General features: G+C 37.0%; 51 protein-coding genes, 2 pseudogenes and 1 riboswitch. Of the genes and pseudogenes, 48 read left to right on the top strand and 5 right to left on the bottom strand.

The genetic code is table 11. The features are described 5' to 3' along the window. Nucleotides 1–231: 231 nt before the first annotated feature. Nucleotides 232–327, top strand: a riboswitch (SAM riboswitch). 103 nt (nucleotides 328–430) lie between these two features. Genes metK through ACO6FI_RS09825 form a run of 4 tightly spaced genes read left to right on the top strand, consistent with a single transcriptional unit; the run spans nucleotide 431 to nucleotide 3,287 of the window. Next, the gene (metK, locus tag ACO6FI_RS09840) at nucleotides 431–1,615 is read left to right on the top strand and encodes a methionine adenosyltransferase (RefSeq protein ID WP_485457180.1); all 1,185 of its coding nucleotides are present in this window, start codon (nucleotides 431–433) and stop codon (nucleotides 1,613–1,615) included. Further along, nucleotides 1,615–1,881: a HAMP domain-containing protein gene (locus ACO6FI_RS09835; RefSeq protein WP_485457179.1), complete on the top strand. Its 267-nt coding sequence runs from the start codon at nucleotides 1,615–1,617 to the stop codon at nucleotides 1,879–1,881. The genes metK and ACO6FI_RS09835 overlap by 1 nt, the downstream gene beginning before the upstream one ends. After that, a complete protein-coding gene (locus ACO6FI_RS09830; protein WP_485457178.1) occupies nucleotides 1,856–2,587 on the top strand; it encodes a sensor histidine kinase in 732 nt (243 codons plus the stop codon). The genes ACO6FI_RS09835 and ACO6FI_RS09830 overlap by 26 nt, the downstream gene beginning before the upstream one ends. 10 nt (nucleotides 2,588–2,597) lie before the next feature. Then, the gene (locus tag ACO6FI_RS09825) at nucleotides 2,598–3,287 is read left to right on the top strand and encodes a response regulator transcription factor (protein WP_124952280.1); all 690 of its coding nucleotides are present in this window, start codon (nucleotides 2,598–2,600) and stop codon (nucleotides 3,285–3,287) included. 32 nt (nucleotides 3,288–3,319) lie between these two features. Here the strand turns inward: ACO6FI_RS09825 and ACO6FI_RS09820 are convergent, their stop codons facing one another. Beyond that, on the bottom strand, nucleotides 3,320–3,622 hold the full coding sequence (locus tag ACO6FI_RS09820) for an AzlD domain-containing protein (protein ID WP_485457177.1): 303 nt from the start codon (nucleotides 3,620–3,622) through the stop codon (nucleotides 3,320–3,322). Then, nucleotides 3,615–4,337: an AzlC family ABC transporter permease gene (locus tag ACO6FI_RS09815; RefSeq protein WP_485457176.1), complete on the bottom strand. Its 723-nt coding sequence runs from the start codon at nucleotides 4,335–4,337 to the stop codon at nucleotides 3,615–3,617. The genes ACO6FI_RS09820 and ACO6FI_RS09815 overlap by 8 nt, the downstream gene beginning before the upstream one ends. A 272-nt stretch (nucleotides 4,338–4,609) precedes the next feature. Here ACO6FI_RS09815 and ACO6FI_RS09810 point away from each other — a divergent pair, with 272 nt between their 5' ends. The 15 genes from ACO6FI_RS09810 to ACO6FI_RS09740 all read left to right on the top strand — a co-directional run bounded on the left by ACO6FI_RS09810 (nucleotide 4,610) and on the right by ACO6FI_RS09740 (nucleotide 20,423). Further along, complete coding sequence (locus tag ACO6FI_RS09810; RefSeq protein WP_485457175.1) at nucleotides 4,610–4,969, top strand: Asp23/Gls24 family envelope stress response protein; 360 nt, start codon at nucleotides 4,610–4,612, stop codon at nucleotides 4,967–4,969. Between the two features lie 12 nt (nucleotides 4,970–4,981). Continuing rightward, on the top strand, nucleotides 4,982–6,634 hold the full coding sequence (locus tag ACO6FI_RS09805) for a DAK2 domain-containing protein (RefSeq protein WP_485457174.1): 1,653 nt from the start codon (nucleotides 4,982–4,984) through the stop codon (nucleotides 6,632–6,634). 67 nt (nucleotides 6,635–6,701) lie between these two features. After that, the gene (gene recG / locus ACO6FI_RS09800) at nucleotides 6,702–8,753 is read left to right on the top strand and encodes an ATP-dependent DNA helicase RecG (protein ID WP_485457173.1); all 2,052 of its coding nucleotides are present in this window, start codon (nucleotides 6,702–6,704) and stop codon (nucleotides 8,751–8,753) included. 10 nt (nucleotides 8,754–8,763) lie between these two features. Beyond that, entirely contained in the window at nucleotides 8,764–10,341 is a 1,578-nt protein-coding gene (locus ACO6FI_RS09795; RefSeq protein WP_485457172.1) for a L,D-transpeptidase family protein, read from the top strand. Nucleotide 10,342: 1 nt separating this feature from the next. Beyond that, nucleotides 10,343–10,897 (top strand): 16S rRNA (guanine(966)-N(2))-methyltransferase RsmD, encoded by a 555-nt coding sequence (gene rsmD, locus ACO6FI_RS09790; RefSeq protein ID WP_485457171.1) that lies wholly within the window; start codon nucleotides 10,343–10,345, stop codon nucleotides 10,895–10,897. Nucleotides 10,898–10,899: 2 nt separating this feature from the next. Then, nucleotides 10,900–11,403, top strand: a complete 504-nt coding sequence (gene coaD, locus ACO6FI_RS09785; RefSeq protein WP_485457170.1) for a pantetheine-phosphate adenylyltransferase — start codon at nucleotides 10,900–10,902, stop codon at nucleotides 11,401–11,403. Continuing rightward, nucleotides 11,396–12,064 (top strand): hypothetical protein, encoded by a 669-nt coding sequence (locus ACO6FI_RS09780; protein WP_485457169.1) that lies wholly within the window; start codon nucleotides 11,396–11,398, stop codon nucleotides 12,062–12,064. Before coaD ends, ACO6FI_RS09780 begins: the two co-directional genes overlap by 8 nt. 49 nt (nucleotides 12,065–12,113) lie before the next feature. Then, complete coding sequence (locus tag ACO6FI_RS09775; RefSeq protein ID WP_485457168.1) at nucleotides 12,114–13,526, top strand: RsmB/NOP family class I SAM-dependent RNA methyltransferase; 1,413 nt, start codon at nucleotides 12,114–12,116, stop codon at nucleotides 13,524–13,526. Continuing rightward, nucleotides 13,526–14,224, top strand: a complete 699-nt coding sequence (locus ACO6FI_RS09770; RefSeq protein WP_485457167.1) for a pseudouridine synthase — start codon at nucleotides 13,526–13,528, stop codon at nucleotides 14,222–14,224. The genes ACO6FI_RS09775 and ACO6FI_RS09770 overlap by 1 nt, the downstream gene beginning before the upstream one ends. After that, nucleotides 14,221–17,331 (top strand): DEAD/DEAH box helicase, encoded by a 3,111-nt coding sequence (locus ACO6FI_RS09765; RefSeq protein ID WP_485457166.1) that lies wholly within the window; start codon nucleotides 14,221–14,223, stop codon nucleotides 17,329–17,331. Before ACO6FI_RS09770 ends, ACO6FI_RS09765 begins: the two co-directional genes overlap by 4 nt. Nucleotides 17,332–17,338: 7 nt before the next feature. Further along, nucleotides 17,339–17,983 carry an HAD family hydrolase gene (locus ACO6FI_RS09760; RefSeq protein WP_485457165.1) on the top strand — a complete coding sequence of 215 codons (645 nt, stop codon included), beginning with the start codon at nucleotides 17,339–17,341 and terminating at the stop codon, nucleotides 17,981–17,983. After that, on the top strand, nucleotides 17,980–18,525 hold the full coding sequence (locus ACO6FI_RS09755) for a hypothetical protein (protein WP_485457164.1): 546 nt from the start codon (nucleotides 17,980–17,982) through the stop codon (nucleotides 18,523–18,525). Before ACO6FI_RS09760 ends, ACO6FI_RS09755 begins: the two co-directional genes overlap by 4 nt. Continuing rightward, nucleotides 18,525–19,544: an RluA family pseudouridine synthase gene (locus tag ACO6FI_RS09750; protein ID WP_485457163.1), complete on the top strand. Its 1,020-nt coding sequence runs from the start codon at nucleotides 18,525–18,527 to the stop codon at nucleotides 19,542–19,544. The genes ACO6FI_RS09755 and ACO6FI_RS09750 overlap by 1 nt, the downstream gene beginning before the upstream one ends. After that, complete coding sequence (locus ACO6FI_RS09745) at nucleotides 19,516–20,046, top strand: Holliday junction resolvase RecU (protein WP_485457162.1); 531 nt, start codon at nucleotides 19,516–19,518, stop codon at nucleotides 20,044–20,046. The genes ACO6FI_RS09750 and ACO6FI_RS09745 overlap by 29 nt, the downstream gene beginning before the upstream one ends. Nucleotides 20,047–20,057: 11 nt before the next feature. Next, entirely contained in the window at nucleotides 20,058–20,423 is a 366-nt protein-coding gene (locus ACO6FI_RS09740; protein WP_485457161.1) for a phosphoribosyl-AMP cyclohydrolase, read from the top strand. A 103-nt stretch (nucleotides 20,424–20,526) separates the two neighbouring features. On the opposite strand, the gene ACO6FI_RS09735 is transcribed toward ACO6FI_RS09740, so the two are convergent. Further along, nucleotides 20,527–21,045: a COG2426 family protein gene (locus ACO6FI_RS09735; RefSeq protein WP_485457160.1), complete on the bottom strand. Its 519-nt coding sequence runs from the start codon at nucleotides 21,043–21,045 to the stop codon at nucleotides 20,527–20,529. 90 nt (nucleotides 21,046–21,135) lie between these two features. On the opposite strand from ACO6FI_RS09735, the gene ACO6FI_RS09730 reads away from it, so the two are divergent. The 6 genes from ACO6FI_RS09730 to ACO6FI_RS09705 all read left to right on the top strand — a co-directional run bounded on the left by ACO6FI_RS09730 (nucleotide 21,136) and on the right by ACO6FI_RS09705 (nucleotide 26,912). Beyond that, complete coding sequence (locus tag ACO6FI_RS09730) at nucleotides 21,136–21,993, top strand: patatin-like phospholipase family protein (RefSeq protein ID WP_485457181.1); 858 nt, start codon at nucleotides 21,136–21,138, stop codon at nucleotides 21,991–21,993. A gap of 148 nt (nucleotides 21,994–22,141) precedes the next feature. Next, nucleotides 22,142–23,149: an ABC transporter substrate-binding protein gene (locus ACO6FI_RS09725; protein ID WP_485457159.1), complete on the top strand. Its 1,008-nt coding sequence runs from the start codon at nucleotides 22,142–22,144 to the stop codon at nucleotides 23,147–23,149. Nucleotides 23,150–23,212: 63 nt separating this feature from the next. Next, on the top strand, nucleotides 23,213–24,115 hold the full coding sequence (locus tag ACO6FI_RS09720; protein ID WP_448946322.1) for an ABC transporter permease: 903 nt from the start codon (nucleotides 23,213–23,215) through the stop codon (nucleotides 24,113–24,115). A 1-nt stretch (nucleotide 24,116) separates the two neighbouring features. Continuing rightward, nucleotides 24,117–24,914 carry an ABC transporter ATP-binding protein gene (locus ACO6FI_RS09715; protein ID WP_448946321.1) on the top strand — a complete coding sequence of 266 codons (798 nt, stop codon included), beginning with the start codon at nucleotides 24,117–24,119 and terminating at the stop codon, nucleotides 24,912–24,914. Between the two features lie 18 nt (nucleotides 24,915–24,932). Continuing rightward, nucleotides 24,933–25,565, top strand: a complete 633-nt coding sequence (locus tag ACO6FI_RS09710; protein ID WP_485457158.1) for a cytidylate kinase-like family protein — start codon at nucleotides 24,933–24,935, stop codon at nucleotides 25,563–25,565. After that, nucleotides 25,566–26,912, top strand: a complete 1,347-nt coding sequence (locus ACO6FI_RS09705) for a citrate synthase (RefSeq protein ID WP_485457157.1) — start codon at nucleotides 25,566–25,568, stop codon at nucleotides 26,910–26,912. Between the two features lie 28 nt (nucleotides 26,913–26,940). Here the strand turns inward: ACO6FI_RS09705 and ACO6FI_RS09700 are convergent, their stop codons facing one another. Then, nucleotides 26,941–27,444, bottom strand: a complete 504-nt coding sequence (locus tag ACO6FI_RS09700) for a hypothetical protein (protein WP_485457156.1) — start codon at nucleotides 27,442–27,444, stop codon at nucleotides 26,941–26,943. Between the two features lie 77 nt (nucleotides 27,445–27,521). Between ACO6FI_RS09700 and ACO6FI_RS09695 the strand changes: the two genes are divergently transcribed. The 8 genes from ACO6FI_RS09695 to ACO6FI_RS09660 all read left to right on the top strand — a co-directional run bounded on the left by ACO6FI_RS09695 (nucleotide 27,522) and on the right by ACO6FI_RS09660 (nucleotide 37,296). Then, nucleotides 27,522–29,204, top strand: a complete 1,683-nt coding sequence (locus ACO6FI_RS09695; RefSeq protein ID WP_485457155.1) for a DUF2142 domain-containing protein — start codon at nucleotides 27,522–27,524, stop codon at nucleotides 29,202–29,204. 89 nt (nucleotides 29,205–29,293) lie between these two features. Further along, complete coding sequence (locus ACO6FI_RS09690; protein WP_485457154.1) at nucleotides 29,294–30,958, top strand: DUF5722 domain-containing protein; 1,665 nt, start codon at nucleotides 29,294–29,296, stop codon at nucleotides 30,956–30,958. A gap of 135 nt (nucleotides 30,959–31,093) precedes the next feature. Beyond that, the gene (locus tag ACO6FI_RS09685) at nucleotides 31,094–31,885 is read left to right on the top strand and encodes a glycosyltransferase (protein WP_485457153.1); all 792 of its coding nucleotides are present in this window, start codon (nucleotides 31,094–31,096) and stop codon (nucleotides 31,883–31,885) included. A gap of 8 nt (nucleotides 31,886–31,893) precedes the next feature. Further along, a complete protein-coding gene (locus ACO6FI_RS09680; RefSeq protein ID WP_485457152.1) occupies nucleotides 31,894–33,744 on the top strand; it encodes a beta-carotene 15,15'-monooxygenase in 1,851 nt (616 codons plus the stop codon). Nucleotides 33,745–33,754: 10 nt separating this feature from the next. After that, the gene (locus ACO6FI_RS09675; protein WP_485457151.1) at nucleotides 33,755–35,119 is read left to right on the top strand and encodes a hypothetical protein; all 1,365 of its coding nucleotides are present in this window, start codon (nucleotides 33,755–33,757) and stop codon (nucleotides 35,117–35,119) included. Nucleotides 35,120–35,190: 71 nt separating this feature from the next. Beyond that, a complete protein-coding gene (locus tag ACO6FI_RS09670; RefSeq protein WP_485457150.1) occupies nucleotides 35,191–36,036 on the top strand; it encodes a LicD family protein in 846 nt (281 codons plus the stop codon). Further along, entirely contained in the window at nucleotides 36,029–36,970 is a 942-nt protein-coding gene (locus ACO6FI_RS09665; RefSeq protein WP_009446311.1) for a glycosyltransferase family 2 protein, read from the top strand. The genes ACO6FI_RS09670 and ACO6FI_RS09665 overlap by 8 nt, the downstream gene beginning before the upstream one ends. An 80-nt stretch (nucleotides 36,971–37,050) precedes the next feature. Next, complete coding sequence (locus ACO6FI_RS09660) at nucleotides 37,051–37,296, top strand: helix-turn-helix domain-containing protein (RefSeq protein WP_485457149.1); 246 nt, start codon at nucleotides 37,051–37,053, stop codon at nucleotides 37,294–37,296. Here the strand turns inward: ACO6FI_RS09660 and ACO6FI_RS09655 are convergent. Further along, nucleotides 37,265–38,758 carry a BCCT family transporter gene (locus tag ACO6FI_RS09655; RefSeq protein WP_485457148.1) on the bottom strand — a complete coding sequence of 498 codons (1,494 nt, stop codon included), beginning with the start codon at nucleotides 38,756–38,758 and terminating at the stop codon, nucleotides 37,265–37,267. The two genes, ACO6FI_RS09660 and ACO6FI_RS09655, sit on opposite strands and share 32 nt — an antisense overlap. A gap of 188 nt (nucleotides 38,759–38,946) precedes the next feature. On the opposite strand from ACO6FI_RS09655, the gene ACO6FI_RS09650 reads away from it, so the two are divergent. The 15 genes and pseudogenes from ACO6FI_RS09650 to ACO6FI_RS09580 form a co-directional block, all read left to right on the top strand. After that, entirely contained in the window at nucleotides 38,947–39,486 is a 540-nt protein-coding gene (locus ACO6FI_RS09650) for a hypothetical protein (protein ID WP_485457147.1), read from the top strand. Continuing rightward, entirely contained in the window at nucleotides 39,483–40,454 is a 972-nt protein-coding gene (locus tag ACO6FI_RS09645) for a ComEC/Rec2 family competence protein (RefSeq protein WP_060931741.1), read from the top strand. The genes ACO6FI_RS09650 and ACO6FI_RS09645 overlap by 4 nt, the downstream gene beginning before the upstream one ends. Nucleotides 40,455–40,523: 69 nt before the next feature. Beyond that, nucleotides 40,524–41,552, top strand: coding sequence for a S66 family peptidase (locus ACO6FI_RS09640; protein WP_485457146.1), 1,029 nt, complete (start codon nucleotides 40,524–40,526; stop codon nucleotides 41,550–41,552). A 38-nt stretch (nucleotides 41,553–41,590) separates the two neighbouring features. Continuing rightward, nucleotides 41,591–42,136: a DUF6609 family protein gene (locus ACO6FI_RS09635; RefSeq protein ID WP_485457145.1), complete on the top strand. Its 546-nt coding sequence runs from the start codon at nucleotides 41,591–41,593 to the stop codon at nucleotides 42,134–42,136. A gap of 25 nt (nucleotides 42,137–42,161) precedes the next feature. Further along, nucleotides 42,162–42,707 (top strand): DUF1697 domain-containing protein, encoded by a 546-nt coding sequence (locus ACO6FI_RS09630; RefSeq protein WP_485457144.1) that lies wholly within the window; start codon nucleotides 42,162–42,164, stop codon nucleotides 42,705–42,707. Between the two features lie 119 nt (nucleotides 42,708–42,826). Next, a complete protein-coding gene (locus ACO6FI_RS09625; protein ID WP_485457143.1) occupies nucleotides 42,827–43,165 on the top strand; it encodes a hypothetical protein in 339 nt (112 codons plus the stop codon). Nucleotides 43,166–43,298: 133 nt separating this feature from the next. Further along, nucleotides 43,299–43,811, top strand: coding sequence for a GNAT family N-acetyltransferase (locus ACO6FI_RS09620; protein WP_485457142.1), 513 nt, complete (start codon nucleotides 43,299–43,301; stop codon nucleotides 43,809–43,811). Nucleotides 43,812–43,832: 21 nt separating this feature from the next. Next, nucleotides 43,833–44,348 carry a GrpB family protein gene (locus ACO6FI_RS09615; RefSeq protein WP_485457141.1) on the top strand — a complete coding sequence of 172 codons (516 nt, stop codon included), beginning with the start codon at nucleotides 43,833–43,835 and terminating at the stop codon, nucleotides 44,346–44,348. Beyond that, complete coding sequence (locus ACO6FI_RS09610; RefSeq protein WP_485457140.1) at nucleotides 44,345–44,761, top strand: 2-thiouracil desulfurase family protein; 417 nt, start codon at nucleotides 44,345–44,347, stop codon at nucleotides 44,759–44,761. Before ACO6FI_RS09615 ends, ACO6FI_RS09610 begins: the two co-directional genes overlap by 4 nt. Before the next feature lie 151 nt (nucleotides 44,762–44,912). Then, complete coding sequence (locus ACO6FI_RS09605) at nucleotides 44,913–45,152, top strand: GlsB/YeaQ/YmgE family stress response membrane protein (RefSeq protein WP_060931734.1); 240 nt, start codon at nucleotides 44,913–44,915, stop codon at nucleotides 45,150–45,152. A gap of 180 nt (nucleotides 45,153–45,332) precedes the next feature. Next, a complete protein-coding gene (locus ACO6FI_RS09600) occupies nucleotides 45,333–45,536 on the top strand; it encodes a CsbD family protein (protein WP_060931733.1) in 204 nt (67 codons plus the stop codon). Between the two features lie 459 nt (nucleotides 45,537–45,995). After that, nucleotides 45,996–47,335, top strand: a pseudogene (locus ACO6FI_RS09595) (tagaturonate reductase). 268 nt (nucleotides 47,336–47,603) lie between these two features. Continuing rightward, nucleotides 47,604–48,017 (top strand): hypothetical protein, encoded by a 414-nt coding sequence (locus ACO6FI_RS09590; protein ID WP_485457139.1) that lies wholly within the window; start codon nucleotides 47,604–47,606, stop codon nucleotides 48,015–48,017. An 84-nt stretch (nucleotides 48,018–48,101) separates the two neighbouring features. After that, nucleotides 48,102–48,422, top strand: coding sequence for a hypothetical protein (locus ACO6FI_RS09585; RefSeq protein ID WP_485457138.1), 321 nt, complete (start codon nucleotides 48,102–48,104; stop codon nucleotides 48,420–48,422). Nucleotides 48,423–48,627: 205 nt separating this feature from the next. Further along, nucleotides 48,628–49,422: pseudogene (locus ACO6FI_RS09580) on the top strand (glycerate kinase family protein); the annotation flags it as partial. Nucleotides 49,423–49,430 lie beyond the last annotated feature (8 nt).

Genomic DNA, 49,430 nt, shown 5'->3' with positions numbered 1-49,430 from the left:
ACCATCAGCCGAACTTTTCTAAGTCCGGCTGTAATTTTTTTTTATTAAAAAGAGGATGCACACTAATCACTTAGTGCGACAGCCCCTTATTTTACTGAAGTGCAAAGTTTGGTCTTATCCTGGAAACTGAAATATTTGCAGCAGTTTTAAATTACGTATTTACATAACTATATGAAAATGGTATACTATGGTTGCAACAAAATAAATTTGCCCATATGGGTATTATATATACACTTATTAAGAGTGACGGAGAGTTAAGGATCTGTGATGTCACGGCAACCCCTTTTAGGAAGGTGCCAACCTGAGCGAGAAATCGAGCAATGAGTGGAAGCCTTAGTCCACCGTTTGGTGGACTTTTTTAATACCAGATATACTTGATTGTTTAGTTTATATTCTAAGGTTTATATAAGTGTAAAAAGATAGGAGAAAGATGGAAGAGAGAAGACTTTTTACTTCAGAATCAGTTACAGAAGGACATCCTGACAAGATGTGCGATCAGATATCGGATGCAATATTGGATGCATATTTGGGTGCGGACCCGGATTCAAGAGTGGCTTGTGAGACGGCTACAACTACAGGAATGGTGCTTGTAATGGGAGAAATCTCATCAAAGGCCACAGTAGATATCCAAAAGATAGTAAGAGAGACTGTAAGAGAGATAGGTTATGACAGAGCAAAGTACGGCTTTGACTGTGACACCTGCAGTGTGCTTGTAGCACTTGACGAACAGTCAAAGGATATTGCGATGGGTGTAGACAAGGCATTAGAGTCAAGAGAGTTTACCGACAAAGAAGATGAGGATAACGGTGCAGGTGACCAGGGACTTATGTTCGGATATGCTACAGACGAAACAAAGGAATATATGCCGTATCCTATATATCTTGCTCACAACCTTGCAAAGAAACTTACACAGGTAAGAAAAGACGGTACACTTAAGTATCTCAGACCTGACGGTAAGACACAGGTTACTGTAGAGTATGATGAGGAAGGTAAGCCTGTAAGGATAGATACCGTAGTGCTTTCCACACAGCATGATGAAGATGTGACACAGGAGCAGATACATAAGGATATAAAGAAATATGTATTTGACGAGATCATTCCTCAGGATATGGTGGATGAGAATACAAAGTACTTTATCAACCCTACAGGAAGATTTGTTATAGGCGGACCTCACGGAGATTCAGGTCTTACAGGAAGAAAGATAATAGTTGACACCTATGGAGGCTATGCGAGACATGGCGGTGGTGCTTTCTCAGGAAAGGACAGCACAAAGGTGGACAGATCTGCAGCTTATGCGGCAAGATATGTTGCAAAGAATATAGTAGCGGCAGGGTTTGCAAAGAAATGTGAGATACAGTTGTCTTATGCTATCGGTGTAGCACATCCTACATCAATATCTGTAGATACATTCGGCACAGGTAAGATAAGCGACAGTGCTATAGTTGAGCTTATCAGAAAGCATTTCGATTTAAGACCTACAGGAATAATAAAGATGCTTGATCTTAGAAAGCCTATATTTAAGCAGACTGCAGCTTACGGACATTTCGGAAGAGATGACCTCAACCTTCCATGGGAGAGACTTGACAAGGTAGAGGAGCTTAAGAAGGGTATCTAATGAAAATCGGCTCCGGTTTATTTTCGGTAGTTTGTCTTGTAATTGTTGTACCGTCAATACTTTTGATATATAGTATAAACTATGAAACTGCAAGGGATGTAGACCTATGGCTTACAATCCTTGCATGTGTCATAGATGTTATTGCGATTGTTATGTGGTTCTGGATCTATAAAAGGATTTTGGTGCCGCTTGATAAGATGCGTATAGCCACCAAAAAGATTGCCGACGGTAATTTTGATTATGAATTGGATGATAAAGGAAAATGAGGAGGAGAAGATTCTTTCCGAAAATGCGGCAAGAGAGCTTGTGAGTAATATTTCACATGATTTGAAGACACCGCTTACGGCTATCAGAGGTTATGTGGAAGGTATACTTGACGGAGTCGCCTCCTCACCGCAAAAGGTCAGAGATTACTTGACCACTATATACAATAAGACAAACGATATGACTAAGTTGATTGATGAATTGCTTTATTATTCAAGGGTTGCAGGAAATGAGTTTTCGTATAACTTTGAAAAGACAAATGTCAAAGAATTTTTCGATGACTATGTGAAGGATTTGTACCTTGAACTGGATACCATCAAAATAAATTTCTCATATAGTGCCAATGTCGATGCCGATACTGTGATAGATATTGACAGAGAACAGATAAAGAGGGCCTTGAATAATATAGTGGCCAATGCGGTGAAGTATATGGATAAGGAAGATCCCGAAATCCACTTCAGAGTCAAAGAGACTATGGATGCTATAAATATAAGAATCTCAGATAACGGAAGAGGTATAGATGAAAAGGATTTGCCTCATATATTTGAGAGATTTTACAGAAGTGATGCATCAAGAAATACCAAGCTTGGTGGCAGCGGTATAGGTTTATCTATCGTGAAAAAGGTGATAGAGAATCATGAAGGTAGTGTTGTTGCTATATCAAAATCAGGAGTAGGAACGGATATAGATATAGTTTTAAAAAAGTAGGAGATATAAAATGGGCAAAGTTCTTATAATTGAAGATGAAGTAAGCATAGCGGAGCTGGAGAGAGATTATCTTGAGATTTCCGGCTTTGAGGTGGATATTTCAACTGACGGAAAAGAAGGACTTGATAAAGCATTGAGTGAAGATTATGATTTGGTACTATTGGATTTGATGTTGCCCGGATTAGACGGATACGAGATATGCAGGCGTATAAGGGCAACCAAGGAAATACCTATCGTGATGGTCAGTGCAAAGAAAAACGATATTGATAAGATAAGAGGTTTGGGACTTGGTGCTGACGACTATATGACTAAGCCTTTTTCACCAAGTGAGCTTGTAGCCAGAGTGAAGGCGCATATAACAAGATATGACAGGCTGGCAGGTGTTGCGGCAGCCAACAGAGATATTATAGAAATTAGAGAACTTAAGATAGATTCAAGCTCAAGAAGAGTTTGGTGCTATGATAAGGAAAGAACATTGACCGCAAAGGAATTTGACATACTCAGATTTTTGGCTGAGCATCCGAACAAGGTATATTCCAAGGAAGATCTCTTTAGAGAAGTTTGGGGACTTGAGTCAATGGGTGATATCTCAACGGTTACAGTGCATATCAAAAATATCAGAGAAAAAATAGAACTTGACAGCTCCAAGCCTCAATTTATAGAAACAATTTGGGGTGTCGGATACAGGTTTAGAGGCTGATTAAAAAAGCTGACACTTTTGTGTCGGCTTTTTTATGCAATAAAATATTCAATTACAAATACCAAAGTGCAGCATAAAATTGCTACTTTGAAAAGATTGGCTCCAAACCATGCGGCAATGATTCCCACAATAAAACTTATAAGACCTGAAGTTTTTGACATGGTTGCATGTAATATGGCAGGGAAAGTCATTACTGAGAGCGTAACATAAGGCACATAGTATAAGAATGACCTGATAAAGGTATTTTTCAATTTTTTCCTTATAAGTGTGAGCGGAAGCACTCTGATAAGATAAGTTACTGCAAACATTATAAAGATATATATCCATTTATTCATTACTGTCTCCATTCTTCAACGGGAAAAATATTGCTCCGAAGGCGGATATTACAATTGTAAGTAATATAGTCTTTATTCCTTCGGATATTTTGAAAAAATCAAAGGAAAATATATAGCTGAGTAAAAAGCTTACAACTACAAGTGAAAGTATTACTTTGTCGGACTTGGCTGCAGGTATAATAATTGCAATAAACATTCCGTAGAGTGCAACGCTGAAAGCCGAGACAAGTCTTATCGGAAGGATATTGCCTGCAACCGCACCGAAGAAGGTTCCGAAAGCCCATGCCGGTGAAGCTGTAAGTATTACTCCGAATGTGTAATAGGGGTTGATATCTCCGGGTCTTGCAATGGATACTGCAAATATTTCATCAGTCAAAAGATGCGCTATTATCAAAATATGATGAAGCGGTGTGCCCTTTCTTATCCTCTGACTGAGTGCAATACTCATTAAAAGGTATCTTGCATTTGCTATCAGTGTGATAACGGCAATCTCTATATAGGATGAGGATATGGCAATCATTGAGAATCCGGCATATTCTCCTGCCGAAGCATTGTTTAAAAAGCTTGCAACAAGCGCTTGAAGCGGGGAAAGTCCCGATTTGGTAGCCATTATACCGAGTGAAAACGATACTGCAAAGTAACCTAAAGCAATGGGTATACCGTCTCTTACACCGAGAAAGAAAATATTTTTATTTTTACCAAACTTGTATTCCATAAACAACCTTCTATAAAAATGATATTTCTATTGTACTACAAAAAATATATTAAGGGATAAAAATTTCAAAACAGGCGGCAGTTTACCAAGCTAAAAGCTTGCATTGTCTTTATCATAAAAAAATGGTATGATTAAGTATCCGAGATATGTCTTAAGTAGGCAATTTTCGGACTTTAGGTTATATATAAACTACGAAATATTTATTCTTTCATAGTTAGGTGGCAGTGCCACAAAAAATAAAGGTCTTTTGACAAATATGATTGGAGGGTTATATGAATAAAGGGCAAATCAATACAAATCTTGGTCAAATAAGTATAAATCCGGACGTTATAGCATTCTATGTCGGAATGCAGGCTGTCGAGTGCTTCGGTATAGTAGGTATGGCGGCAGTCTCCGTGACAGACGGTATTGCAAGGCTCCTTAAGAGAGAGAGTATGACAAAGGGCATCAGTATAAAAATAGAGGACAACAAGCTTGTTTTGGATTTTCATATCATAGTTGCATATGGTTTAAGTATCAGTGCGATAACTCAGAATCTGATAGAAACTATAAAATATAAAGCGGAAAATTTCACAGGAATGGAAGTAAAGAAAATGAATATATTCGTAGAAGGTGTACGAATAATAGACTAAGGAGGATTTTTTGTGAGTCTAGAGCAGATTGATGCACAATCACTGAGAAGTGCTTTTATAACAGGAGCCAAAAGCTTGGAGGCTAAAAAGGAGTGGATAAACGAATTGAATGTTTTTCCGGTTCCTGACGGAGATACCGGTACAAATATGACAATGACTATAATGTCGGCGGCAAAGAATTTGGCTGCTGAACAGAGTGATGATATAGCTACACTTTGTAAGGCCATAGCGCAGGGTTCACTTCGCGGAGCCAGAGGAAACTCAGGCGTTATACTTTCACAGCTTTTTCGAGGAGCGGCAAAGATTTTAAAAGAATCGCAGACTATAGATGTGTTTGAACTTGCACTTGCTTTTGATAAGGCTAGTGAGACAGCATATAAGGCGGTAATGAAGCCGAAAGAAGGTACAATCCTTACAGTAGCCAAGGCTATGGGCGAGAAGGCACTTGAAATATATGACAATTTTGATGATATTATCCCGTTTTTAGAGGAAGTATTAAAATGCGGAGATGAAACTCTAAAGCAGACACCTGAGATGTTGCCTGTACTTAAGAAAGCGGGAGTTGTGGACTCCGGCGGTCAGGGACTTATGGTTATACTCCACGGTATCCTTGAAGGACTTAAGGGCAATATAATAGAACTTGGAGATGTTGTACTTTCCGGTAAGGCGTCAGCCGTAAGCGGAGCTGCAAGGGATGATATTGATACTGCGGATATTAAGTTCGGATACTGTACCGAGTTTATAGTGAATTTGAAAAAAGAGTTTACAGATAAGGATGAGGAGGAGTTCAAAAAATTTCTTACATCTATCGGAGATTCTTTGGTATGTGTTGCCGACGATGAAGTGGTTAAGGTGCATGTACATACAAACGACCCGGGACTTGCCATTCAAAAGGGACTCACATTCGGTGAGCTTACCAACTTAAAGATTGACAATATGCGTGAAGAGCATAGAGAAAGAGTCATAAAGGGTGTGGATAAGATCCTCAAAGAGCAGAACCACAAAAAGAAAATGGGGGTTATCAGTGTAAGCGCAGGTAGCGGACTTACCTCTATTTTCAAGGAGATAGGTGTGGATATAGTGGTTGAAGGCGGTCAGACTATGAATCCGAGTACGGAGGATATCATAGAAGCAATTGATAAGTTAAATGCCGAGACCGTATATATCTTACCTAACAATAAAAATATAATTTTGGCGGCTGAACAGGCGGCAAAATTGGAAGAGAATAAAAAGGTTGTAGTAATACCTACAAAGACAATACCGCAGGGTATTACCGCAATGATAAGCCTGTCTGAGGACAGAAGCGCCGAGGAGAATCTTGAAAACGCCAAGGAAGAGATTGCCAATGTGAAGTCGGCACAGATTACCTATGCTGTACGAAATACCACTATTGACGATGTGGAGATACATGAAAACGATGTTATGGCACTTGGAGACAGCGGTATTATTGGTGTGGATAAGAGTATCGACTCTGCGGTAGATAAGGCTGTATCAAGCATGATAGATGATTCAAGCGAGCTTGTAAGTCTTTACTACGGTGCCGATGTCGGCGAGGAGGATGCGACCAAGCTTTGTGACGAGCTTGTTGGCAAGTATCCTAAGCTTGAATTTGAGTTACATAACGGCGGACAGCCGGTTTATTATTATTTTATATCTGTAGAATAATTACTTAATAACTAGGTTTATCAAGTCTTTGATTTGATGACCTAGTTAAAACTTTGTTAGGAGATGTATGCCGGATATATCTGTAAAAAACATAAAAGGCGTGGGAGCAAAAACAACACAGTATTTGGATAAGCTTTGTATAAGGACTGTAAACGATCTTTTGAAGCACTATCCTGTAAGATATTTGGAGTATAAGCCTCCCACAAAAATTGGCGATATAAACAGGGATGAGGATGTTGTAATCAAGGCAACACTTACAAAGACTCCTGCGTTTGCCGGAAGTAATAAAAAGGCACTGACAGCCAAGCTTACAGATTATATAGATGTAATAGATGTGATTTGGTACAACTCGGCTTACTTAAGGATGACTTTAAGAGCAGGTGAGAGCTATGTCTTTGTAGGTAAGATGTCAAAGAGAAGTAAAAACACTTTGGAACATCCGACTGTTTATACCGTAGAGGAATATGAGAAAAAAATCGGAAGCTTCAAGCCTGTTTACGCGCTGACTGCAGGCATCAACAACAATGCTATGGAAAAGCTTGTAAAATCCGCATTTGAGTATATTCCCGAGATGGATTTTAAAGAGTATCTGCCACAGTCGATTGTGAAAAGATTTTCACTTGAGGACAGGGAAGTTGCTATAAAAAACATTCACAATCCGATGAATAGGGAAAGTCTTTTTGCCGCAAAGAAGAGACTGTCGTTTGACGATTTTTTCAGATTTTTATACGGTATGAGACTTTTAAAAGATAAAAGGCTTAGAGTAAGAACAAAAAATATAGTAGCAAATGACAAGGCCGTATTGAATGAAATAAAATCCGTGCTGCCTTTTACACTTACCGATTCACAAGACAATGTAATAGAAGAAATTTTACATGATATGTCAAGCGGAACTGTAGCAAACAGGCTTATACAGGGCGATGTGGGTTCGGGAAAGACCGTAGTTGCGCTGATTTGCCTTTATATGGCTGTGAGATCCGGATTTCAGGGTGTGGTAATGGTACCGACTGAAGTTTTGGCAAAGCAGCATTTTAAGTCTATGTGTGATATATTAAACAGGCTTGATAATCCGCCTAAGGTAGGTATACTTACAGGGTCTATGACAAAGAAGGAACATTTGCTCACATATGAAAAGATAGAGAGTGGTGAACTTGATATAGTTATAGGCACTCATGCACTTCTTGTCGAGAATGTCAAGTTCAAAAAACTTGGACTTGTAGTAACGGATGAACAACATCGTTTCGGAGTAAGGCAAAGAAGTACACTCTCAGACAAGGGAGAAGATGTGCATGTGCTTGTAATGTCTGCTACACCGATACCGAGGACACTTGCTATAATACTCTACGGTGACCTTGATATTTCCACAATAGAGTCAAAGCCTGTAGGCAGACTTCCGATAAAGAATGCCGTAATTACTGAAAATGACAGAGAAAAAGCTTACAAACATATATTACTTGAGATAAAAAAAGGTCATCAGGCATATATCATATGTCCGATGATTGAGGAAAGTGAAAATATAGAAGCCGAGAATGTATTGGACTACGGTAAGAAAATAGCCGATAAATTTTCACAAAATTGTAAGGTGGAAGTGTTACATGGGCGAATGCATCAAAAAGAAAAAGATGATATAATGTCCCGGTATGTAAATAAAGAGACGGATATCTTAGTGTCGACAACCGTAATCGAGGTAGGAGTGGATGTTCCCAATGCTACGGTGATTATGATTGAAAATGCCGAGAGATTCGGACTTGCGACCTTGCATCAGCTTAGAGGAAGAGTCGGAAGAAGCGGATTACAGTCATATGCGATATTTGTAAGAACTTCAAACTCGAAATTGGCAAAGCAAAGACTTGAGATAATAGGAAATTCGAATGACGGATTTTATATTGCTTCCAAAGATTTGGTTTTGCGAGGTCCCGGGGAGCTTTTCGGATTGGCACAGAGCGGTGAACTTGATTTCGGAGTTGCGGATATATATAACGATAATGATATATTTGAGATGGCAAAAGAAGCCGTAAATGTGATACAATGTGACAATATGGGGGATGACGAGAAGGATAAGCTTGAGAGGGAGATAAACAGCTATATGGATTTACATTATAAAAAGTTAGCACTTTGATAGGAGTAGTATGTCTGAGAATAAAGAACAACCAAGAAAAAGAGGTAAAAAAGAGAAAAAGAGAAGAAGTAAAGTCGCTCTGGGGGTTATAGTTGCCGGTGTTGTAGCGGTGGTAGGTGCTTACACTGTGAAAGCCAACACATATAGAACAAGATTTTTCCCACATACCGTCATCAACGGAATAGACGCATCTGAGAAAACTGTAGATGAAGTGCGTCAGGTGATGTCAAAACAGATTGACAATTTTGAGAGTACAATAAAGTCAAGAGGAAACAATGATGAGATAATAAAGGGAAGCGATGTCGGACTTGCATTTGTCAAGGATAATTCACTGGAGAATCTTTTAAACAAACAAAACAGCATGGCATGGATTGCCGAGATGAACGGCAAAAAGGATTTGAAGATACAGTCTTCATTTACCGTAGATCCTGACAAATTTGAAAATACAGTATCAAAACTTAAGGCACTTGACGAGTCAAAGTTTGAAAAGCCTGTAGATGCAAAGATTTCCGACTTTGTACAGGGATCGGGATACTCTATAATACCTGAGACTGAGGGCAATACAATTGATATTGCAAAGGCCAAGGAGTATATAAAGAGTCAGCTTATTACACTCAACAATGAGATAAATCTTGATTATGAGGATAATGATTTGTATGAGAAGCCGGCAAAGAGGTCTGATGACCCTACTTTGAATGCGGCACTCAAAAATTTGAACAAGTATATTTCAGCCAGAATATCATATGACAAGCTTAATGTATTAAACGGTGATACCATACATAATTGGCTGACTGTGAACAGTGACGGATCTGTAAGCATATCAGATGACGGAATAGCTTCATTTGTAAAGAAGGTATCAAATGCCTACAATACTGTGGGTAAGCCAAAGACCTTAAAGACATCATACGGTCCGACAGTTACAATAACAGGCGGATCATACGGATGGAAGGTAGACACAGAAAAAGAGAAGGCTGCCATAAGATCACTTATAGAGGCCGGTGAGACTGCAAAGAGAGAACCGGAGTATTCAAGAAAAGCGGCTTCACACGGTGAAAACGACTACGGTAATTCATATGTGGAGGTAAATCTTACCGCACAGCATATGATACTTATAAAGAACGGTTCAAAGGTACTTGAAAGTGACTTTGTATCGGGAAATGTTTCAAAGAACTGGACCACACCTCCGGGAGCATTTCCGCTTACATACAGAACAAGGAATGCCACATTAAAGGGTGAGGGTTATTCAACCCCTGTAAATTACTGGATGCCTTTTAACGGCGGTATAGGTTTCCACGATGCGCCTTGGAGAAGTGCGTTTGGCGGACAGATATATAAGACTTCAGGTTCACACGGATGTGTCAACTTACCGCCTGCCGTTGCAAAGCAGCTATATGAATATGTGGATGCGGGATTCCCTGTACTTTGTTACAACTTGACTGAAGCGGCACCTGCTCCGGCACCGACTGAAACAACCGCTGCAAGTGCAGGCGAGACTGCGGCAAGTAAAACTGCTGAAGAAACAGTGGAGCCTATCAGTGAGAATGTAAGTCCGCAGAGCGGAAAGACGGCGGTTGAGATAGAGCAGTAGTATGAGAGTTATTTCAGGAACTGCAAGGAGTTTGATATTAAAGACTCCGAAGGGCAATCTGACAAGGCCGACTACGGATAAGATAAAAGAGACTCTTTTTAATATGATTGCAAATGACTTATATGATGCCACTTTCCTTGATATGTTTGCGGGAAGTGGAGGTATAGGCATTGAAGCTTTAAGCAGAGGAGCAAAGAAGGCTTACTTTTGCGATATTGACAGAGAGGCCGTCGAATGTATTAATTACAATCTTGCACATACAAAGCTTTCGGACAGAGCCGTTGTAATGAAAGGAAGCTTTGAAAGTAACATTGATAAGATAAAAAATCTTAAAGAAAGATTTGATATTATTTTTTTGGATCCTCCATATAAAAAGGAATTTGAAGATAAATGCTTGGATATTTTATTAAATTCCACATTGATTGATGAGCATACATTGATTATAATTGAAGAAGATTTTAAGACTGATACAGCCCATTTGGAAAAGGATTGGGATATAGTTAAAGTCAAAGAGTATAAGTCTAATAAACATATTTTTATACATAAGCGAGGGTGACTATGTCTAAAGCTATTTATCCGGGAAGTTTCGATCCTATTACCAATGGACATATTGATATAATTGAGAGAGCTGCTAAGATGTTTGACAAGGTAATCGTCGGAGTACTTATCAACTCGGCAAAAGATCCGCTTTTTACACCGTCCGAGAGGGTGGATATGATAAAAGGTGTGGTAGGGCATCTGCCAAATATAGAGGTTTTGGAATTTGACGGTTTATTGGTGGATTTTGCTCATGAGCAGAACTGTAATATTTTGGTCAGGGGACTTAGAGTAATAACCGATTTTGAATATGAATTGCAATTGGCTCAGACTAATAAAATAATTGCACCGAACTTAGAGACTGTTTTCTTGAGCACAAACTTGAAGTATTCATATTTAAGTTCAAGCATCGTTAAGGAGATAGCGGTTTACGATGGAGATATCAGTCATTTCGTAAGAGAAGATATAAGAAAAAGAATTATGGAAAGACTGAGGGAAAAAGGTCTGAGGAGAAGTAATGAGTAGAATCGAACAGGTAATAACAGAGATAGAGGAGTTTGTAAACAGATGTAAAACTGTTGCACTGTCAAACTCGATAATAAAGGTAAACAAGGAAGAGTTCGTTGCACTGTTGAATGAACTGAGACAGGAAATACCTGAGGAAGTTACACAGTCACAGAAAGTTATCAGCAACAAGGAAAGTATATTGCTGGATGCAAAGGACAAGGCTGAAAAGGAAATGCTTGATGCAAATTTGAAAAGTAATTCCATAAAGGATGACGCAAAGAGAAAGGCCGATGCGATAATCTTAAGTGCAAGGAAGGAGTCGGAGGCTATTATGCTGGAGGCCAACAAGCTGAAGTCTCAGCTTGTCAATGAGAATCAGATTATGCAGGCAGCGTATGCGGAGTCCGACAGGATAATAGCATATGCAAGGATGGATGCCGATAAGATAATTTATGAGGCCAATGCGGAAGCCGATGAACTTAGAAAATCATCTGTAAGATATGCGGATGAACTTTTACAGAGTATTCAGGAGATTATCTCAGGAACATTGGTGGATGGCCAAAACAAATTCAGTCAGTATATGAATTCACTGCAGTATTATACGGAAGAGATCGGAAAGAATAGACAGGAGCTTGCAACCAGTATTGTTCCTGTAGATCCGAATTCACAGGAACAATGATTGGGCTGCCAAGCAGCCCATTTTTTGCGTAATTAAGATAGAGGTATATATGATACAGGAAAAAGATTTGCCGAAAGCCTATAAAGATGCGATGAAAAATCTTTTAGGAGACGAATATGAGGCTTATATAGATTCGCTTTATGAAAAGCCGTATGTAGGCATAAGAACCAATCTTTTAAAGCTTGACCCCGACAGATTAAAGGAACTTCTTGACAGAGATTTTAATAGTGTACCATGGGTAAAAGAAGGATTTTATTTTGAAGAAGAAAAAGGAGTGCTTACGACTCCTTCAATAAAATACGATGATAAGATAAAGAGCATATCAAAAAATCCGTATTACTTTGCAGGGCTTTATTATATACAGGAGCCTTCAGCCATGACGCCTGCAAGCGTGGCAGGTATAAAGCCGGGTGATAGGGTGCTTGATCTTTGTGCGGCACCGGGAGGAAAGTCAACACAGGCGGCTTCATATTTGCAAGGTGAGGGATTACTGGTAACCAATGATTTTTCGGCTTCCAGAGTAAAGGCTTTACAAAAGAATATAGAAGTGAGCGGTATTGACAATGTACTTATCACCAATGAGGACCCTAAGAATCTTTCAAAGGTATATATAGAGTATTTTGATAAGATAATTGTAGATGCTCCTTGTTCGGGAGAGGGAATGTTTAGAAGAGACAGTGCGGTGTTTAAGGCATATCTTGGAAGAGGGCCCGAGTTTTTTACAGGAATTCAGGTGAGTATATTGAATGAAGCCGCCAAGATGTTAAAGCCGGGAGGCACCTTGGTATACTCTACTTGTACATATTCAAGTGTCGAGGATGAGGGAAGTCTTATAAATTTCCTTGAAAATCACAGTGACTTTGCCATAGAAAAGATTACACCTGAGTTCGGATTTGAAGAGTCTAAGCTGCTGCCCGGGACTGTAAGGCTTTTTCCGCATAAACTTAAAGGTGAGGGGCATTTTGTAGCAAGGCTTAAAAAGAGCGGCAGTGAAACTGAAATTGTAAGTAAAGACAATAAAAAGGAAAAGAATAAAAGAAAGAAGCCGGCGAAGTTACCTGAGGAGCTTGTGGATTTTTTAAAGAAGATAAAGCGTGATTGGGATTATGATAGGATTTTTATCAACAAAGATTACGCTTACTATCTGCCGAAAGATGCACTGATTGACAAGAGTCTTCACTATATAAGAACAGGTCTGCTTTTGGGTGAGATAAAGAAAAACAGATTTGAACCTTTTCAGGCTTTAGCTATGAATATAAAATTCGATGAGTGGGAAAATCCGCTTGATTTGCCTGCAGATGATGAAAGAGTGGTAAAGTATTTAAAGGGTGAGACTATAGAGGCTGATGATGAGTACAACGGAATCAGACTTGTATGTGTGGACGGATTTTCACTTGGGTTTGTAAAACAGAACAAAAGAAGCTGTAAAAATAAGTATTATCAGGGCTGGAGGTGGATGTAATGGTTGTCAGAGTGGATAAGATTATGTCTGAGCTTGGCTTCGGCAGTCGCAGTGAAATCAAAAAATACGCCAAAACAGGCAAGATAAAAATAAATGACAAAGTTATAAAAAAAGCTGATGAAAAGATAGACAGTGAAAGAGATAAGCTCTATTTTGAAGGCAGGCAGGTGGTTGTGGAAGAGTTTGAGACCTATGTACTTTATAAGCCTACCGGATATGTCTGTGCCACCAAGGACAATGTACACAAAACTGTTATGGAGCTTATCGATTCGGACAGAAAAAACATTGTGCCTGTAGGCAGACTTGACCTTGATACGGAGGGGCTTTTGATTTTGACAAATGACGGAGCTCTAAATCACAGGCTGGTATCGCCTGCATCTCATGTGGATAAGGTATATTATGCAAAATTTGACGGTATTTTAGAAGATGACGCTATAGAATGTACAGCTAAAGGACTTGATATAGGCGAGGGTGAGGTTTCAAAACCTGCAAAGCTTGAAATTCTCTCGGACAGAGAGGTAATGTTAACTATACATGAGGGGAAGTTCCATCAGGTCAAGAGAATGATAAAAGCTCTTGGCGGTGAGGTGACATATTTAAAAAGAGTTGCATTCGGAGGGCTGAATCTTGATGATTTGCACCTAAAAAAGGGTGAGAGCAGGAAACTAAGTAAGGAAGAGATGGAGAAGTTGGTATGATAAGGCGTAGAGGGATAATGGATAATACAAACAGCATTTTAGATACTTGGATTATGGTGGAACATTTATCAGAGGGAGAAATCAACTTAAAGGATAGAGATATTCTGTTATTGAATGATTTGACTGATAAAAAATATAAAAAGTATTTTCAAAACCTGATGGAAAGTTCAGACAAGAAGAAATATAAAAATTCAGGTCTTGTACTGTATTTGGATATCTTTAAATTTGCCGAGGTGGTAGAATTTCTCAGAGAGAAATACGGAGTGGCAAAAACACAGAGTGATATAAATTATGGTAATAAATTCAGTATCGCATTGTATTTTGATAAAAATATAAATTTTATAAGTGATAATATCTTTTTTACCTGTAGCGGATACATGAGATATCTGCATGATGTACCCAGTAAGTCTGATTTTCAGGAATTTGAAGAGAAGTTCAAGGAAAAGACAATCAAAAGATTTGAAGGCAGTGAGGATGATCCGGAGAAATTTGATAACGCCTTAAATGCTTTGTTAAGTGAGTATAATATTGATATAGAGAATTGTCGTGTACAGATACTAAGTAATATTGAAACGGAAGCAACAAATTTGCACTCTTTCTTTATTGACGACCTCAATAAGTCAAAGGAAATCAATAATACAAACCTTAAAAGATATTTGACAGGTGGAAATATAAACGACAGGATAAATTTGGACGGTAAAAAAGACTCTCCAAACTATAATCAATCTGTGTTTGAAAAGATATTGGAGCCGCAAAATTATCCGCTTGGAAGATTCCCAAGTAAAACAGAGTTTGCACTTTCATTTATGCAACAGGTAGCCGTAAACTTGACAATAGGATATGACAAAAGCAATATGAGAAGTGTAAACGGTCCTCCGGGAACAGGAAAGACTACACTTTTAAAAGATATATTTGCGGAGTTGGTTGTTAAACAGGCACATGATATATGTTTACTAAAATCAAAGTATATAAAAGGAAATGAATACACTTTATATTACGGTAAGGCTTCAATAGGAGAACTCACAGATAAAATTGCAGAAAATAATATTGTGGTTGCAAGTTCCAATAACGGTGCCGTTCAAAATATTGTCAATGAGTTACCTTTAAAAGAGGGAATTGATGATAATATATTGCCTGAACTTGAAAAAGCTGATTATTTCAAAGATATAGCCAATACTGATATGAAAGAAGAAAGGTTTTGGGGCACTTTCTCTCTTGAAGGCGGTAAGGCTGAAAACATGACAAATATATTGAATAAAATAGGATGCATTGTCAAATATCTGAATGAAGAATATAAGTCTGACAGCGAGATTTATGATAAATTTAAAAAGCAGTATGATTATGTGTCCGATTTGCGAAGTGACGCAAGGAATTTGCAAAAGAAGTATGCAGAATATAAGAATGCAAAGCAAAATATTGATGATAATACATCTGAAAAAGAAGAAGCCGAAAGAGCCAAAATAGAATCTGAAAAGCTTGAGTATGAAAAAGCTGTTGAAAAAAACAGAGCGGATATGGATGAAGTCACAGGTAAACTTGGCAGTATAAGGGCTCAGAGGGCGGATTTGGCAAACAGTATTGCAAACCAAAAGATGTCGGTTGAACTGAAAAGAGGTCAAAAGGGCGGATTTTTGGACAGGCTGTTTAACAGCAATAAGAATAAGACTGTTGAAAATGAAGTAAATGATTTATTAAACAGATTACAAAAGCTTATAGATGAAGATGAGATACTAAGAAAGACTGAAATTGAACTTCAAAACAGATCTAACCGTCTTAAGAGAGATATCGACGCCTATAAGCATAGATTGGATGAAGATATTGTAAAGTATGAATCTTTAAAGCAACAAAGTGAAAAACAAAAAGCAAAGTATAACAGTATAATAGAAGCTTTTGAATCGGATAAGGGAGTTTTTGACAGAGTACTTGATTTTGAGAAAGATTATGACAGCTTACAGATGTCAAATCCATGGTTTGATAAAAACTATAGGATTGAACAGTCAAAGCTGTTTGTGTCGGCATTGCAAGTACGAAAAGAGTTTTTGTATGAGAACAGAAAAAATATCAATGCCGCTGTAAATATATGGAAATATCAGAACAATTATGTAGAAAAAAATAAGAAGTTAATAAATATTGCATGGAATTGGATGAATCTGTGTATTCCGGTTATCAGTTCAACCTTTGCCAGTTTCTCAAGAATGTTAAAAAACATTGATGAAAATGTATTGGGGCATACTTTTGTAGATGAGGCGGGGCAGGCACTTCCACAAGCGGCGGTAGGTGCCGTATTTAGAAGTAAAAATATCATGGTTGTAGGTGATCCGTTCCAGATAAAGCCGGTGCTTACATTGGATGAAGGAATACTTGCACTACTTTCAAAAATATATAATGTAAGTGAGTTATATTTATCAGAGTCGGCTTCTGTACAAACTTTGGTGGATGCGGTAAGCAGATACGGCTTTTATACAAGTAAAGATATGGATGAGAGTTCATGGATAGGTATTCCGCTGTGGGTTCATAGGAGATGCCGGTATCCGATGTTTACCATTTCAAATGCAATCTCATATAATAATCTTATGGTACAGGGCAAGGAAGGCTATGGCAAAACAGGGTGGTATGATATAGCCGGCAAGGCTGTAAATAAGTATGTCGATGAGCAGGGGGATTTCCTTTTAAAAAAGATAAAATCAATGATTGAGAAAGACCCTAAAATAATCGATAAAAATGAAAGTGATACTGTTTATATAATTTCACCTTTTAAAAATGTTGCTTATAAGCTTGGAATAAAACTTAATGAAATAGGTTTTACAAGAAAAGAAAAAGGTAAGGTAACAAATATAGGAACTATACATACATTCCAAGGTAAGGAAGCACCTATTGTTTTTATGGTACTTGGTGCGGATACAAACAGTAAAGGAGCGGCAACTTGGGCTGTAAATGAGGCAAATATGATGAATGTTGCCGCTACAAGAGCTAAAAAAGAATTTTATATAATTGGTGACAGAAAGTTATATAAAAGCTTGGGAAGTGAAGTAATTACTAAGGTAAATAATGTTATTACGGAGTACGGTAACGAACATCCCGAGTTGGTAGATGAAATAACGGATTAGGTAAATTATGATAAAGAACATTAAAGCGTGCATATTCGATCTGGACGGAACGCTGGTGGACTCTATGTGGATGTGGCCGGACATAGACAGGGAGTATCTTGGCAGATTCGGTATTGAATATGACGACAATTTAAAAAATGAGATAGACGGTATCAGCTTTCATGAGACTGCCGTATACTTTAAGAATAAGTTCGGTATATCGGACAGTATTGAAAAGATATGTAAGGACTGGGAGGATATGGCATATGATAAGTATAAGTATGAGGTCAAGGAAAAACCCGGTTGCAAAAAGTTTTTGGAGCATTTAAGGTCAAAAGGCATCAGGATGGGGATTGCGACAAGTAATAACAGGTCAATGGTGGATGCGGTCTTGGAATCCTTAAATATGAAAGATTTCTTTGAGGTTATCACAACTTCTGATGAAGTAAAAAGAGGTAAGCCGGCACCTGATGTGTACCTTACCACTGCAAAGCTTCTTAATGTGGAGCCGAAAAACTGCCTTGTATTTGAAGATGTTGTGGCAGGTATAATGGCAGGCAAGTCGGCAGGCATGAAAGTCTGTGCAATCGAAGATGATTTTACCAAGGAAGTCAGACAAAAGAAAAAGGAGTTGTCAGACTACTATATAGTAGACTACAGTGAATTGATATGATAAAGAAAAAAGGTGAGTACGGATATAGAAAGTACTTCAAGATAAAAAACGGGATAATGATAGGATTCTTTATTATCGTTATTTTGATACTTTTTATAGCTTCAAAACATACTAAAGAAAATATGTCAAGGATACTGTTGGTGTCGTCTATACTTATGGTACTGCCTATGGCAAATCTTTTATCGCCTTTTTTGGTAGTGTTTAAGTACAGGTCATGTGAGTACGACCTTGTAAAACCGTATTTGGAGGATAAGCATTTTTTATTTGACATTATCCTTACTATGAAGGAACAGGTTATGCCTCTTGATATCATATATATTGACGGAGAGAGGATATTTTGTGTTCTTTCAAATAAGGCGGACAAAAGAAAAACCGAAGACTTTATAAAAGAGAGAATGAAACTTGGGGGAATAAGTGTGAATGTAAAGGTCTGTGAAAGTATAAATGAATTAAAAAAGTTTATAAAAGTCTCGCAGACCGACGAGAATGTTGACAATAAATTAAATGAGATTAGGGCAATCTTAAAAAGCCTGTCGGTATAATGGTTGAGATAATTGTAGGAAAGAATGAAAGCGGTCAGAGGCTTGACAGAGTGTTGGAAAAGATATTTGTAAATGCAAATGCTGGCTTTATCTTTAAGATGCTCAGAAAGAAAAATATTACACTGGATGATAAGAAGGCTGACGGCAAGGAGAGACTGATGCTTGGGTCAAGTATCAAACTTTGGTTTTCAGATGAAAGCTTTGAAAAACTTACAGGAAAGAAAAATATTTCACAGACAGTCAAGGCTGAAAATACAGATAAGGACAATAAGGCGGCTACATTCAAGTCATATATAGTATATGAAGATGAAAATACTGTAATTATAAATAAGCCGGCCGGATTGTTGTCACAAAAGGCACAGGCAAATGATGTATCTGTAAATGATTTGCTTTTAGAGTACCTTCATTTTGATGAGACAGCTTTGAATACTTTTAAGCCTTCTATTTGCAACAGGCTTGACAGAAATACTTCAGGACTTTTGGTATGCGGTAAAACTCTGGAAGGTCTTAGAGTAAATAATGAGCTTATAAAGACAAAGGCGGTAAAAAAGTTCTACGTGGCTTTTGTAAAGGGGAAAGTAAGTAAAAAAAGTGCTATATCCGGTTGGCTTTATAAGGATGAAAAGACCAATAAGGTGATTATAAAAAATAACGAGTTTGAAAAAGCGGATTATATACAGACGGAGTACGAGCCTATAGGATATTTTGACGATGCCACTTTACTGTCGGTAAAGCTGATTACAGGAAAGACACATCAGATAAGGGCACATCTGGCAAGTATATCACATCCGATAATAGGAGATTTCAAGTACGGCAACAGGTCTGTAAATGAAGCCTATAAGAAAAAATACGGAATAAAATGGCAAATGCTGCATTCATATAAACTTGTATACGAAAATGAGGACATATCGGATACAAAGACTTTCAAAGCTCTAAAGGGAAAGTGCTTTGTGGCCGAGTATAACGGTGATTTCAGAAAGGTGATAGGAGATGGGAACTTGGAAGACAAGAGGTCTTAGAGGCTCCGCACTTGAAGAGTATATAAACTATTCAAATGAAAAGTACAGAGAAGCGGGGCTTGCACTGATTCAAAAGATACCGACTCCTATCACACCGATTGATATTGACAAGAGTACAAGGCATATCACATTGGCATACTTTGATAAGAAGTCAACCGTGGACTATATCGGGGCGGTACAGGGGTTACCTGTATGTTTTGATGCCAAGGAGTGTGCGACTGCAAGCTTTTCTTTGGCAAATGTACATGAGCATCAGTTTAAATTTATGTGTGAGTTTGAAAAGCAGGGCGGTATAGCCTTTTTGATTATATTTTTTAAGTCACTTGATAAGATTATGTATGTGCCGCTAAGTGATTTGAGAGTATTTATGGACAGGATGTATGCAGGCGGTAAAAAGAGTTTTAAATTTGAAGAGCTGAACTTGGAGTATGAGATACCGAAAAAAGGCGATATTATCGTGCATTATCTTGAAAGTCTGAGTTTATATCTTTTGGACAGGTAAAGGAGAGATTTATGAAACATATTGATGCCAGAATTTACAGCGGAAAAACAAATTTTGAGTGGAAAGACTTAAAGCTAAATAATGAAGGTTTACTCCCTGTTATCGTTCAGGATTTTGTAGACAATTCCGTTTTATTATATACATATATGAATGAAGATGCATGGAATAAGACTTTATCTACAGGTCTGTTCACTTACTTTTCAGATATACACAACAGGTCAATAGTAAAGGGTAAAAAGTACGGCAACTATCAATATGTCAGAGAACTGTTTTTGAACGGAGAAAAGGATGCGCTTTTGGTAAAAGTCTATTCTGTGGCACCTATATGCGGTGACGGCAAAAAGAGTTGTTTTTTCAATGATATAGAGGAAATATAGTTATGAACACTATGCTGCTTATGATGTCGGTCATTATACTGCTGTTTTGGTATTAAATAAAGGACCTATATAAAAAGTCGCAACGAAAGCCGTTGCGATATTTTTATGCCACCTTTGAAATAAGTCCGAAGGATATAATCATCATTATAATACTTGCCATCAGCATGCCAAGCAGTATACCGAGGAAAGCTTTTTTTCTGTCCATCTCAAGAAATGCCGCAATTATTGCACCTGTCCAGGCACCTGTACCCGGAAGCGGTATACCTACAAAGATTACAAGTCCCCAAAAACCGTATTTTTCTATAGAGTCCTTATTCTTCATTATCTTTTTATGCAGGAATGAATGGAATCCTCTAAAAAGTTTGAATCTTGATTTTTCCATTGCCCTTAAAATTTTATTGATTAAAAGGAGTATAAAAGGAACCGGAATAACATTGCCCACTATTGCGATAATATAGCTCTCAAGCGGCGGAAGCTTAAGCAGTGATGCGGCTATAAGTCCTCCTCTAAGCTCCAATATAGGCAACATGGATATAATAAATACTATCAGCTGCTTGCCGAAGCTGAGTGATAAAAGTCCACCCATCATCCCGATAAGTGATTTCGCTAATTTTTCTGCCATAAAATACCTCTCATTTTTACGATAATGTAGATTGTAACAGATTGAGTAATTACAATCAAGGTGCTAAAATATTAAAACGGAGGTGGAATGATGGATATATTAAAGGGAGCATTGTGTTTGGAAGGCGGCTCTTTAAGAGGGCTTTTTACTGCCGGAGTTTTGGACGCATTTTTGGACAATGATTTGTATATTGAATATGTGAACGGAGTTTCAGCAGGCTCTATGAACGGAATGAACTATGTTTCAAAACAGAGAGGCAGGTCAAAGAGGATAAATCTTAAGTATCTGCATGATAAGAGGTATATAAGTTTCAAAAATATGTTTACATCAAGACAGATATTCAATTTTGATTTTTTATTTGGCGATATTTCAAATAAATATGATCCTTTTGATTGGGAAGCCTTTAATGACAAATCACAAAAGTATGAGGCTGTAGCCACAGATGTAATAACCGGTGAAAGTACATATTTTGACAGAGATAAATGCAGTGATATTGTGGCAGGTGTAGAAGCGTCGGCATCCATACCTGTGATGTCGAAAATGATTGATGTTGAGGGAAGAAAGTATCTGGACGGCGGAGTGTCCACATCCATTGCATACAAAAGAGCCTTTGACCTCGGATATCCAAAGGCTGTGGTTGTACTTACAAGAGAAGAAGGATACAGAAAAAAGCCTGTAAACAAGGTAAATGAGAGTATATATAAGAGATATTTTAAGCCGCTTCCAAGACTTGTAGATAAGCTTATGACTGTGCCTGAAAGGTATAATGCAATGCAGGAAGAGATGGAAGCTCTTGCAAATGAGGGTAAGCTTCTTATAATAAGACCGCCAAAGAAGGTCATTGTACAAAGACTTGAAAAGAGTGTTGCCAAGCTTGAGAGCCTATATAATGAAGGCTATGAAGAGGGTTTAAAGAATATTGAGAATGTAAAAAAGTTTTTAAGTTAAAATCAGTAATTTAGCCTAAATTTTGAGTTATATTATTATTACTTTATCACTTTAAACTTTTAAGGTTTAAAGCCTTAAGGTATTGACGCGAAAATTTTGTTATAGTATAATCCATTGCAGAGTTTTATTGTAAATGGAAGGACAGTATATGAAAAAGAATATATTTAAAATAGCTGTAGCTATGTTACTTGGAGCAAGCCTTATGGCATGCGGCTCTAAGGCGGATACTTCAGACAGTACTGCAAGCGCAGACGCAAAATCCGATGTTTCATCACAGGCGGATGCGAATGCAAAGAAGATAGGGATTTTGCAGTATGTACAGCATCCTGCACTTGATAAGGCAAATGAAGGCTTTGTTGCCGCACTTAAAGAGGCGGGAATGAATGTGGATATTGAGCAGGAGAATGCCGGAGGTGAGCAGTCCGCGGCACAGACTATCGCAAACAAACTTGTAAACGATAAAAAGGATTTGATCCTTGCTATTGCAACACCGGCGGCACAGGCCGTAGCAGGTGCCACATCAGATATTCCTGTGGTTATAACTGCAGTTACAGACCCTGCAGATTCAGGACTTGTAGACAGTAACGAGAAGCCTGGCGGCAATGTTACCGGAAGTTCGGACCTTACACCGGTAGCGGATCAGATTGAGCTTCTTACAAAGATTTTACCTGAAGCAAAGAATGTAGGTATTCTTTACTGTACTGCGGAAGCTAATTCAAAGCTTCAGGCGGGACTTGCTATGGACGCCATGAAGGCTAAGGGGCTTAACGGTGTGGAGTACACCGTTTCAAGTTCAAATGAGATACAAAGTGTTGTTGAGTCTATGGTAGGCAAGGTAGATGCCATCTATGTACCTACAGACAATGTTATTGCGGCAGGTATGACAACCGTAGCAATGGTTGCAACTACAGAACATAAGATTCCTATTATCGGAGCTGAAGCGGCTCATGTAGAAAACGGTGCTCTTGCAACATACGGTATAGATTATTTTGAGGTCGGCAAGCTTGCAGGAGAGCAGGCTGTAGAGATTCTAAACGGAAAGTCTCCGGCAGATATTCCGATTGCATATTTACCTAAGGACAAATGTAAACTTGTTATAAACGATGAGGTTGCAAAGGAACTTGGAATAGATACATCAAATATTTCAATGGAATAAGAATTTTTCAAGACCGGTGTATGCCGGTTTTGTTGTTATTAAATATAATTTGTGGAGGTAAAAATGTTTACAGCACTGTTGGGAGCCGTATCACAGGGTATACTTTGGGGTGTAATGGTTCTTGGAGTATATATTACTTATAAATTACTGGATATTCCGGATTTGACGGCTGACGGAAGTTTTGCTTTCGGAGGTTGTGTATGTGCGGTTATGATTGTTAATTTCCATATGAATCCTTTGGCGGCGCTTATATTTGCTACAATTGCAGGTATGATAGCCGGATTTATCACAGGAGCATTGCATACGATATTTGAGATTCCTGCTATACTTGCAGGTATTTTGACACAGATTTCTTTGTGGTCAATTAACCTACGAGTTATGGGAAAGAGTAATGTGCCGCTTTTAAAGACAAAGACCATATTTTCATGGCTTACAGATGCTACGGGAATCAGCAATTCAATAGCAGGTGTTATTTTGGGCGGAATAATAATAGTACTTATAATACTTATTTTATATTGGTTTTTCGGTACGGAGCTGGGTTCTGCACTCAGAGCTACAGGAAATAATGAGGCGATGATTAGGGCACTAGGTGTAAATACAGCTCATACAAAATTGCTTGCACTTGTAATCAGTAACGGACTTATAGGACTTTCAGGCGGACTTATCGTACAGAGCCAAAAGTATGCGGATATAAACGCAGGTACAGGTGCCATAGTAATAGGACTTGCGGCAATAGTTATAGGTGAGGTAATACTTGGAAAAGTGATTTCATTCTGGATGAAACTTACATCTGCTGTAGTCGGGTCAATAGTATATTTTGTAATAAGAGGTATTGTATTGCAGCTGGGTATGGACGCAAACGATATGAAGATGCTCTCAGCTATAATAGTGGCATTGGCATTGGCAGTACCGGTAATTAGTGCTAAAATAAGATTAAACAGAGCATATTCACCAAAGGGAGAGTAAGATGTTAGAGATTTTAAATGTAAGCAAGACCTTCAACAAAGGTACAATAAACGAAAAGAAAGCTTTAAACAAACTGTCACTGCATCTGAATCCCGGCGACTTTGTAACAATCATCGGTGGAAACGGTGCAGGTAAATCTACAATGTTGAATATGATTGCAGGCGTGTATCCTATAGACGGAGGCAGGATCATAATAGACGGAGTAGACATATCAAGGATGCCTGAGTACAAGAGAGCAAAGTATATAGGAAGAGTATTTCAGGATCCTATGATGGGAACCAGTGCAGGTATGCAAATAGATGAGAACCTTGCACTTGCTTTCAGAAGAGGTGAGTCAAGGGGACTGGCTTGGGGTATCAAAAAATCGGAGAAGGAAAAGTACAAAGAGATACTTTCAAAACTTGACCTCGGACTTCAGACCAGAATGACTTCAAAGGTGGGACTGCTGTCGGGAGGTCAAAGACAGGCGCTTACACTTTTGATGGCAACACTCAAAAAGCCTAAGCTTTTGCTTCTTGACGAGCATACGGCGGCACTTGACCCGAAGACTGCAAAGAGAGTACTTGACCTTACAGAGCAGGTAGTTGCAGAGCAAAATCTTACCGCAATGATGGTTACTCACAATATGAAGGATGCGCTGAATATCGGAAACAGGCTCATTATGATGCACTCCGGAAGAGTGATATATGATGTAAGCGGAGAAGAGAAAAAGAAACTTAAAGTCGATGATCTTTTAAGAAAGTTTGAAGAGGCAAGCGGCGGAGAGTTTGCAAATGACAGAATGATGTTGGCAAACTAGATAAAAACGGAGGGGACTATGGATAAGAAACTTATTATCACCATAAACAGAGAATATGGTAGCGGCGGAAGGATAATAGGACAGAAGCTTTCAGAGAGACTTGGCATACCTTATTATGACGATGAAATAATAAGGCGTGCATCCGAACATTCGGCTGTAGGAGAGCAGTATTTCAGAATGAATGATGAGAGACCGGGTAACCATATTTTACAAAGAATCATAGGCGGAATAAAGAATGCAAATAATAAGCCGTCAATAGGTGACGATATTGTTTCACCTGACAATCTTTTCAGATTTGAAAGTGAAGTGATAAGAGAGTTGGCTGCAAATGAAGCCTGTATACTTATCGGAAGATGCTCCGACTTTGTACTTAGCTCCGCAGGAGATGAGGATTTTATTTCACTCTTTGTGTATGCGGACCTCTCTACAAAAGTGGACAGAGTAATGGATGTAGACGGAGTGGACGCCAAGGAAGCTCTTAGACGAGTACAAAGAAACAACAGGATCAGAAAAGAGTACTATAAGTACTACACAGGTGAAGAGTGGGACGATATGACACATTATGATCTGCCGCTGAACACATCAAAGATTACACTTGATCAAGGCGTGGAATTGATACTTGAGTATTTAAAGATTAGAGGAAAGTTATAAATGAGAGATAATTGTATTGACAGTTTTTTGGCACAGGAGTTCGGTAAGAGTCAAAATTATAATGAGATAAAAAATGTGCTCTTCAGTGAGTTCAATGTAAAAAAGGGACTTAGAAACGAAGACGGCACAGGAGTAAGGGTAGGACTTACAAAGGTTTCCGATGTAGTGGGCTATGATATAGTGGACGGCGTGAAGACAAATGTGGACGGTAAGCTCTACTACAGAGGCTACAGTCTTAACGACCTTGTAAACGGAAGTGCAAAATCTGTCAGAGGCTATGAAGAAGTAATGTTCTTACTGCTGTTCGGTTTCTTGCCGAATAAGGTGGAGCTTGATAATTTTTCAAAGGTATTTAGAAGTATGTACGCTTTGCCTAACGGCTTTTTTGAGAGTGTACTTCTTAGAAATCCGGGAAAGAATTTGATGAATGTACTTCAAAATGCGGTACTTACACTTTACAACTACGATGATGAGCCTGACAATGTGGATGTATTTTCCACTTTATTAAAAGGACTCAGAATATCGGCATTTCTACCTGTAATAATGTGCTATGCATATCAGGCAAAGAGACATTATTTCAACAATGACAGTCTTATAATACATTATCCTGATGAGAAACTGTCAATGGCTGAGAATATCTTACAGATGTTAAGAGTTGACCAAAAATTCTCAAAGAACGAAGCGGCACTGCTGGACACAATACTTGTACTTCATGCGGACCACGGCGGCGGTAACAACTCAACATTTACAAATGTAGTGGTTTCATCCACAGGTACGGATATATACTCTACAATAGCCGCATCTATAGGTTCACTGAAAGGACCTAAGCACGGCGGCGCAAATATATCCGTGGTGCAGATGATGAAGGCCGTGAAGGATGAAATAGGCATAACCACAGATGAAAAGAAGATAAGAAATGTTGTAAACAGATTGCTTGATAAAGATTTCTATGACTGTAGCGGACTTATATACGGATTCGGACATGCGGTTTATACAATTACAGACCCTAGAGCCGAGCTTTTAAGAGAGTACTGTGAGGTCGTGGCAAAGGATAAGGACAGACTTGACGAATATCACTTCTACGAGGTGTTTGAAAAGACTGTAAAGAAGGTGGTATTTGAAAGAAAGGGAACTACAATTTCTTCAAATGTAGACCTTTATTCAGGATTTGCCTACAATATGCTTGGAATACCTGAAGACTTATATACACCGCTCTTTGTAGTGGCAAGAAATATAGGTTGGGTTGCACATAATGTGGAGAACAAGCTTTATGACGGAAGAATAATGAGACCTGCTACAAAGTATGTGGGTGATTTACACGAATATACTGCATTTAAAGACAGATAAAAAAGAGGCCTTAGGCCTCTTTTTAAGTTCAGTTCTTTTTTCCATCATCAAGGACATCGTCTATTTTTTGTGCAAGGTCTTTTTTGTCCTCGTCAGGATTCATTTCATAAAAGTCAACTTCCACTTCAGAATCATCATCCTCAGACTTTTTTGTTGCCTTATCAAGCTTATCTTTTGCTTTATCAAATATAGGTTTTGCACTGTCCTTAGCAACATCGGTTGCAGCGGCCACATTGTCACTTACAATATTTGCAACTCCTTTAAGTACTTCCTTGGCGGCGCTTGCCATTCCCTTGGCACTGTTTGCGGTATCCTTAGCGGCAGTAACGAATTCATCTGTAGATGATTTCAGTTCGGTATATTTTCTGTCGGAAGGGTTATTGTCTGTATTTTCATCAAGTTCATCATCAAAATCTTTGAACTCACCCTCCAATTCCTTTTGATATCCTTTATACTTCAGTACATATGACACACCTGCTGCTGCGGCACCTGCAAGAGATGCTAAAAATAATAACTTTTTGAAACTTGCCATAATAACCTCCTTTACAATTGTGGTGATTACAGTGTAATATCTATTTGTAAAAAGTACAAGTGTTATTTGGAGAGAATATGAAAAAAATAATATATTTTTTGGGATATATCATAGGATTTATTATAATTGCATATATCAGCTACACTTATGTAAAAATGGGAATCTCACATACAAATGATATATTCTTAAAAAAGGGATATTTTGTTTTGGCTACAGCTGTTTTTGTTATAGTTTTGGCCTCACTTATATATCTGAAGTTGACAAAATTAAGTATTGTAAAGATATATCCGATAGTACTGACATTATTCGGACTTGCATATATGTACGTATTTCCGGCAATGTCGGCTCCGGATGAGATTGCACATTTTATCTCGGCATATAAAATATCAAATATAATGCTTGGTGAGAGAGCCACTGTTACAGACGGGCATGTGATAATAAGAGCCGGAGATTTGTGGCTTGAAGATACTGAGAATGAATATAAATTTGATGCAAATAAAAGTGTAAAAGAGGGCGTTTTGATACCGGAAGGAGGGAGTCATGGCAAAATTGTTTCAAGCAAGCTGGAAGAAGCATCTTATAAGGTTTTTTATGAAGAGGGGAATCTTCGCAGTCGCAATAGCGGGATTAGTTTTAACGGAAAGACTTATGACAAAGCGCAGTCGCTACATTCACCTGTAAATACCATACCGAGTGTATATTTTTTTGCAGCACTCGGCATAAGTATAGCAAGGATATTGGGGCTTGGAAGTGTATATCTTGTGATTTTCGGCAGACTCGCAAACCTGGCGGTCTTTGTTTTGCTTACATCTTTTGCAATAAAGCTTTTGCCGAAGTTTAAAGAGTTTATATTCCTTATAGGTTTGTTTCCGACTACAATCGAACTTGCTGCGTCATATTCATATGATGCGATTATGATTGCAAGTTTGATTTTCTTTGTTTCATATGTATTTTACCTTGCATATGAAAAGGATTCCTTTAATATAAAGGATTTAATAGTTGTGACATTGTTTTCAGGACTTATTTTACCCTGTAAGATGGTATATTTTCCTATACTGCTTATACTTTTTGCAATACCTATGCAAAAATTCAGTGTAAGAGGCAAGGTAAACGGAAAGATAAAAAAAGAAAATATAACATTTTTCCTTGCAAGTGCGGTGACTGTACTTCTGTCATTTGTAATTGCAATGTATCTGGTAAACAGGGCGACGGTGGTAGGATATTCCACAAGCAATACCGACAGTCTTGAGTGGGCGGGTGAGCAAAGCTATACAATAGGGTATTTGATTCACAACAAAGCCAAGGCGATAAAGTTGTTTTATAATACAATTATTTTGCAGCTTGAATACTATCACGGTACCATGATGGGAACTTATTTGGGTCATGCGGATACTGTGGTCGGAATACCTTATATAGGTTTTTTGGTATTAAATGCAGCTTTAATACTTTCCGTATTCGGAGAGGGCAAGGAAAAGTTGCTGCTTTTAAAGGATAAAATTCTTGTTACTGTAAGTGTAGGCTTTATAATATTCCTTATACTTTTATCAATGCTTATTGCGTGGACTCCGATAAGTTCACAGTTTATAGAGGGAGTCAGCGGCAGATACTTTATACCGGTGATGCTTCCTATACTTTCGGTACTTCAAAACAACAAGCTTTCTGTAAAGAGTGAGATGAAGAGAACTTTGATATTCCTGTTTATTTTTGTGAACGGACTTTCTCTTTTACAGATATTTGCTACAGTATGTATAAGACTCTGACGCCTTACTTAGTAAATAACAAAACTGTAAAAAAAAATTAACAAAACAATTTGTGAAATACGCTATAATAGTTCTTATAAGGAGGCGAAATGAAGAGAAGAAATTTAATAAAGCTTGCATCCGCATTTGCGGTTGTGACTATGCTGGGACTTGGCATACACGGTAAGGCATATGCGCTTGGTGCAACATCAAGTATCGATTCTGTTACAATAGGTTCAAATAAGACTACGGTTGACATTACTATGAACAACTCAGGTGATATGTCAGGTACCGACGGTAACTTTTATCTTTTTGAGTTACAGCCGTATGAGGACGGTATCGGAAACAGAACCGACTATCTTGAAAAATTAAGTGCGGGAAGTGTAACAAAATCATATCAGTTGAATAAGGGAAGTGAGAACAGCAGACTTTATAACAGCTATGTGGTGGCGGTATATGACGGAAGCAAGTATGTTCCTGTAAGTTCACAAAAGTATATCACAAATCCTGAGGCGGTTGCTTCAAATACTGCCGCTTATAAGACACAGGCCTCAAAGAAAGGATTGCAGATTGAGTTAAAGATGCTTGACGATGCTTTTGACCTTGGAGTAAAGCACGCATCCACCAATATTGCCTTCAATCAGATCCTCGGTAACGGTATCGACTACAATTACAACGGTAAGACATATCATTTCAACAAGGCTGTAGTTGAGGACTATGACAAGACTATCAGTGCATTCTCAGGAAAGGATATGACCGTTACGGCCATTATTCTAAACGGCTATAATGAAGCACATCCTGAGCTTATGTATCCTAATATGCCGAGAAGAGACAGTATATTCTACTATATGTTCAATGCATCCTCAAAAGAGGGAGCCGAGACTACAGAGGCTATAGCGTCATTCCTTGCGGAAAGGTACAACGGAAAGACTCCTAAGTACGGTAAGGTATCCAACTGGATTATCGGAAATGAGATCAACAACCAGCAGTGGAACTATGTCGGAGATATGGATGTAAGAAGCTATACAAGAAGATACGAGAAGGCATTCAGAATTTTCTACAATGCAATCAAGTCAAACTCGTCAACAGACAGAGTATTTTACTCACTTGATTACAACTGGAACAATGAGATCAACAACAAGAACAAGTACGGCGGCAAGCAGGTAGTTGATAACTTCAACTCTTTGGTATTGGAGCACGGAGATATAGACTGGGGTCTTGCATATCACCCGTATCCGGCACCTATGACGGAGCCTGAGTTCTGGGATGATGCAGAGAAGACAGGACTTATCAAGGACAGCTTTGATTCTCCTGTAATCAACTTTGCAAACCTTAATAAGCTTACAGACTACTTTGCACAGGATGCACTCAAGAAAAACGGTGTGGTAAGACATATAATGCTTACGGAGGAGGGATTTACAGCCACCAATCCTACAAGAGGCAATATAGAAAATGAGCAGGCTGCGGCATTTGCGTACTCATATTACCTTGTAGATTCAAACCCGTATATCGAAGCATATATACTCAGCCGTCAGGTGGATGCACCGCTTGAAGTAAGGGCGGGGCTTTCATTCGGACTTTGGACCTGCAATATGAATGTTGGTGATGAGATTAAGGCTGTTTCAAAGAGAAAAATTTGGAATGTATTCAAGTACATTGACAAGGCAAAGTACACACTTGACAATACAGACTTCGCAAAGAGCGTCTTAGGTATAAGCAAGTGGCAGGAAAAAGTTCCGAACTTTAAGTGGACGGCACAGGAAAACAGAAGATAATATCTATAATCTATGGGAAGGCGTTCCTTTCCATAGATTTTTTCATATACTGCGGGTAATGCAATAATAAGCTTTTCGTGGTATAATGTGAGACATTGTATATAAGCAAAATAAAGTAGCAAAGACGGAGCCGTTATGAAACATACATTTGTTATTTGTGCATATAAGGAATCAAAATATTTGGAGGACTGTATAAAATCTTTGAAAGCTCAGGAAGTAAAGTCTGATATAAAGATTGCAACCTCTACACCTAATGAATATATTTACAGTATTGCAAACAAATACGGAATTGATGTATTTGTCAACAATATTAAAAAAGCCGATAATATTTCAAATATAAGCAATGACTGGCAGTTTGCCTACAATATAGCTACCACTGAGCTGGTAACGATAGCGCATCAGGATGATATTTATCTTAAACACTATACAAGGGATTTATTAAAGTATAAAAAGAAATATCCCGATATGACTCTTTTTACCACATCGTCCATTACTATAAAAAACGGAAGGATGAAGTTCGGAAAAGTGGAGTTCGTGAAGAGAATTCTCAGACTGCCGCTTACTTTCAATGCTCTAAACAATATAGAGTTTGTAAAAAGACTTGCTATAACCTTCGGCAATCCTATAATAGCACCGAGCTGCGCCTATGATAAGAGACTCTGTCCGAAAGATTTGTTTTTATCAAGTTTTCAGTTTGCGCTGGATTGGGAGTGCCTTCTTAAGCTTGCAAAATTGGAGGGCAGGTTTGTACTTTGTGAAAATCCGGGGATTTGCTATAGAGTACATGACGGTGCGACCACAAAAAAGAGTATACTTGATCACTCAAGGCAAAAAGAAGAAAGTATTATGTTTGACAGACTGTTGCCAAGGCCCGTGGCAGTTGTCATAAAGAAACTCTATCAAACTTCGTATAATGCATATTTTTAGGGGGAGATATGGTACTGGTAAAAGTTGAAGAAAAATACGAATATCTGAAGGATATATTGCTTTCATTGCTTCTTATAGGTATTGCATTTATTATAAATACCGGAATCAGTATAAAAGGCTTATATATGGACGACCTGCTTATGTGGTCTACCAGAAGAGGAACGGGATTTTTCAGATATGTATTTCCGCATGAGATGAGAAAGTTCAGGCCGGTATACTGGGCAGTTACTTGGATATATCAAGGGATTATAAGGAACAATCTTGATTTTATTGTGCCTATAAATATACTTATAGGTGCAGGTATAGCAATTGCAATTTATTTTTTTGCAAAGGGACTTGCGCGTTCAAAGACGATGGCGTTTTTATTTGCCGCCATGTTTTTGGTCTCAAGATTTTCATACTATGATATAGGGCAGTATCTCGGACTTATGGAAGCCATGGCGATGATATTTGCATTTGCACTTTGTGTATGCCTTTACAAATATATCAACGGACAGGCAAACAGATACTTTTATTATGCCTGTATATTTTATTTTTTGGACTGTTTTACACATGAGAGATTTGTAGTACTCTTTCCGATGCTTATCTTTGCAGTAATTGTGAAAAAGGGATACAGAATAATAAATGCATCGGTAGCAATAATCACTTTTATTGCGGCAAATTATATAAGATTTGCGGCTTTGAAGTCGTTTATACCTGAGGGTACGGGTAACTCAAAGGTAAGTGAAACATTCAAACTGTCAAGTTTTTTTGCATCTGTAAAAACTGAGATATTATATCTTTGCGGAATAAATACAGGACCTACACATCTGAACGGAATTGACTTCAAGGATGTAAATATTGCAGTCAAAATTCTGATAATTATCGGAATATTTGCATTTATTATGTTTATTTGCAAGTCCGTATATTCCATTTTGATGAGAAGTAAAAAAATTGAATTTGACTGGATAAAAAACATCTTACTGTTTCTCGGATTTATTATAGGAAGTATAGTGTCATCCGCCGTAACCATAAGAGTGGAGATGAGATGGCTGTATGCACCTTTTTTATTTTTGCTCCTGCTTACAGCATATATCTACGGTGTGGATAAAAAGATAACTGTAAGAAAGTCAAAGAATAAAACTATAGGGACTTCACTCAGCAGAATATTTCATGTTTCATTTGTGTCCGCAATACTTGTGATGGTCTGGGGATTTTGTATGCTTATAGGTGATATGTATTATAGAGGCTACTATAATAAAATATATCTCTTTGAGGGGCAAAACAGGGCCAATTCACTGGCAAATGAGACTTACTACAAATATGATAAGGACTTAAGCAATAAAAGGATTTATATTATAAAAAACGATTTTAAACTAAGTGATTTTGATGCACTTGAATTCTTCAGAGCCTATGAGCCTGATATAAGAGAGGATATAGTGACATTTATTGACAACTACAGAGATATAGGAGTGGTTAATGAAGATATGATAGTGCTGACTGAAGATAAAAAGAACAATGAATATGTCAATGTTACTGATTTTTTAAGGAATATAAAAGTTGAAAATATCTATGGACATTATGATGACGGTTGGACCGATGAAGAGGCTAAGTTTAATGTAATGTCGGGAGAGCACGGACAGATTCATTTTGAAATAATGTATCCGGGAGAACTTACCGGAAACGAAAGTATCGAGGTGGATGCAAACGGAGAGAAAGAAACCTTGGATTTGGTATCAAATATAACATACTATGAGATAGATACAACTCCGAATACTCTGATACCGATACAAATGAAGAGCAATTTCTATATGCCTGATGCCAAGGAGCAAAGAGGCGATAAGAAACTTAGCTTTATTTTGAATATAAAGATAGAATAGTAGGAGCATAATGAAGAAGTTTTTAGCATTTTTCCTACCGATAGTAGGTGCAATATATTTAAGTGCATATATAAGAAGTGCTGTGCTTGATGTGGTCTATACCGACTATATCAGAATTATAAATACTTATTTACGCAATCCATTTTCACCTGCACCTTATTTTGGAAAAGATGCACTGACAAGATTGCCTATAACATTTTTTGAAAGAGCGATAAATGTAAAGTTTTTTAACTATTCCACAATGTTTGATATGAGCCTTGGAATAATATTCCTTTCGATGATGGGAATTGTTATAGGGCTGTTTATGGCAAAGAAGAATTTAAAAATCGGATATATCATTCTTGTGATGATGGTGGTGTTCTCACTTTCACAGTGGGAGATGCTTACAAACGGTACAGGATGGGTACATTTTTTTACATTCTTTCTGTTTGCACTGCATTTTTATATACTGGATTCATACATTCAAAAAGAGAGCGGTTTTAAACTTGCGCTAAATATTTTACTGCCGGTATTTACAATAATAATGGCGGCAGGTTCGTATTCGCTTGCTTACGGTGCAACACTTATTTGTGCCTATATTTTCTATGCTTTTTTAAGAAAGAAAAAAAGAGGAGTATTGATGTGTATACCTGTAGTTATGGCATTGGCTTTATTTATGTATTCTTATATGAATGCGGACAATGTGAATGCAGGTGCAACAAGCGAGAGTATCGTGACGGTATTTGCCAGAGATCCGCTTTACTTTTTGTATTTTGGGCTAAATACATTCGCATCTGATGTGGTCAGTGTGGAACTTGTAAAATACTTTGAGATAAATGTAATAGGAACAGGAATACTCGGTGCGGTAGTTATATTATTTTATCTGGATGCACTGTATATGAACTTCAGATATAAGATATATGAGGATACGATATTTCCGCTTTTGCTGGTTGTATCGGGACTTTTCAGTCATACTATGGTAATACTTACAAGGTGGATTTTCTTGGATCCTATGTATGCAATGAGCTCAAGGTATTCACTTCAGTTCGGAGCCGGGCTTATAGGAGTTATATTGACATTTGCTTATATTAAGAGAAAGGTGAAGGGACCCGGAAGAAAGAAGCCTGCACCTATAAAGATTCCTCTTATATCAAATATAGGCGTTTTTGTTTTTGTAATACTTGTGTTTGCAGGCAATTTACTTACTGCAGGCAATGAGCTTAGAATGGCGAAATATCGTATGGAAAGTTTTGAAAAAAAGGTAAAGGTTGCAAAGAATTTTGAGTATGAGAGTGATGAGACATTAAAGACGGTTTTACAATATCACAGTCCTAAGAAAACAAGAGATGCGCTTAGATTGATAAAATCTAAGAAATTGAACATTTTTAGTGAATAATACTGTTGATTTGTACACTGTAAAGAGTGTAAAATGATGTCGTTAAATTATTTTGATGGGAAGGCTTAGCAATGGATAACTCTTACGGAATGCTTGCCCTGCAAAAGGCAAACTTATATATTTTGCAGGAAATAGACAGAATATGTAAAAAGTATAAAATAAATTATACTCTGGATTCAGGTACGCTACTTGGTGCGATAAGGCATGGAGGTTTTATTCCTTGGGATGATGATGCCGATATTGCGATGACAAGGGCGAATTTTGAGGCGTTTAGAAGGATTGTAAAGAGAGAGTTGAGTGATAAGCTGGAGTTCATCATGCCGAATGAGTTCAAAAACGGTAAAGTATTTTATGATTTTACTCCGAGGATAATTTATAAGCCAAGTGCAAGGTATAAAAATAATGATAAAAAGGATCCTTATGAGGGTAAGTTAAATCATCTTTGGGTGGATATATTCATTTTGGATAAGCTGCCGAAATCAAAGTCATTGCAAAAATTTGTATTATTTAACCAAAAGCTGATATACCTGTTTTCAATGGGACACAGAAAAAAACTTGAGTTGAAAAAATATAAAGGATCCATGAAACTTGCGGTATTGTTCTTTTCGATTTTAGGTAAAATAATACCTATGAGGAGATTGTTTAAACTGCAGGACGGGCTTTCAAAGCTTTTCTATAAGTCAAGAAACAGCACTACATGGTATTACAGCAATTATCAGCCTGATTATATTGATATAAAGGTGAATAAGGATTGGTACGAAAAGTATTTGAATATAAAGTTTGAGGATGCCACACTTTCTATAATAGATGAGTATGACAGTGTTTTGCATCTGGTGTACGGTGATTATATGACGCCTCCTCCAAAGGCTGACAGAGTCCCGACCCACGGCAGTACGGAGATAGAGATTTATGAGTAAGAAGATTTCAATTATTGTATCTGTATATAATGAAGAGGAAGTTTTATTTGAGTTTTATAGAGAGACAATAAAGGTTCTTCTTTTGATAGATAATCCATATGAAATCATTTTTGTAAATGACGGAAGTGTGGACGGTTCAAGAGGTATTTTATTTAAGATTGCAAAAGATGATGAAAATGTAAAGGTCGTACATTTTTCAAGAAATTTCGGACATGAAGCTGCGATGATTGCAGGTATTGACAATGCAAGCGGAGATTATCTTGTATGTATGGATGCGGATCTTCAGCATCCTCCTACCTTACTTCCCGAGATGTTGAGAAAGTTTGAATCGGGATATGACATAATAAATATGGTCAGAACCGTAAACAAGTCGGCAGGAATTATAAAGAATATAACCTCATCAATGTTTTATAAGGTTATCAACAGATTAAGTGATATACATTTGGTCAGCAATGCCTCGGATTTTTTCGGAATATCAAAGAGAGTTGCCGATGTATTGAGAAACAATTACAGAGAAAAGACCAGATTTTTAAGAGGCTATGTACAAAATGTAGGCTTTAACACTGTAAATATAGAGTATGAGGCAAGAAAGAGATATGCGGGAGAGAGCAAGTATTCTATAAAGAAGCTTTTCAGATTCTCAATGAATACTATAATGACTTTTTCAAATCTGCCTCTTAAGCTGGGTATATATGCAGGCAGTATGGCTGCATTTTTGGCAATAATAATGATGATATATACCATAGTGTCGTTTATAAGGGTAGGTACACCAAGCGGCTATGCCACCACGATATGTCTTATATGCTTTATGTTTTCGGTGCTTTTCTTTATAGTGGGCATAATAGGAGAGTATCTGGGACTTATTCTTTCCGAGATAAAGGACAGACCTATATATATAGTTGAAGAGAAGATAAATTTTGAAGATAAAGAATAAAAGAGCTGTGAAAACGGCTCTTTTTTTGCTATAATATTACATATAAGATATCTGAATTTCTAATAATCTATGGAGTAAGTATGAATATTTCACAAGCGATTTCAAAAAGAGTAATGTTATTATGTTACGAAAAAGATATGACGGTGTATGAGCTTTCAAAAAAGTCCGGAGTTCCCAAAACCACTATAAAAGATATAATCTCAGGTCGAAGCAAAAATCCCGGTGTAATAAGTATAGAAAAACTCGCCGTCGGATTTTCAATTTCCGTAGGCGAGTTTTGGAATCATGAGCTTTTTACTCATTTAGATACATATTTGCATCCTTAAAAAACGATATAATAAGTAAAATCATTATAATACCTATAGGAAAAGCGGCAATGATGGATACTGTCTGTAGGTTTGACATGGAATTGTCTGAAAAGATAAGGCCTATAGGCAGTAAAATCAAAAGTATTGACCAGTACAGCTTTATCTGCTTTGAAGGTTCTTTGTCCTCAAGGTCCTTATATGAGTATGATGCGGCTACAAGAGTGATGGAGTCAAAGGTTGTAGCATAAAATGTAATCATTGTAAGTATCAAAAGTATCATAGCTATATAAGGAAGCGGCAAACTTGATATTATCTCACCTATAGTGGTGTAGAGATTATTGCTGTCTGTGTAGAGCTTAAGCAAATCCACCTGACCGAATACATTCAGTGCAATACCGTAATTGCCGAGGACGATAAAGGATATAAATGTACCTGAAAGACCGAATATATATCCTCCGAGTATAACTTCTCTTATTGTCCTGCCCCTTGAGATACTGCCTATAAAGAAAGGAGTGGCAACACACCATACCATCCAGTATGCCCAGTAAAATACCGTCCAGTCCTCTGCAAAGCTTGATTTGCCTGTAGGGTCTATATAGGTGGCAAGAGATAAAAAGTTGTTTGCCAAATTTCCAAGTGATTTAAAGCCCAGTTCAAGTATGAACTTGCCATGTCCTCCACCGAAGAATACATACAATAAAAGAGCAAAAAATAGATATGTACAGCATGATGCAAGCTTTGACACTCCGTCAATACCCAAATAGGCACAGACTGAATATATGAGGCAGACTACAAGTAAAATAGCTATGGTAAGTATATTATTGTTGCCGATGCCGAAAAGTTTTGCTACAGTCTGAGAAAGTAAAGGTGTTGCTAGTGAAAAAGTGGTGGCTGTACCTGCAATAAGTGCAAATACTGCAGTCAAATCTACAATTTTGCCTATTACTCCGTCCACATGCGAGCCGAGAAGTACCCTAAGACCTTCAGAGTATTTTGCCTTTGTCCTCTTTCTTACATGGAGCATAAAGCCGAAGCATGATGCAAGTACAACATAGAATGCCCAAGGGATAGGTCCCCAGTGAAAAAGCGGATAGGTGGCGGACCAAAGTGTTGCATCACCGAGGGATTGTATTCTGTCCTGATTGGCATAAAGCATCCATTCACATAGTGAGTAAAATAATATATCTGCGGCAAGTCCGGCAGTAAACATCATAGTTCCCCATGCAAAGTCGGAATGTTCCTTTTTGCCGCTGCCAAGCTTTATATTGCCGTATTTTGAAAATGCCATATACAGTGACAGTAAAAAGATAAAAAGTCCGAATATAAGATAAAAAATTCCAAGGCTGTTATTTAACAGGCCTCTGATATTACCGAGAATATCTGTCGCCTGTACAGGAAATACAAAAAACAGCAGCACCAAAACCAGTACAAGCAAAAAAGGTACTATAGTAACAAAATAATCAATACCTGATTTTTTCATCATGCCCTCCTTATGTTCAAAATAAGATAAAAAATATTGATATTGAACATAATAACACTTTTAAACTTATTTTACAAGATATAAAAAAATATTAAAAATTATGGAATAATCAAAAAAACACTACAAAAAATAAAACCCTTTGGTATAATAGTGAAGTTAGTAAATGTCTAATGGAAGGTATTTATATTATGATAAAAATTAAAAAGCATATTGTAGGGGTACTCTCTATAGTATTTGCCTTATCTGCGGGAGCCTGTGCGAATTCGGATATAGTTGTCAATAAAAGTCCGGATTCGGACAAACCTGTATTTGAGACACAAAAAAATATAGTATTGGACTGGTCTCAGATAAGAAGTGATGCGGAAGAACAGTTCAACGATAAGACTTTGTATCCTATGAGTGACTATATTGATATGGCATTTAAGGAAAATGAGAATAAAGTGTTGCTTATATGGTCTTTGTCAGACGATATAAGTGATGATGAGGCGCTTGCATACGGCAATGAATATATCAGAGCAATCAATGACTACGCGGCTACTCAGGATTTCTCAATAAAGAAGTCAAGTGAAACTTCCTACGGAGGACTTTTTGATAAGTATGACCTTGAAATCCAGCTTTTCAGAGCGGATGATATAATGGAAGATTCAAAATATATTGTGAATCAGGTTATAAAGGCAGGGACTGATACTAACTTACAACTACAAAACAATAAAAAGGGGGATAAATGAAACTTCTAAAGAAAATTTTGTTAACTTCACTTTGTTCGGCAATGATTGTAAATACCGGTATGACATCTTTTGCAGGTGTTATAGGTAAAAGCTCAAACAACTATCCTAAGGTAGTTATGGGCGAGACTGCAACCAAGGCTAATGACGGAACTTATTTAAACGGCGCCGAGATTCATATATTAAACTCGGCAACAAAAAGCCAGATGATGAGCTATGTAATAAAGACCAAGAACGGCAAGTTGATAGTGGTTGACGGAGGACTTCCACAGGATGAGCCTCATCTTGTAGAGACTATAAAGAGCTATGGCGGTGAGGTAAGCGCATGGATTTTATCACATCCTCACAGTGATCACGGCGGTGCTTTTACAAAGCTTGCAGAAAACGGCTTTGAAGGTATCAAAATCGACAATTTCTACTACAATATCAGAGAGCAGGCTTGGTATGACAAGTACGAAAAGTATAGAGCCGACATGGTAAATACTATAAGAAATTCAATAGCAAAGCTGCCGGCAGGTGTATCTCATATTACAAGCAAGGGTGAGGTTTACTATGTAGACGGTGTAGCCATACATGTACTCAATGATCCTTATTGGATAGAGTCAAACTCTATCAACAACTCATCCGTAGTTTTCAGATTAGACTTTGACAACGGTACCAGAGTATTGTTCTTAGGAGATATGGGACCTGCAGCAGGTGAGAGACTTAAGGCGGATGTACCTGCTTCAGAGTTAAAGGCTGATATCGTACAGATGGCTCACCACGGTCAGTACGGTGTAAACAAGGATGTATATGAGATAATAGCTCCGAAGGTGGCTATGTGGAACGCTCCTGAGTGGCTTTGGGACAATGACGGCGGTTCAGGCTACAATACAGGCAACTATAAAACACTTGAGGTAAGATCTTGGATGGATGAAATCGGTGCAAAGACCAATTATGTTATCAAAGACGGCGACCAGACAGTGAAATAATTTTAAATTAACCCGATATCAAAATTGATGATTCAATTGAGGTATCGGGTTTTTGATAAGGAGATGTTTATGGTAAAGAAAATAGGAATAGTCAGTTTATCAAGCGGTATTTTAGGAGAAAGCTTTATAAGTCATGAACTTAAAATAGGTGTGGAAAGACTAAATAAATACGGTATAGAGGTTAAATTTTTACCTAATGCACTTAAGGGTGTGGACTTTATAAAGGAACATCCCGAAAGTAGAGCTAAAGATTTGATAGAAGCGTTTAAGGATGACTCTATTGATATGATTTTATGTGCAATAGGAGGAGTGGATACCTATAAACTTTTGCCATATCTGTTTGAAAACAATGAGCTGGAAAGGCACGTTAAACAAAAAATATTCTTAGGCTTTTCAGATACCACCAAAAATCATTTTATGCTGAATAAAGTGGGAATCAAAACATTCTATGGTCAGGCATTTCTACCTGATATATGTGAGCTCTCAAAAGAAATGTTACCATATACCAAAAAATACTTTGAAGAGCTTATCACAACAGGGAAAATTAAAGAAATACGCCCAAGCGAGTTTTGGTATAAGGAAAGAGAAGACTTCAGTGAGAATTCTGTCGGAGTCGATATGGAAAGGTATGAGAATACCGGATTTGAGTTACTTAGCGGTAAGCCGGTTTTCACAGGTAAAATTTTGGGAGGCTGTATTGATTCAATCTATGATATATTTGATAATTCAAGATTTGAGGATACGGTATCTCTTTGTAAAAAATATGATCTATTCCCAAGTCTTGAGGGTTGGAAGAATAAAATTTTATTATTGGAGACAAGTGAGAATAAACCGGAACCGAAACTCTATAGAAAAATGATCAGAGCTTTAAAGGATTATGGAATATTTGATGTACTATCAGGTGTTTTAGTCGGAAAGCCTCAAGATGAGGTATATTATGAGGAGTATAAGCAAATTTTACTTGAGGAGATTGGCGATAAAGACTTATCTGTTGTTTATAATATAAATGTGGGACATTCAACACCGAGGTGCATTATTCCTTTTGGAGTTGAAGCCAAGGTAAATGTAGATAAGCAGGTGATTACTTTTGATAACTAAATCGGATGCTCGTTGCCGAAGTGACTTAAGGAGGTTATATGTTTTTAAAATATAATAAAAATGAGAAGTTGGAATTCAATTATAAGAGGGCATGTGGCTTATGGTTAATTTTGGTAGCAACAGTTATTTCAGTGGCTACTTTTGCAGGTGGAAAACAAATCATAAATATGCAGGTATTTTGCATAGGATATATTGTAAGCTTTTTTACAGTCAATATGAATAAAAGAGTATTAAATAAGCTGTCTGACGGAAGCTCGTCTGAATTTCAAAGAAAAGTATCATTATATGCAATTATTTTATTGTTTATTTTAATGTCATTACTTGGTGGACCGTTTTTTGCCGATGAGAATTGGAGATTGATTTGGTTGGGAGCATTGATGGCAACTGCAATACACTTTTTTATGTATTACTTTGTACATGGAAAATCAATGATTTATTTAGGAATCATTTGTACTGTGAATGTTGCAGTAGGGTATATTTTTCAGGGTATTCCTGTAACTGTGATTGCATATATTGATGCGGCAATTAAACTAGTATTTGGAATTTACCTGTTATTTTTCTCAAAGCCATCAAAACAGAAATGAATTTTAGTGTATAGAGGTAAGTAAGTTGAGATATATACTTTTATTGCGTGGTATAAATGTTGGTGGAAAGAATAAAGTCTCTATGAGTGACTTGAAAGTTTTGTTAACTGAATTGGGATTTGAGGATGTTGCTTCCTATATCAACAGTGGAAATTTGTTTTTTAGCAGTGTGGAAAGCTATGAAAGTTGTATCTCCAAGATAAAACATTTATTGGAAATGAATTTTGACTTTTCAATCCCTTTTACTTTAATAAATAAAGAGGATTATTTAAAAGAAAAGGAAAATCTTCCCAAATGGTGGTATCAAGAAATGGCAAGAAGAGATGTTTTATTCTTTTCCTGTGATTTGGATAGAAGTAAAATCTTAGACTTTATAGATAAATCCACATTTCATAATGAGATAGTGTATATTGGGGAAAATGCTGTATTTTGGGGAAAATATGATGAATCGGAATATATGAAAACTACATACCACAAAAAGCTTATAAAACAGGATTTTTACAAGCAGATAACAATACGGAATGGAAATACATTTGAAAAGATAGCGGAGATCCTTGAAAACGGAAACTAAAAAAGAGATGGATGAGTATTTGGATAGTATTATCGGTTTTTTATTAAAGAGAGCTGAAATGATGGATAAATCTCTTCACTAATTTAGGATTTAACATATAAGACATAAGATAGTTTTAGATGAAGTATATTTATTATAGAAGTATGGATAGTAAAGATTTAAGATATTTTAAAGAAAAGCTTGATTCAATAGATTGGAATGGGAACTTTGAAAAGGCTGATAAAGAAAATTATGAAGTTTTGGACAGCTTATGTGAATTTATAGAATCTGAACTTAGAGAAAATAAAAGCCAAGAAATTATATCAAAAGCCCTATTACTCCTTGCAGGGAATGTCGGATGTGCAGAGGATTTTGAAAGATACGAAGAAAATTTTGTGAGTAGACTTGAAAAAGAAGGTAAACTTACAAAAGAGTTGGCAGAGTTATTTTACAATAATACGAACAGAAGGCAGGGATAGTGATATATAATTTATGAATAAGGGATTGAGGATGAAGATATCAGTCGGTGCCTGTTTACTTGGAGAAAATTGTAAATATAATGGTGGGAATTTATTTGAAAAGATAGCTGAGATTATGGAGAAGGTAAGATAAATGGATAATATAATTATAAAAGAGGCATCTCCTGAGGATGCTTTGGCGAGAATAGAATATTCAAAAAAGATAGGATCAGAAACAGATAATCTGTCATTTGGAGTGGAGGGCTTTCCTATTTCTGTTGAAGGAGAGGCGGAATATATTGGATCTCTTTTGAAAGATGAAAAATCATGTTCATTTTTTGCATGGAGAGATGGCGAAATTATCGGAGATGTAAGCCTAAGCGGATTGCCAAGGCGAATGAATCACAGAGCGGAACTTGGTATTACAGTTTTAAAATCGGAATGGAATAAAGGACTTGGAAGCAGATTGCTTAAAATGGCGATAGAGTATGCCAAGTCACATGGTATTGAGATAATCAATCTTGAAGTCAGAAGCGATAATTTTAGAGCAATCCATGTTTATGAAAAGTTCGGATTCAGAAAAATCGGTACATCTCCTGCATATTTTAAAATAGGAGGCTCATATATAGATTTTGATATAATGTATCGGGATTTGAGAAACAATTAGAAGCTATGCAGGTTGTTATAAATGAGAACGAAAAATGTTGTGGTTGAAAAATGGAATCCGAAATGGAAAGATGAATTTGAAAGAATAGTAGATTCATTAGGGGAAGATATTATTTACAATTCCGTTAAAATTGAACATGTTGGAAGCACATCTGTCGAAGGCCTGTCTGCAAAACCAATTATTGACCTTGATATTGTTATTGAAAATGACAAATTTGAAATTATAAAGAGATTGCTTAATGATAAAGGATACAAACACGAGGGAGATTTGGGTATTGAAGGCAGAGAAGCTTTTTCATATTCCGGAAAAGAAGAATTGATGACACATCATTTATATGTATGTCCGAAAGATTCCAAGGAACTTTTTAAACATATTACATTCAGAGATTTTTTGAAAAATAATCCTGCTTTAGCATCCGAGTATTCAAAAGTGAAAGAGCAGGCCGCAGTACTTTATCCAGATGATATAGATAAGTACATGGAATTCAAATCGGAAATTATTGAAAAGATTTATAAGAGGTGTGGGTTATTAAAATGAAAATAGCGGTAAGTGCCTGTTTACTTGGAGAAAATTGTAAATATAACGGCGGAAACAATTACAGTAAAAAAGTAAGAGCTTATACCAAAGGACATGAGGTAATACCTGTTTGTCCGGAAGTTCTTGGCGGACTGCCTATTCCAAGAGAACCTGCGGAAATAGTAAACGGTATAGTCAGTCTCAAGGACGGCACATCTGTTGATAAAGAATTTCGTGAAGGGGCAAGGAGAGCACTTGATACAGTAAAAGAGCAAAATGCCGATATCGTTATATTACAGTCAAGAAGTCCGTCATGTGGAGTTAATGCAATATATGACGGCTCATTTTCAGGAAAAATTATAATAGGACAGGGTGTATTCGCCGATTTATTAAGGAAAAACGGAATAAAGGCGATTGATGTTGAGGATTTATAGGACAGCTTTAGGCAAATAATTTTTTTTGGTTTATTTTGACAAAAGTTAACTTATGGTGTATAATACTGAGTATATATTTTAAATAGATTTTAATTTGAATATTAAAATAATAATCGAAAAATATATAAAAATATAGAATGGAGGGTGGTTTATGATTTGGTCTATCATTGTAGGTGGATTTATAGGTTTCATTGCAGGTGCTATTACCAATAAAGGTAGTGCAATGGGTATAATAGCTAATATCATTGCAGGTTTACTGGGATCATCTGTCGGTCAGGCATTATTTGGTAAATGGGGACCTACTATGGCAGGGATGTCATTGATTCCTTCTATCTTAGGTGCAGTAATTGTCATTGCTGTTGTTTCGTTTTTCTTTGGTAGAAGAGGATAGGAAAATGATTGATAAGATACTTTAATATGTAAAAACAAATTATATTATTTTTATATCTTAAGTCTATAGTACTCGAGTAATATTCTTATAGAATGAAAAAATATATGCTTTACATATAATTTAGTGGATAAATCAATTCATATAATATATTGTAATAAATTTAGGTAAAAGGAGATTAGTATGTCATTAGAAGAGAAGATAGATCAAGCTAAAGGTGCTTTAAAAGAGGGTATTGGTAAAGTAACCGGTGATAAAAAAACAGAGACGGAGGGAGCTGCTGAAAAAGCTGCTTCTAAGGTTAAAGAAGTTGCAAAAGATGTTAAAGATGCTGTAGAAGGAACGGTCGAAGGTGTCAAGAATGTAATAAATAAGGATAAAGAATAGTTTAGATTAAGAATAGTTTAGATTAAGATTGTCCCTTAAATAGTTAAATATTATGGTCTTCTATTAAAATAATTTATAATTATGTTAAATAGAAGACCATTATTGTTTATCGCGAATTATATTTTTTATAGTTAACCGGAGTGTACAATAATATGATAATTTATATTTTATAAATCTAAGTGAACAGGGCTTAGTATATAAAAAGTAGGCAGCCTTTTTGGCTGTCTTTTTTGATTGACAAAAAATTTCAAATATTATATACTCAAAAATGTAAACGCTTACATTATTAGAGGGCGAAAAAGAAAATAAAGTCTGAAGATATGAAGCAAATATATAGACGTATAAAGCTAAGATGTGGAAGTGGAAAGATAACATTGAAGTAGGTAAAATTATTTCAATGATAACAGATTACTGATGGCAATGGCTGCAGTATTCAATAAAAAATATTAGGAGTATAATATGAAGGCTAAAGAGAGAATCATCCAATTTGGTGAAGGCGGTTTTTTGAGAGGATTTGTAGACTATTTCTTCCAGAAATTAAATGATAAGGGATTATTTGAAGGCTCTGTAGTTGTCGTTCAGCCTATAAAAACGGGTATGTGTGAGATGCTTGAAGCACAAAATTGTGAATACAATCTTTTCTTAAGAGGAGTTGATAACGGTAAGGTGGTAGATGAACATACTCATATAGATGTTATCAGCAGATGTATCAATCCATATGAGGACTATGAAGAATATTTGAGTCTGGCAAAGAATCCTGATTTCAGATTTATTGTGTCAAATACTACAGAAGCAGGAATTGTGTATGAAGATGATAATAAACTCTCCGATTCACCCGCAAACAGCTTTCCGGCAAAACTAACAGCACTTCTTTATGAAAGATTTAAAGCAGGATTGTCCGGATTTATTATACTTTCATGCGAACTTATAGATCACAACGGTGAAGAGCTTTTAAAATGTTGTAAGCAGTATGCTACCAAATGGGAACTTGGAGCGGATTTTGCTTCATGGCTTGAAAAAGAAAACAGCTTCTGCTCTACATTGGTAGACAGAATAGTTACAGGATTTCCAAGAGATGAACATAAAGCGCTTGAGGAGAGAATCGGTCAAAAGGACAATATGATGGATACAGCCGAGATTTTCCACCTTTGGGTAATACAGGGAAATCATGAAGATGAGCTTCCACTGCAAAAGGCAGGATTTAATGTAGTTTGGACCGACAATGTGGATCCTTATAAGAAGAGAAAGGTTCGTATACTTAACGGAGCACATACTTCAATGGTACTTGCTGCAAGACTATATGGACTTGAGACAGTAGGCGAGTGTATGAAGGATGAAAAGGTATCATCACTTCTTAGAAAATCTGTGTTTGAGGAAATAATACCTACAATAGGAGATACAGAGGATAACAGAAAATTCGGAGAGGCTGTATTTGAGAGATTTTCAAATCCTTTTATCAAGCATCAGCTTTTATCAATTGCACTTAATTCAGTGTCAAAGTTCAGAGCCAGGGTACTTCCTACGATATTGGAGTATAAGGCTATAAGGCCGAAAACGGAAAATATCCTGAGATACTGAGTTTTTCATTGGCTGCACTTATCGCATTTTATAAGACAGATGAAGCAAATGACGGTGAAGAGATTGTAAAGTTTATGAAGAGCGCTTCGGTAGCGGATATATTAAAGAGAGAAGATTACTGGGGTGAGGACCTTAGCGATATGTATGATATCGTAAACAGATGGTTTGAAAAGATAGAAAAAGACGGTGTAGCGGCTTGCTATGATGAACTCTTAAAATAAGTTGTTTAAAGGTGGAGGAAACTTCGCCTTTTTTTATTTTGTTCTAAAGGCTTTAGTGTTGGCTGCACATTCTTATTTCCGGGGAAGATATCAATTGAAAAAAATATAAAGAGTGATATAATTCAGTCAAGATTATAGACTGTGAAAATTAATTAGAATTAGGAAGGAGTTAATTACGGTTATTTTGTATCATCACATACAACTACAGCTATTGAACGTGATATACAGTTTAATCAAGAGTCGGAAGAAATAAATGGGGAAAATGCCTATGCAAAAAAAGTCGATTGAGCGGATTATCGCATTTGCCATATGCAGTATAGAATTTATTATAATAGTTCTTATATTGTGTATTAATGGATATAATTCTATAAAAAAGCCAATAGGTAGTACATATTGTGCAGATCAAATTTTTGATGTGGTGAATTCAGATGCTATTTCTTTTTTTGGAACTGATTTCTATGGAGATGGGACATATATGGACACAAAGACCCGTGAATATAGAAACTATACAATAGATCCCGGTGAGAGTTTTTGTACGATTACATTGGACAACGGCTCATATGCCATATATGATTATAAGAATACAGTTTGTGTTATTACACCGGGAGTAGGGATAAAATATTATACAAGAGTTGGAAATTCAAGCGGAGCATTTGTTCTGCAAAAACATGATTATGAGTAATCAATATTATTTTCACAGTTTATTAATTTAATTGTTTTATGGAGGTTAAGATGAATAATAAAGCTGCCTCCTTCAAATGATGTTTTGATAAATGCTCTTTCAAAAAATGGGGAGCCTAATCAAAATGTTGTAAATAATACCGATCTATTCTTTGTATATAATGCAGTACCTGTCAGCAAAATTAAATCCGAAGATGAACTTAGAGAGCTTGTTTTTGAATCAAATACAGATACTATTGATATGAAGGACTCCAACTGGTTTGTGACAGAACATAAGCCATCAAATGAATATTTTGAGAGAGTACTTTCGTATGATAAAAACGGTAAGCTCTTTGAAGCCGAAAATTTAATTTATGAGGACAAAAATTACACAACAATCGCTTTGATGAAATCAAAAAATTTATAGCTTTATATAATTCAGATAAAATCAGTGTAGGAAAGTCAATCATATTATTAATTGGGGGATTAATCGCTGTTTTATCGGTAGGATTTATTTTATATAAAAAATACAGTATAAGATTTATTTTATAAACAAGTGGATTTTTTAAGTGTATTTTGATGTATTTATATGATAAACTGGCATCAGTACAGATGAAAGGAGAAACAGCAAAATGAGAGTTGTTGTTGCCATTGATTCATTTAAAGGAAGTATGTCTTCTTTGGAGGCAGGTGAGGCTATATCAAATGGAATAAAGAAAGCACATAAAGATGCGGAAGTTGAGATAAGACCGCTTGCAGACGGTGGTGAGGGCACTGTGGAAGCCCTGTCTATAGGAATGGGCGGAAGGCTTATAAATGTTGATGTAACAGGACCTGTAGGGAGAAAAGTAAACGCCGTTTACGGAATAGTTGATTCAAGTAAAACGGCTATAATAGAAATGTCACAGGCTGCAGGCATTACATTGGTAAGCGGTAATGAAAAGAACCCTTTATATACTACAACATTCGGAGTAGGAGAGCTTATAAAGGATGCCATAAATAAAGGCTGCAGGCATTTTGTAGTTGGAATAGGCGGTTCCGCTACAAATGACTGTGGAATAGGAATGCTTCAGGCACTGGGGTATGAGTTCCTTGATAAAGAAGGTAATCAGGTAGGATTTGGAGCAAGCGGTGTCAGAGATATTGTAAGCATAAGAGATGAGAATGTGATAAAAGAGCTTTCGGAATGTTATTTCAGAGTGGCATGTGATGTAAACAATCCTCTCTGTGGAGAACTTGGATGCTCCGCAATATACGGACCTCAAAAGGGTGCTACCAAGGAAATGGTAGCCGATATGGATGGATGGCTTAAGAACTATTCAAAAATTGTAAAGGAAAAATATCCGGATGCAGACAGTGAATATCCCGGAACCGGTGCGGCAGGGGGGGCTGGGTATGCATTTTTTTACTTTTACAAATCAAAAATTTAAATAGG

This window comes from Lachnoanaerobaculum sp., from assembly GCF_057250505.1.
This window is presented reverse-complemented; position numbering and strand designations above follow the sequence as displayed.

Bases quoted from the DNA above. Each gene is read 5' to 3' on its own strand.
- metK (WP_485457180.1), top strand. From the start codon at position 431: ATGGAAGAGAGAAGACTTTTTACTTCAGAATCAGTTACAGAAGGACAT.
- ACO6FI_RS09835 (WP_485457179.1), top strand. From the start codon at position 1,615: ATGAAAATCGGCTCCGGTTTATTTTCGGTAGTTTGTCTTGTAATTGTT.
- ACO6FI_RS09830 (WP_485457178.1), top strand. From the start codon at position 1,856: ATGAATTGGATGATAAAGGAAAATGAGGAGGAGAAGATTCTTTCCGAA.
- ACO6FI_RS09825 (WP_124952280.1), top strand. From the start codon at position 2,598: ATGGGCAAAGTTCTTATAATTGAAGATGAAGTAAGCATAGCGGAGCTG.
- ACO6FI_RS09820 (WP_485457177.1), bottom strand. From the start codon at position 3,622: ATGAATAAATGGATATATATCTTTATAATGTTTGCAGTAACTTATCTT.
- ACO6FI_RS09815 (WP_485457176.1), bottom strand. From the start codon at position 4,337: ATGGAATACAAGTTTGGTAAAAATAAAAATATTTTCTTTCTCGGTGTA.
- ACO6FI_RS09810 (WP_485457175.1), top strand. From the start codon at position 4,610: ATGAATAAAGGGCAAATCAATACAAATCTTGGTCAAATAAGTATAAAT.
- recG (WP_485457173.1), top strand. From the start codon at position 6,702: ATGCCGGATATATCTGTAAAAAACATAAAAGGCGTGGGAGCAAAAACA.
- ACO6FI_RS09795 (WP_485457172.1), top strand. From the start codon at position 8,764: ATGTCTGAGAATAAAGAACAACCAAGAAAAAGAGGTAAAAAAGAGAAA.
- rsmD (WP_485457171.1), top strand. From the start codon at position 10,343: ATGAGAGTTATTTCAGGAACTGCAAGGAGTTTGATATTAAAGACTCCG.
- coaD (WP_485457170.1), top strand. From the start codon at position 10,900: ATGTCTAAAGCTATTTATCCGGGAAGTTTCGATCCTATTACCAATGGA.
- ACO6FI_RS09780 (WP_485457169.1), top strand. From the start codon at position 11,396: ATGAGTAGAATCGAACAGGTAATAACAGAGATAGAGGAGTTTGTAAAC.
- ACO6FI_RS09775 (WP_485457168.1), top strand. From the start codon at position 12,114: ATGATACAGGAAAAAGATTTGCCGAAAGCCTATAAAGATGCGATGAAA.
- ACO6FI_RS09770 (WP_485457167.1), top strand. From the start codon at position 13,526: ATGGTTGTCAGAGTGGATAAGATTATGTCTGAGCTTGGCTTCGGCAGT.
- ACO6FI_RS09765 (WP_485457166.1), top strand. From the start codon at position 14,221: ATGATAAGGCGTAGAGGGATAATGGATAATACAAACAGCATTTTAGAT.
- ACO6FI_RS09760 (WP_485457165.1), top strand. From the start codon at position 17,339: ATGATAAAGAACATTAAAGCGTGCATATTCGATCTGGACGGAACGCTG.
- ACO6FI_RS09755 (WP_485457164.1), top strand. From the start codon at position 17,980: ATGATAAAGAAAAAAGGTGAGTACGGATATAGAAAGTACTTCAAGATA.
- ACO6FI_RS09750 (WP_485457163.1), top strand. From the start codon at position 18,525: ATGGTTGAGATAATTGTAGGAAAGAATGAAAGCGGTCAGAGGCTTGAC.
- ACO6FI_RS09745 (WP_485457162.1), top strand. From the start codon at position 19,516: ATGGGAACTTGGAAGACAAGAGGTCTTAGAGGCTCCGCACTTGAAGAG.
- ACO6FI_RS09740 (WP_485457161.1), top strand. From the start codon at position 20,058: ATGAAACATATTGATGCCAGAATTTACAGCGGAAAAACAAATTTTGAG.
- ACO6FI_RS09735 (WP_485457160.1), bottom strand. From the start codon at position 21,045: ATGGCAGAAAAATTAGCGAAATCACTTATCGGGATGATGGGTGGACTT.
- ACO6FI_RS09730 (WP_485457181.1), top strand. From the start codon at position 21,136: ATGGATATATTAAAGGGAGCATTGTGTTTGGAAGGCGGCTCTTTAAGA.
- ACO6FI_RS09725 (WP_485457159.1), top strand. From the start codon at position 22,142: ATGAAAAAGAATATATTTAAAATAGCTGTAGCTATGTTACTTGGAGCA.
- ACO6FI_RS09720 (WP_448946322.1), top strand. From the start codon at position 23,213: ATGTTTACAGCACTGTTGGGAGCCGTATCACAGGGTATACTTTGGGGT.
- ACO6FI_RS09715 (WP_448946321.1), top strand. From the start codon at position 24,117: ATGTTAGAGATTTTAAATGTAAGCAAGACCTTCAACAAAGGTACAATA.
- ACO6FI_RS09710 (WP_485457158.1), top strand. From the start codon at position 24,933: ATGGATAAGAAACTTATTATCACCATAAACAGAGAATATGGTAGCGGC.
- ACO6FI_RS09705 (WP_485457157.1), top strand. From the start codon at position 25,566: ATGAGAGATAATTGTATTGACAGTTTTTTGGCACAGGAGTTCGGTAAG.
- ACO6FI_RS09700 (WP_485457156.1), bottom strand. From the start codon at position 27,444: ATGGCAAGTTTCAAAAAGTTATTATTTTTAGCATCTCTTGCAGGTGCC.
- ACO6FI_RS09695 (WP_485457155.1), top strand. From the start codon at position 27,522: ATGAAAAAAATAATATATTTTTTGGGATATATCATAGGATTTATTATA.
- ACO6FI_RS09690 (WP_485457154.1), top strand. From the start codon at position 29,294: ATGAAGAGAAGAAATTTAATAAAGCTTGCATCCGCATTTGCGGTTGTG.
- ACO6FI_RS09685 (WP_485457153.1), top strand. From the start codon at position 31,094: ATGAAACATACATTTGTTATTTGTGCATATAAGGAATCAAAATATTTG.
- ACO6FI_RS09680 (WP_485457152.1), top strand. From the start codon at position 31,894: ATGGTACTGGTAAAAGTTGAAGAAAAATACGAATATCTGAAGGATATA.
- ACO6FI_RS09675 (WP_485457151.1), top strand. From the start codon at position 33,755: ATGAAGAAGTTTTTAGCATTTTTCCTACCGATAGTAGGTGCAATATAT.
- ACO6FI_RS09670 (WP_485457150.1), top strand. From the start codon at position 35,191: ATGGATAACTCTTACGGAATGCTTGCCCTGCAAAAGGCAAACTTATAT.
- ACO6FI_RS09665 (WP_009446311.1), top strand. From the start codon at position 36,029: ATGAGTAAGAAGATTTCAATTATTGTATCTGTATATAATGAAGAGGAA.
- ACO6FI_RS09660 (WP_485457149.1), top strand. From the start codon at position 37,051: ATGAATATTTCACAAGCGATTTCAAAAAGAGTAATGTTATTATGTTAC.
- ACO6FI_RS09655 (WP_485457148.1), bottom strand. From the start codon at position 38,758: ATGAAAAAATCAGGTATTGATTATTTTGTTACTATAGTACCTTTTTTG.
- ACO6FI_RS09650 (WP_485457147.1), top strand. From the start codon at position 38,947: ATGATAAAAATTAAAAAGCATATTGTAGGGGTACTCTCTATAGTATTT.
- ACO6FI_RS09645 (WP_060931741.1), top strand. From the start codon at position 39,483: ATGAAACTTCTAAAGAAAATTTTGTTAACTTCACTTTGTTCGGCAATG.
- ACO6FI_RS09640 (WP_485457146.1), top strand. From the start codon at position 40,524: ATGGTAAAGAAAATAGGAATAGTCAGTTTATCAAGCGGTATTTTAGGA.
- ACO6FI_RS09635 (WP_485457145.1), top strand. From the start codon at position 41,591: ATGTTTTTAAAATATAATAAAAATGAGAAGTTGGAATTCAATTATAAG.
- ACO6FI_RS09625 (WP_485457143.1), top strand. From the start codon at position 42,827: ATGAAGTATATTTATTATAGAAGTATGGATAGTAAAGATTTAAGATAT.
- ACO6FI_RS09620 (WP_485457142.1), top strand. From the start codon at position 43,299: ATGGATAATATAATTATAAAAGAGGCATCTCCTGAGGATGCTTTGGCG.
- ACO6FI_RS09615 (WP_485457141.1), top strand. From the start codon at position 43,833: ATGAGAACGAAAAATGTTGTGGTTGAAAAATGGAATCCGAAATGGAAA.
- ACO6FI_RS09610 (WP_485457140.1), top strand. From the start codon at position 44,345: ATGAAAATAGCGGTAAGTGCCTGTTTACTTGGAGAAAATTGTAAATAT.
- ACO6FI_RS09605 (WP_060931734.1), top strand. From the start codon at position 44,913: ATGATTTGGTCTATCATTGTAGGTGGATTTATAGGTTTCATTGCAGGT.
- ACO6FI_RS09600 (WP_060931733.1), top strand. From the start codon at position 45,333: ATGTCATTAGAAGAGAAGATAGATCAAGCTAAAGGTGCTTTAAAAGAG.
- ACO6FI_RS09590 (WP_485457139.1), top strand. From the start codon at position 47,604: ATGCAAAAAAAGTCGATTGAGCGGATTATCGCATTTGCCATATGCAGT.